Annotated in this window: 49 protein-coding genes (1 of these 49 only partly in view); 35 read left to right on the top strand and 14 right to left on the bottom strand. The window is 60.4% G+C overall.

The features are described 5' to 3' along the window. On the top strand, window positions 1-477 hold the 3' portion of the coding sequence (gene yfcF, locus A7D21_RS08125; RefSeq protein ID WP_053256413.1) for a glutathione transferase. It extends 156 nt beyond the left edge of the window; the window shows 477 of its 633 coding nt (coding positions 157-633); its start codon lies beyond the left edge, outside the window; its stop codon occupies window positions 475-477. On the opposite strand, the gene A7D21_RS08130 is transcribed toward yfcF, so the two are convergent. Next, window positions 452-727: a hypothetical protein gene (locus A7D21_RS08130; protein WP_053256412.1), complete on the bottom strand. Its 276-nt coding sequence runs from the start codon at window positions 725-727 to the stop codon at window positions 452-454. The two genes, yfcF and A7D21_RS08130, sit on opposite strands and share 26 nt — an antisense overlap. Before the next feature lie 143 nt (window positions 728-870). On the opposite strand from A7D21_RS08130, the gene A7D21_RS08135 reads away from it, so the two are divergent. Next, complete coding sequence (locus A7D21_RS08135; RefSeq protein WP_069551429.1) at window positions 871-1,515, top strand: ATPase; 645 nt, start codon at window positions 871-873, stop codon at window positions 1,513-1,515. A 45-nt stretch (window positions 1,516-1,560) separates the two neighbouring features. Beyond that, window positions 1,561-1,902, top strand: coding sequence for a hypothetical protein (locus A7D21_RS08140; RefSeq protein ID WP_053256410.1), 342 nt, complete (start codon window positions 1,561-1,563; stop codon window positions 1,900-1,902). Window positions 1,903-1,968: 66 nt separating this feature from the next. Here A7D21_RS08140 and A7D21_RS08145 read toward each other — a convergent pair whose 3' ends face one another. Continuing rightward, window positions 1,969-2,715 (bottom strand): creatininase family protein, encoded by a 747-nt coding sequence (locus A7D21_RS08145; protein WP_053256409.1) that lies wholly within the window; start codon window positions 2,713-2,715, stop codon window positions 1,969-1,971. Between the two features lie 30 nt (window positions 2,716-2,745). Continuing rightward, the gene (locus A7D21_RS08150) at window positions 2,746-3,459 is read right to left on the bottom strand and encodes a murein L,D-transpeptidase catalytic domain family protein (RefSeq protein WP_069551430.1); all 714 of its coding nucleotides are present in this window, start codon (window positions 3,457-3,459) and stop codon (window positions 2,746-2,748) included. A gap of 39 nt (window positions 3,460-3,498) precedes the next feature. On the opposite strand from A7D21_RS08150, the gene A7D21_RS08155 reads away from it, so the two are divergent. Next, the gene (locus A7D21_RS08155; protein WP_053256407.1) at window positions 3,499-5,085 is read left to right on the top strand and encodes a murein L,D-transpeptidase; all 1,587 of its coding nucleotides are present in this window, start codon (window positions 3,499-3,501) and stop codon (window positions 5,083-5,085) included. On the opposite strand, the gene A7D21_RS08160 is transcribed toward A7D21_RS08155, so the two are convergent. Together A7D21_RS08160 and A7D21_RS08165 are read right to left on the bottom strand one after the other, a co-directional pair. Continuing rightward, a complete protein-coding gene (locus A7D21_RS08160) occupies window positions 5,082-5,579 on the bottom strand; it encodes an AAA family ATPase (RefSeq protein ID WP_069551431.1) in 498 nt (165 codons plus the stop codon). The two genes, A7D21_RS08155 and A7D21_RS08160, sit on opposite strands and share 4 nt — an antisense overlap. Window positions 5,580-5,621: 42 nt before the next feature. Continuing rightward, window positions 5,622-6,662: an alginate lyase family protein gene (locus A7D21_RS08165; RefSeq protein ID WP_069551432.1), complete on the bottom strand. Its 1,041-nt coding sequence runs from the start codon at window positions 6,660-6,662 to the stop codon at window positions 5,622-5,624. Between the two features lie 108 nt (window positions 6,663-6,770). On the opposite strand from A7D21_RS08165, the gene dapF reads away from it, so the two are divergent. Further along, a complete protein-coding gene (gene dapF, locus A7D21_RS08170; protein WP_069551433.1) occupies window positions 6,771-7,574 on the top strand; it encodes a diaminopimelate epimerase in 804 nt (267 codons plus the stop codon). On the opposite strand, the gene A7D21_RS08175 is transcribed toward dapF, so the two are convergent. Both A7D21_RS08175 and A7D21_RS08180 read right to left on the bottom strand, forming a co-directional pair. Continuing rightward, a complete protein-coding gene (locus A7D21_RS08175) occupies window positions 7,571-8,704 on the bottom strand; it encodes a PAS domain-containing sensor histidine kinase (protein WP_069551434.1) in 1,134 nt (377 codons plus the stop codon). The genes dapF and A7D21_RS08175 overlap by 4 nt on opposite strands. Continuing rightward, window positions 8,694-9,509, bottom strand: a complete 816-nt coding sequence (locus tag A7D21_RS08180; protein ID WP_069551435.1) for an alpha/beta fold hydrolase — start codon at window positions 9,507-9,509, stop codon at window positions 8,694-8,696. The genes A7D21_RS08175 and A7D21_RS08180 overlap by 11 nt, the downstream gene beginning before the upstream one ends. A 133-nt stretch (window positions 9,510-9,642) precedes the next feature. On the opposite strand from A7D21_RS08180, the gene A7D21_RS08185 reads away from it, so the two are divergent. Further along, window positions 9,643-10,863, top strand: a complete 1,221-nt coding sequence (locus A7D21_RS08185; RefSeq protein ID WP_069551436.1) for a YgcG family protein — start codon at window positions 9,643-9,645, stop codon at window positions 10,861-10,863. Between the two features lie 5 nt (window positions 10,864-10,868). On the opposite strand, the gene A7D21_RS08190 is transcribed toward A7D21_RS08185, so the two are convergent. Continuing rightward, window positions 10,869-11,546 (bottom strand): class I SAM-dependent methyltransferase, encoded by a 678-nt coding sequence (locus A7D21_RS08190; RefSeq protein ID WP_078828116.1) that lies wholly within the window; start codon window positions 11,544-11,546, stop codon window positions 10,869-10,871. A gap of 122 nt (window positions 11,547-11,668) precedes the next feature. Between A7D21_RS08190 and A7D21_RS08195 the strand changes: the two genes are divergently transcribed. After that, window positions 11,669-12,214: a GNAT family N-acetyltransferase gene (locus tag A7D21_RS08195; RefSeq protein ID WP_069551437.1), complete on the top strand. Its 546-nt coding sequence runs from the start codon at window positions 11,669-11,671 to the stop codon at window positions 12,212-12,214. A 4-nt stretch (window positions 12,215-12,218) separates the two neighbouring features. On the opposite strand, the gene A7D21_RS08200 is transcribed toward A7D21_RS08195, so the two are convergent. Next, complete coding sequence (locus tag A7D21_RS08200; protein WP_053256398.1) at window positions 12,219-12,713, bottom strand: DUF1543 domain-containing protein; 495 nt, start codon at window positions 12,711-12,713, stop codon at window positions 12,219-12,221. A 106-nt stretch (window positions 12,714-12,819) separates the two neighbouring features. Here A7D21_RS08200 and A7D21_RS08205 point away from each other — a divergent pair, with 106 nt between their 5' ends. After that, window positions 12,820-13,641: an aldo/keto reductase gene (locus A7D21_RS08205; protein WP_069551438.1), complete on the top strand. Its 822-nt coding sequence runs from the start codon at window positions 12,820-12,822 to the stop codon at window positions 13,639-13,641. Between the two features lie 57 nt (window positions 13,642-13,698). On the opposite strand, the gene A7D21_RS08210 is transcribed toward A7D21_RS08205, so the two are convergent. Further along, window positions 13,699-14,214 carry an Hcp family type VI secretion system effector gene (locus A7D21_RS08210; protein ID WP_053256396.1) on the bottom strand — a complete coding sequence of 172 codons (516 nt, stop codon included), beginning with the start codon at window positions 14,212-14,214 and terminating at the stop codon, window positions 13,699-13,701. A gap of 477 nt (window positions 14,215-14,691) precedes the next feature. On the opposite strand from A7D21_RS08210, the gene tssA reads away from it, so the two are divergent. From tssA to A7D21_RS08290, 16 genes are read left to right on the top strand one after another with little or no spacing between them, the layout of a single operon-like run. Continuing rightward, on the top strand, window positions 14,692-16,245 hold the full coding sequence (tssA, locus tag A7D21_RS08215; RefSeq protein WP_083272170.1) for a type VI secretion system protein TssA: 1,554 nt from the start codon (window positions 14,692-14,694) through the stop codon (window positions 16,243-16,245). A gap of 32 nt (window positions 16,246-16,277) precedes the next feature. Next, the gene (gene tssB / locus A7D21_RS08220) at window positions 16,278-16,775 is read left to right on the top strand and encodes a type VI secretion system contractile sheath small subunit (RefSeq protein WP_069551440.1); all 498 of its coding nucleotides are present in this window, start codon (window positions 16,278-16,280) and stop codon (window positions 16,773-16,775) included. A gap of 27 nt (window positions 16,776-16,802) precedes the next feature. Further along, a complete protein-coding gene (gene tssC, locus A7D21_RS08225; RefSeq protein WP_053256393.1) occupies window positions 16,803-18,278 on the top strand; it encodes a type VI secretion system contractile sheath large subunit in 1,476 nt (491 codons plus the stop codon). Beyond that, window positions 18,275-18,694: a type VI secretion system baseplate subunit TssE gene (gene tssE / locus A7D21_RS08230; protein ID WP_078828118.1), complete on the top strand. Its 420-nt coding sequence runs from the start codon at window positions 18,275-18,277 to the stop codon at window positions 18,692-18,694. The genes tssC and tssE overlap by 4 nt, the downstream gene beginning before the upstream one ends. Beyond that, the gene (tssF, locus tag A7D21_RS08235; protein WP_069551441.1) at window positions 18,684-20,471 is read left to right on the top strand and encodes a type VI secretion system baseplate subunit TssF; all 1,788 of its coding nucleotides are present in this window, start codon (window positions 18,684-18,686) and stop codon (window positions 20,469-20,471) included. Before tssE ends, tssF begins: the two co-directional genes overlap by 11 nt. Next, window positions 20,435-21,427, top strand: coding sequence for a type VI secretion system baseplate subunit TssG (gene tssG / locus A7D21_RS08240; protein WP_053256391.1), 993 nt, complete (start codon window positions 20,435-20,437; stop codon window positions 21,425-21,427). Before tssF ends, tssG begins: the two co-directional genes overlap by 37 nt. 12 nt (window positions 21,428-21,439) lie before the next feature. After that, entirely contained in the window at window positions 21,440-23,995 is a 2,556-nt protein-coding gene (tssH, locus tag A7D21_RS08245; RefSeq protein WP_069551442.1) for a type VI secretion system ATPase TssH, read from the top strand. Then, on the top strand, window positions 23,992-25,521 hold the full coding sequence (locus A7D21_RS08250; protein WP_069551443.1) for a sigma-54-dependent Fis family transcriptional regulator: 1,530 nt from the start codon (window positions 23,992-23,994) through the stop codon (window positions 25,519-25,521). The genes tssH and A7D21_RS08250 overlap by 4 nt, the downstream gene beginning before the upstream one ends. Window positions 25,522-25,579: 58 nt before the next feature. Further along, window positions 25,580-25,711 carry a hypothetical protein gene (locus A7D21_RS08255; protein WP_053256388.1) on the top strand — a complete coding sequence of 44 codons (132 nt, stop codon included), beginning with the start codon at window positions 25,580-25,582 and terminating at the stop codon, window positions 25,709-25,711. Window positions 25,712-25,725: 14 nt separating this feature from the next. Then, window positions 25,726-26,901 (top strand): type VI secretion system-associated FHA domain protein TagH, encoded by a 1,176-nt coding sequence (gene tagH, locus A7D21_RS08260; RefSeq protein ID WP_069551444.1) that lies wholly within the window; start codon window positions 25,726-25,728, stop codon window positions 26,899-26,901. A gap of 5 nt (window positions 26,902-26,906) precedes the next feature. After that, window positions 26,907-27,389: a type VI secretion system lipoprotein TssJ gene (gene tssJ, locus A7D21_RS08265; protein WP_069551445.1), complete on the top strand. Its 483-nt coding sequence runs from the start codon at window positions 26,907-26,909 to the stop codon at window positions 27,387-27,389. Between the two features lies 1 nt (window position 27,390). Beyond that, window positions 27,391-28,719 carry a type VI secretion system baseplate subunit TssK gene (tssK, locus tag A7D21_RS08270; protein WP_053256385.1) on the top strand — a complete coding sequence of 443 codons (1,329 nt, stop codon included), beginning with the start codon at window positions 27,391-27,393 and terminating at the stop codon, window positions 28,717-28,719. 5 nt (window positions 28,720-28,724) lie between these two features. Beyond that, window positions 28,725-29,591: a type IVB secretion system protein IcmH/DotU gene (gene icmH, locus A7D21_RS08275; protein WP_256556034.1), complete on the top strand. Its 867-nt coding sequence runs from the start codon at window positions 28,725-28,727 to the stop codon at window positions 29,589-29,591. Window positions 29,592-29,606: 15 nt separating this feature from the next. After that, complete coding sequence (tssM, locus tag A7D21_RS08280) at window positions 29,607-32,984, top strand: type VI secretion system membrane subunit TssM (RefSeq protein ID WP_069551446.1); 3,378 nt, start codon at window positions 29,607-29,609, stop codon at window positions 32,982-32,984. Next, window positions 32,981-33,712 carry a PP2C family serine/threonine-protein phosphatase gene (locus A7D21_RS08285; protein ID WP_069551447.1) on the top strand — a complete coding sequence of 244 codons (732 nt, stop codon included), beginning with the start codon at window positions 32,981-32,983 and terminating at the stop codon, window positions 33,710-33,712. Before tssM ends, A7D21_RS08285 begins: the two co-directional genes overlap by 4 nt. Next, on the top strand, window positions 33,709-34,551 hold the full coding sequence (locus tag A7D21_RS08290; RefSeq protein WP_069551448.1) for a serine/threonine-protein kinase: 843 nt from the start codon (window positions 33,709-33,711) through the stop codon (window positions 34,549-34,551). The genes A7D21_RS08285 and A7D21_RS08290 overlap by 4 nt, the downstream gene beginning before the upstream one ends. 7 nt (window positions 34,552-34,558) lie before the next feature. Here the strand turns inward: A7D21_RS08290 and A7D21_RS08295 are convergent, their stop codons facing one another. Further along, window positions 34,559-34,888, bottom strand: a complete 330-nt coding sequence (locus A7D21_RS08295; RefSeq protein ID WP_069551449.1) for a DUF6388 family protein — start codon at window positions 34,886-34,888, stop codon at window positions 34,559-34,561. Window positions 34,889-35,375: 487 nt separating this feature from the next. Between A7D21_RS08295 and A7D21_RS08300 the strand changes: the two genes are divergently transcribed. After that, window positions 35,376-37,448 (top strand): EAL domain-containing protein, encoded by a 2,073-nt coding sequence (locus A7D21_RS08300; protein WP_053256380.1) that lies wholly within the window; start codon window positions 35,376-35,378, stop codon window positions 37,446-37,448. Here the strand turns inward: A7D21_RS08300 and A7D21_RS08305 are convergent. From A7D21_RS08305 to A7D21_RS08315, 3 genes are read right to left on the bottom strand one after another with little or no spacing between them, the layout of a single operon-like run. Continuing rightward, window positions 37,445-38,293 carry a metal-dependent hydrolase gene (locus A7D21_RS08305; RefSeq protein ID WP_053256379.1) on the bottom strand — a complete coding sequence of 283 codons (849 nt, stop codon included), beginning with the start codon at window positions 38,291-38,293 and terminating at the stop codon, window positions 37,445-37,447. The genes A7D21_RS08300 and A7D21_RS08305 overlap by 4 nt on opposite strands. Window positions 38,294-38,308: 15 nt before the next feature. Next, window positions 38,309-39,199 (bottom strand): SDR family oxidoreductase, encoded by an 891-nt coding sequence (locus A7D21_RS08310; RefSeq protein WP_069551450.1) that lies wholly within the window; start codon window positions 39,197-39,199, stop codon window positions 38,309-38,311. After that, on the bottom strand, window positions 39,196-40,734 hold the full coding sequence (locus tag A7D21_RS08315; RefSeq protein WP_069551451.1) for an NAD(P)/FAD-dependent oxidoreductase: 1,539 nt from the start codon (window positions 40,732-40,734) through the stop codon (window positions 39,196-39,198). Before A7D21_RS08315 ends, A7D21_RS08310 begins: the two co-directional genes overlap by 4 nt. Before the next feature lie 293 nt (window positions 40,735-41,027). Between A7D21_RS08315 and A7D21_RS08320 the strand changes: the two genes are divergently transcribed. The 10 genes from A7D21_RS08320 (at window position 41,028) to A7D21_RS08365 (ending at window position 54,641) form a co-directional block, all read left to right on the top strand. Then, a complete protein-coding gene (locus tag A7D21_RS08320) occupies window positions 41,028-42,026 on the top strand; it encodes an alpha/beta fold hydrolase (protein ID WP_053256536.1) in 999 nt (332 codons plus the stop codon). 318 nt (window positions 42,027-42,344) lie between these two features. Next, a complete protein-coding gene (locus tag A7D21_RS08325) occupies window positions 42,345-43,625 on the top strand; it encodes an alkane 1-monooxygenase (protein ID WP_069551452.1) in 1,281 nt (426 codons plus the stop codon). Window positions 43,626-43,759: 134 nt separating this feature from the next. Further along, the gene (praA, locus tag A7D21_RS08330) at window positions 43,760-44,254 is read left to right on the top strand and encodes an alkane oxidation protein activator PraA (protein WP_053256375.1); all 495 of its coding nucleotides are present in this window, start codon (window positions 43,760-43,762) and stop codon (window positions 44,252-44,254) included. Between the two features lie 134 nt (window positions 44,255-44,388). Further along, window positions 44,389-44,892, top strand: coding sequence for an alkane oxidation protein activator PraB (gene praB / locus A7D21_RS08335; RefSeq protein WP_069551453.1), 504 nt, complete (start codon window positions 44,389-44,391; stop codon window positions 44,890-44,892). Between the two features lie 120 nt (window positions 44,893-45,012). Beyond that, complete coding sequence (locus A7D21_RS08340; RefSeq protein WP_069551454.1) at window positions 45,013-46,464, top strand: outer membrane protein transport protein; 1,452 nt, start codon at window positions 45,013-45,015, stop codon at window positions 46,462-46,464. Window positions 46,465-46,699: 235 nt separating this feature from the next. Continuing rightward, window positions 46,700-49,228, top strand: coding sequence for an acyl-CoA dehydrogenase (locus tag A7D21_RS08345; protein ID WP_053256372.1), 2,529 nt, complete (start codon window positions 46,700-46,702; stop codon window positions 49,226-49,228). A gap of 133 nt (window positions 49,229-49,361) precedes the next feature. Continuing rightward, entirely contained in the window at window positions 49,362-50,705 is a 1,344-nt protein-coding gene (locus tag A7D21_RS08350; protein WP_069551455.1) for a 3-oxoacyl-ACP reductase, read from the top strand. Between the two features lie 3 nt (window positions 50,706-50,708). Then, a complete protein-coding gene (locus A7D21_RS08355) occupies window positions 50,709-51,611 on the top strand; it encodes a MaoC/PaaZ C-terminal domain-containing protein (protein ID WP_069551456.1) in 903 nt (300 codons plus the stop codon). Then, window positions 51,608-52,906: an acetyl-CoA C-acetyltransferase gene (locus A7D21_RS08360; RefSeq protein WP_069551457.1), complete on the top strand. Its 1,299-nt coding sequence runs from the start codon at window positions 51,608-51,610 to the stop codon at window positions 52,904-52,906. The genes A7D21_RS08355 and A7D21_RS08360 overlap by 4 nt, the downstream gene beginning before the upstream one ends. A 31-nt stretch (window positions 52,907-52,937) precedes the next feature. Next, a complete protein-coding gene (locus A7D21_RS08365; RefSeq protein ID WP_053256368.1) occupies window positions 52,938-54,641 on the top strand; it encodes an AMP-binding protein in 1,704 nt (567 codons plus the stop codon). Window positions 54,642-54,784: the final 143 nt, after the last annotated feature.

The raw sequence follows: 54,784 nt of genomic DNA on the forward strand, positions 1-54,784 counted from the left end.
CTGTCCATGACCCAGCGCGTGCCGACGTTAGTGGAGGGAGACTTTGCCCTGTCGGAGTCTTCGGCGATCTGTGAGTACCTGGATCAGGCCTACCCTGAAACTGCGGTGTACCCGGCGGACCCAAGGCAGCGGGCGAGGGCGCGACAGGTCCAGGCGTGGTTGCGCAGCGACCTGTTGCCGATTCGCCAGGAGCGCTCGACCCTGGTGGTGTTTTGCGGGCAAAAAGCCCCGCCGTTGTCGCCGGTGGCGCAAGTGGCGGCGCAAAAGTTGATCGAGGCGGCGCAGACGCTGTTGGCGGGCAACCCGGTGAACCTGTTCGGCGCATGGTCCATTGCTGACGTGGACTTGGCCGTGATGCTCAATCGCTTGATCCTCGGCGGTGACCGCGTGCCTGACGAGTTGGTCGCCTACGCCCGGCACCAGTGGCAGCGGCCCTCGGTACAGGCGTGGGTCAACCTGCAACGCCCGGCGCTTTAGCGGTTTCTTGCGATTCCTGGGCGACGCGCCGGTCCAGGTCTTCCCAATCCGCCATGCCCAGCACCCGCGTTGTGTTCAGGCCGCGCAGGTAACCGCGCAGCTGCTGGGCGCTGGCGTAACGCTTGTCGGCGCCCGCGGCTTCGTCCTGCAACACGTGTTCATAATCGACCAGGTAATCGGCGACCCGCTCGCGAAACTCCGGCAGTACGGCTTCGCGGATGCGGTCGAAGGTTTTCTGGTAGGGCTTCATAGCGTGGTCCTTATAGTTTTATGACGATCGGGGTAGGCGACACTATCGGTTCAAATGATAGTCACCATCAAGGATCGCAAGTTCTGTTTTTATGCGAAAAGCGGACAATCACGCCATCGAGACGCTGTTCAAGGAAATGCGCGATGAGGACGATGATCCAGTTGGGTTTAATCATGTTGATGCTCGGCACCACAATGCTGGCCAACCCGGCGATTGCCGATGATCTGCGTACGGGCCATTTGCTGCCACTCATCGGTAGCGTAGACTCCCTGCAGCACGCGCAGTCGGTGGGGGTGTTGTACAGCGAAAACACCCGCGACAACCTCAACTACCTTGAACGCTACCACGCCATGGCCATGAACGGCGCCAAGGATGCCCTCGACGGGCGCATCCGCGAGGCGTTCGTCAATAGCTCCGACCCGGAGTTGGCGATTGATTGGTTGATGAACTCGCTGCAGGGCACTTTTCGCAGCGTGACTGTCTATAGCAGCCTGGATGAGCTGGTGCAGGCTCACCCGGATGTGGTGGTGGTGCTCGATACCCATAACCAACTGCTGACCCAGCGCAACGACCGGGTTGAAGCGCGCTTTGTGGCGCGGTTCTACGATGCGAACCTGCAATACATCGCCAAGGCCGAAGGCTCGGTGCTCAAACAGGTGCCGTCGGTGTGGGTGCTGGACAAGGCGGCGCCCGAGATTGCTGCGCAGATTGAACAGCAGCGTGATGTACAGCTTGATGCCTTGAAGCAGTTTGATGTGTCGCTCAAGGCCCTGGTTCGCGCAGGTTGACGCGTGGATTGATGTGAACCCTATTGGTTATTTTCAGGAATGTTTATGCGCTCTTTTTTCGTCCCGGCCCTGGCTTTTGCTTCCGTGTTGCTGACCGGCTGTATTACCGCTCCCAACGCTCCGACGTTGACGTTGCAAACCGACAAGACCCCTGAAGGTTATCTGCAGTGCGTATTGCCCAAGCTTGAAAAGTCCGGCATCACATCGACCGTGACCCAGAATTCGCGCCACGCCAAAGTCGTGTTGACCAGCAAGATTGCCGCCGATGATGTGTTGGAAGCCTACAAGTCCCAAGAGGGCAGCAAGGTCTTCGTGTATGAGCGCAAGCCGCTGGCTTCGGCGCTCAAGCCGTCGCGCCTGGAGACGGCGGCGCAGGACTGCAAGTAACATCAGGCCTCACCGCTGCCAGTGTGGGCGCGGGTAAACCCGCTCCCACATTTTTTTGCTTACGGCTTAAGGTTTTGCTTCGCTGCTGAAGCTGTCGACAACGTTGACAAGCCCTTGAGCCGCCAGCGCGACCAACTCGCCGCCCTTTTCCACGGTCGCCAGGGCCGGGTCCGAGCCCATGCGTCCATCGGGGAAGCGTGCGCGGAAGTCCAGTGCCTCGCGAATCGGCCCTGTGTTGGCGATCTGCGGTGAATACTCGGCGGACTTGATCGATTCCGGGTAGGCCCACTGCGTCACCGCAATTTCCGACGGCGTGGCATGGCTGCCGTGGCCGACCGGGAATTGGCGGTGGGCCAGGTCGTTGACGCCTTCCAGATCCCACCAGTTCACCAGTTTCAGCGCGAACCCGGCCGGGCGGCGCGCATAGCTGGCCTCGGCGTACAGCTCGGAAAACGCAGCCTCGATGGTGGCGATATTGCCGCCGTGGCCATTCAAAAACAGGATCTTCTCGAAACCGTGCCCGGCCAACGAGCGCACCCAGTCGCCAATCGCGGCGATAAAGGTGGACGGGCGCAACGAAATGGTGCCGGGAAAGCCCAGGTGGTGCTGGGCCATGCCGATATTGAAGGTCGGGGCGATCAGGATGTCAGCGTGCTGCTGCGCCTCATGAGCGATGATCTCCGGGCACATCCAGTCGGTGCCCAGCAGGCCGGTAGGGCCATGTTGCTCGTTGGAGCCGATGGGGATCACCACCGTGCGGCTGCGCTCCAGAAACTGCCCGATCTCGATCCAGGTGGATTTATGTAGAAGCATGCGACGCTCTCTTTTATCGGTGAGGACAGGCTAACCACCACGGATTGTACGACTACTCGCCACTTGTTGGGGCTTGCAGTTGAGGTAGGTCGACGACTTCAGCCAGCGCTGGTCCGGGTACCAGGAAAACATGAACTGCCCATCCTTGAGTTTGTCTACCACTTGGCGCGCCACTTGCGGGCGCACGGCAGGGCAGCCCTGGCTGCGGCCGATTCGGCCTTCGCGCTTGCTCCACGCCGAGTTGACGTAGTCGGCGGCATGGATCACCAGGGCGCGGTCGCGGGCCTGGTCATTGAAGCCCGGCTCCAGGCCGTCCATGCGCAACGAGTAACCGTGAGCGCCGCGGTAACTTTCCTGGGTGCGAAACAAGCCCAGGCTGGATTGGTGGCTGCCTTCAAGGTTCGAGAACTGGGTGCCGAAGTTTTCCCCGGATTTGGCGCCGTGGGCCACCAGATCGCGGAGCACCAGGGTTTTTTTGCGTAAATCGAAGATCCACAGCCGACGAGCGGTAGAGGGCTGGGAGTAGTCAATAACGGCCAGGCGCTCCGAGCGCTCCTCGCCGTTATTGACCGCGCACTGCACGGCGCTCAAGGCGCTTTTCAGTACGGTGGGATTGAGTTCTGGAGCCGAGCGCGCCAGGCTGCTATACAAAGAAGGAGACGTGGCACTGGCCGCGAGCGCAACATTGCTCAGCGTAGCCAGGGTTACGGTGATCAAACCGAAGCGGCATATAAAAGTCAGCATCTACAGTACATCCCCGGCTGTGGATTGGAGTTAAGACAATTGTTCAAAAAACACGCATGTTACTTGAGCATTTGCCTGCTCGTTGCACCATTGGTCGCGACAGCCGATGAGCTGCCGGCAGACGCCGTGCCGCCTGTATCGATCAGCCCGATGCAACTGGCCCTCGCGCAGTTACCCAGCGTTTGCCCGGGCCTTGCCCCACAAATAGACGCAGCGGCCCAACTGCGCTTGCAAGCGTTTTACCAGCAGCAGGGCGACAGTCCGCTGTGGTCAGCCGCTGATCGCCGCCAGGCCTTGCAAGCCCAATTGCGGTTGCTGGCTGACGACGGCCTGGACCCCAGCCACTATAGCCTGCCCGCAACAGACGCCACGGCCAACGTGCTGTGCAGCGATATCGGCACCAGCCAGCAATACCTGCAAGCCCTGCAGGACTTGCACTACGGGCGTTTGCAGCAGTCGCGCTTCGAGCCGCTGTGGCATTCCCAGCCACCGCTGCAAGACCCCAACACCGCAGTGCTGGCCTTTGCCGCGACCGGCCTGCACGACCTGGCCCTGGCGTTTGACCAGGCGCGCCCCAGCGCCGACCTCTACCGCAGTTTGCGCAGTACTTATGCCACCGTGCGCCTGCAACCGTTGCCGCATTGGGACCCGGTCGCCTCCGGCCCGTTGCTGCGCCCCGGCATGGACGACCCGCGCGTACCCGAACTCGCGCGGCGTCTTTACAACGGCGGGTACCTGGCCAAGGTGCCGACCGGCAACGGCACGCAATACCGTGACGAACTGGTCAAGGCGGTCAAGGCCTTCCAGCTCAGCCACTCATTGCAGGCAGACGGTGTGATCGGTGCGGGCACCGTGGCCGAGCTCAACATCAGCCCGGCGATGCGCCGCGACCAGCTGCGCATCAACCTCGAACGTTTCCGTTGGCTGGCCCAGGACCTGGAGCCCGAAGGGGTGGTGGTCAACGTCGCGGCCGCACAACTGAGTGTTTATCAGAGCGGTATCCCGGTGTGGCAAACCCGCTTGCAAGTCGGGCGGGCGGAGCGGCAGACGCCGTTGCTCAAGTCACGGATTACGCGGTTGACGCTCAACCCCACCTGGACGATCCCGCCCACCATCATGCGTGAGGACAAGCTCCCCGCCATCCGGCTCAACCCCGAATACCTGCGCCAGCAAAACCTGCAAGTGCTCGATGCCCAAGGTCACCCACTCACGGCCGACCAGGTGGACTGGTCGCGCCCCGGGAATATTCTCCTGCGCCAGGAAGCCGGCCCGCGCAACCCGTTGGGCAAGATCGTGATGCGCTTTCCCAACCCGTATTCGGTCTACCTGCATGACACGCCGAGCCAGCCGTTGTTCACCAAAGGCCCGCGCGCGTTCAGTTCGGGGTGTGTGCGGGTTGAGCAGCCCATGTTGCTGCGTGACTTGCTGGTAACCCCGGCCGAACGCACGCGCACCGATGAGTTGCTGGCGACCGGCATGACCCATGAATTCCGGCTGGCCACGCCCGTGCCGGTGCTGTTGGGGTACTGGACCGTGGAGGTCGACCGCCAGGGCGGGCTGCTGTACGCGCCGGATATTTATGGGCGTGACCCGGTGTTGATGAAGGCGATGGGCGCCTTGCTCTAGGCGATATGCGCCAAGATCCTGGTGACAGCCTGATCCGCTGTCATCCGCGCGGTGTCGAGCGTCAACGGCTGTTCTTCCCAGGCCTCGTACTCATGCGCTGACACCGCTTGCCAAGTCGGGGGGAACAGCCCGGGAATATCCCCAGCGCGACTTTCCACTCGGCGTTGGTGTTCGTGTTGATCAGAACACACCACCTGGATGTTCACCCACTCAACATCGGCTGCCGCCGCCACGGCTTTCCACGCCTCCCGGCTTTCCTTGACCGGGTTCACGCAGTCCGCAATCACCGTCTGCCCCACGCGCAAATTGCTCAACGCCAGCGCATTTGCCACGCTGTAGCCGCTGGCGCCGACATCGCCGGCGAGTACCGCCGACGCCCGCAGCGCCTGCTCGATCACATCGATGCGCAGGTACACCGCGCGCGTGCGCCGTGCCAGCTCACGGGCAATCGTGGTTTTACCGGTGCCCGGCAGGCCGCTGAATACAATAAGCATGCTCAATCCTTTGATGAGAGTCGCCGGCCAGTCTAGCCGCGCTTACTTTAAATAGCAGGCGCTGATCCAGTCCGACGGGTGCGCAGCCAATTGCGTCGCCGTGGGCAGATAGCGCACGTCCAGTTGTGCGGCCAGCCAGAACAGCGTCGCGCTGCTGTTGGGCTGCCAGGTACCGCTGTAACCGGCTTCGCCTACGGCGGCGCGGTCTTTGTCGAACTGCACGTGGGTGTGCACGAACTCCTGATGGCTGCGTTGCCCCGTGGCGTAGGGCACCAGCCAGTCCAGGGCTGCGGCCAGCGAGGCACCCTTGGCCTTGAGGTTCAGCCAATCGCCGCCGTAGGGCTTGGCCGCCAGCGCGGCTTGCACCAGAGGCTCAAGGTCGTAGACCACGTAATGCAAGGCGTCACGGTCTTCAAAGTCGGTCACCGAACCGTCGGGCAGGATGTTATCGGCGACCTGCTGTTTGAATAATTGATGGGCGTGTTCGAGCATGGCCGGGTCGCCGAGGGCCGCGGCAGCCACACTGACCAGCTTGACGCGATGGCTCTGCCAATTATTGGTCTGGGTGCCTTTTTTCTGCCCGTGAAATTGCTGGATCTGCGCGATATAGCCGTTGCCCAGGGTGCTGATCAAACGGCGACTGGCCGCGCGGGTTTCCAGGCGCAAGTGATCGGCTGTCAACGCGTAAGCCGTGATCAGCATATCGAGGTTGGTTTCGTCGATGGGGTTGAAGTCCGGCTGGTACACGTCGGCCCATGCGGCGAGGTAGTCGTCGACTTGCTTGAGGTAACGCGGATCGCCGCTGATGCGCCAGGCCAGTGCCGCCTGGCGCATCAGCGGCCAGTCCTTCTCGGCGGCAATGCTTTGCGCGCGGATGCCCTGGTTTGGCAGCGTGCCTTCGGTGTGCAAATGCGGCAACGGCGCGGGCGAGTCGGCCAACTGCCGTTGGGCGGCGGCCAGCAGCGCTTTGGACGTCGGGTTCGAAGCGGCCGGCTGGCACAGGTTCGGTGTTTGCGCAGCCGCCATGGCCGCGTGGGAAAGCACGGCCAGCAGTGCGGTGATGGCGACGGTGGTGGTTTTCATGGTCGGCTCAGCAGGACTCGATCGTGCCCACGCTAGCATGCAGCCGAATCGGCGTTGATGAAACTCCCGTATGCTTGCCGCCAACCCCGTAGAAACCCAGGACAGCCCATGACCTTGCCCTTCGTGAAGATGCATGCCCATGGCGATGACTTCATCATCATCGACCGCCGCGGTCAGGATGACCCGATTACCGCGCAGATCGCCCGTCGGCTGGGTAACCGCCATACCGGCATCGGCTTCAACCAATTGGCCGTGGTACTCGACTGCACCGACGCCGCCGCGCGTATCAAGTTCTGGAACGCCGATGGCACGCCGTTGCAAACCTGCGGCAGCGCCACCCGCGGCGTGGCCGACCGCTTGATGCATGAAACCGGCAGCCAGTCGGTGGTATTGCGCACCGACCGGGGCTTGTTGACCTGCGTGCGGGCGGCGGCGCAGCAGGTCTCGGTGAACATGGGCGCCCCCTCACTGGACTGGGCGGCAGTGCCGCTGGCCGCGGCGATCGACACGCGCACCTTGCCCATCGACGGCGCGCCGGCGGCGTGCAGCATGGGCAACCCGCACTGCACGTATTTCGTCGATGACCTGGCCGCCCTCGATGTGGCAGCCGTGGGCCCGGCGCTGGAAACGCATCCATTGTTCCCGGCCAGGACCAATGTGCATTTTGTGCAGGTGGTGGACCGCCAGCATATCCGCCTGCGCATCTGGGAACGTGGTGGTGGCGTGCCGCTGGGCTCTGGTTCGTGCTGCTGCGGGGCGGTGGTCAATGGGATCCGGCGCGGTTTGCTCGATGCCACGGTTCAAGTGCAGTGCGACGGCGGGACGGTCACCGTGCAGTGGGACGGGCAGGGCGGCGTCGTCTTGACCGGCAGCGTGGAGCCGATTATGCAGGGCGCGGCCTACGTGCTTTAGAACGTCACGGTAAAGGTTGTACCGGTGTTCTCGCAGGAACTTACTGTCACATCGCCACCGTGCGCCTTGGCCAGTTCGCGCACGATATACAGGCCCAGGCCGACGCTGCGCACCTCGCTGCCCTGGTCGGTGCCACGGGTCATAGGCTCGAACAGCCCGGCCAGCAGGGTTTCAGGAATCACTGCGCCGTAGTTGTGCACCGCCACTTCGCAGCGAGTGTCGGCCAGGCGTGAGGTGATCGTGATCGGCATGAGTACGTCGCCATACGCCACGCTGTTGGCGACCAGGTTGCCGATGATCTGCTGCACACGGTCGGCATCCAGGCACGCAGCGCCCGTGCCTTCGGTGTGGTGCTTCAACGTGGCGGTGGGGAAGGCCACGCGCAGCTCATCGACGGCGTGTTGAATCACCCCGTGCAGGTCCACAGCGGTGGTCTTGACGCTGATGCCGTGGCCGACCCTGGCCTGGGTGAAGTCCAGCAAGTCGGCGATCATCCGCTGGGCGCGCTCGGACGACTGGGCGATATGGCCCAGCAACTGGCGTTCCTTGGGCGTGCGCTCGCTACGGCTGAGAAAGTCGGACGCCATACGGATGGCCGTGAGGGGGTTCTTCAAGTCGTGGCTGACAATCGCCATCATCTGCTCGGCAAATAAAGCGCGGCGCTGGGCGACAGCATAGGCTTCGCTCAGCTCGGCCTGGGCCTGATGCAGCGCGATTTCGGCAGTGCTTTTTTGCTGCAACAAGGCTTCGGCGAGCTTGCGCGCATTGAGCAGCTCGCGTTCGTACTTGTCGCGGTCGGTGGTGCCGAACAACGCCAGGTCATGCACCACGGCGTCAGCCTGTGCGCGCTTGCGGGCGTTGAGCAAGACGGTCACCTTGTGCCCATCGCGGTGCAGCATGTCGAGCTTTACCTCGCTGACACTGGCATGCATGCGCAACAGTGGTGCCAGGTGGGTCTGGTGGAAAATCCGCCCGCCGATGGTCAGCAGGTCCTGGAAGCGCCGCCCATGCAACTCGGCGTTGCGCAACCCCAGCCATTCCCCGAGTCGTGCGTTGGCATGCAGGATCGTGCCGTCCTCGGCGGTGACGGCCAGGGCACATGCGGCGCTGTCGAACAGCTCAGCCGACATGGGCCATGCCCCACGGCCCCAGGAAATTTTCCATCGCCGCTGCGCAGGCCTGCGGTGCGCTCATGTGCGGGCAATGGCCGACGTTGTCCACCAGGCAAAAGGTGCTGTTGGGGAGCACGCTGTGCAGGTACTCACCCACGACTACCGGCGCGATCAGATCGTCGCTCGATTGCAGGATCAATACGGGCGTGGTCAGGCCGATCACGTCCTGACGGTTATCCGACATAAAGGTCACCCGCGCGAATTGCTTGGCGATATCGGGTTCAGTGCGGCAGAAACTGTCGCTGAGTTCGGCGCTCAACCCTGGTTGCTCGGGGGCGCCCATGATCACCGGGGCCATGGCGCTGGACCAGCCGAGGTAGTTGCTGTCCAGGGTATCGAGCAGGTCGTCTATATCACTGCGCTTGAAACCGCCGACGTAATCAACGTCATCTATGTAGCGCGGCGAAGGGCCGATCATCACGTGGGCGGCGATACGGCCGGGGGCCAGGCGGTCGGCGAGCGTGCCAATCATCGCGCTGACTGAATGGCTGACCAAAATCACCGGGCCGCTGGCGAAGGCGTCGATAATTTCGTTCAAGTCGTGGGCGTAGCCATCCAGCGCGCTGTATTTGGCCTTGTCGAACGCACTGACATCCGACAACCCGGCGCCGACGAGGTCATAGAGCACCACGCGAAAGCGGTTGATGAATGGCGGCGCGAGGTAATTCCACATCGCCTGATTGCAGCCGAAACCATGCGAGAACACCAGGGTCGCCGACCCGCTGCCCATCACACTGACGTTATTGCGATGTTTCAGGTTCATGGCGTTCTCATGGATGGCATTTTGCTATTTTGCCGTAATGGGCAGTTTAAATAGTCACAGGCGCGGGGTCACGCGTTATAGCGCCGATAAGGTAAAGTCAGGCCCTTCAGGATGAAATTTCAGGTAACAATGTATGCGGCTGTGTTTGCGGCAATCGGTCTTGAGTGTATTGGCCTTAGTATTTTTCGCCCTGTTGAATACGGCCCTGGCCGATACCTCGCCAATCAAGGTGACCCTCGACCAACGGGTGATCGACCTCACCAATACGCTGGACACCGGCACTACCGATCGCCTGAAATCTCAGCTCGCGGCACTGGAGCAGCGCAAAGGCGCGCAAGTTGCCGTGCTGCTGGTGCCGACCACGGGCGGCGCGAGCATCGAAGACTTCGCCAACCCACTGTTCCGTGCTTGGAAACTGGGGCGCAAGGACGTCAATGACGGCATCCTGCTGGTGGTCGCCAAGAATGACCACAAGGTGCGTATCGAAGTGGGCTACGGCCTGGAAGGCACCGTCACCGACCTGCTGGCGCACCGCATCATTGAAGAACACCTTACTCCGGCGTTTCGCCAGGGCGACTACGCGGGCGGTATTCAACAGGCGGTCGACGATCTGACGCTGCTGGTGGACGGAGGCGACCTGCCCGACGTGGCACCGCCGGGGCTTAACCCTCAAGCGATCGCGGTGTTGCTGGCGTTCATCGTCGGCGCCGTCGGCGGTGTGCTGATCGCTGCGGGCAAGCTGCATTGGCGCCTGGCGTTGATTGCTACGCTGGTGGTGACGCTGCTGCTGACGATGTACGGTGGCGGCCGGGACTGGCCGGTCTACCTGTTGCTCTTGCCGCTGACCCTGTTGATTGGTGGTGCGACCTTCGGTGCGCTGTGGCTGGCGCGCCGAGTGTTTTACGGCGTGATTGGCTTGCTGGTGTACATCGGCGGAGTATTGATGGCGGATCGGTTGATGAACGTCAACTTGGTCCATTGGCTGCTATGGCCATTAGGCGGCGCATTGATTCTGGGCCTGTACGCAGGGCTGTTTTTGCTCATCAGGGCGTCGTGGAAGAACAGCCCGCGCTTCTTCCGCGTGCGTGCGCTGGTGGTCGTGGCGATTTATGTGTTGGCCGGTTGGCTGGTGGGGCGCGGCTACGAAGGCTGGATCGTCGCGATACCGGTGGCCTCGTTCGCCGCGTTTATTCTGTTTGTGCAGAGCGTTGCAGGTTCGGGCTCCGGTTCAAGGTCTGGCGGTGACAGTGGTTCGAGCGCCAGCAGCTCAAGTTCCAGTCGCTCAAGTTCCGATAGCAGCTCGTCCGGTGGCGGCGGTTCCAGTGGTGGCGGTGGGGCGTCAGGCAGTTGGTAAAGCGGCTAGCGTGGCTTGTAGCCCACCCATCCTTTGAAGCTGAAGCCTGCGTAGAACAACGCCACGTCTTCGAACCCGGCGTCCTGCATCAGGGCGGCATCCTGCTCGGGTGACAGCACTGGCAGTTGCGCACTGATCGCCGTAATCGCCCGTTCGGCATCTTCCGCCGGCACGCCCGAGTCCACTGCAAACGCTGCATAGCGCTTCAACCAGCGGGCTTTTTCCTGCGGTGTCTGCGGGAAACTATGGTGCGCCACAATCAGCGGTGCGCCGGGCAGTAACCGCTGCCACAGCGCCTTGAGTGTTTGCAGGCGTTCTGGCTTGGGGATGAAATGCAGGGTCAGCAGGCACGTTGCCCCATCAAACGGCCCCAACGGCGCGGTATCGATATAGCCTTCATGTAACTGCACGCGCGCATTGAAAGGGCCCAACGTCGCCTGCGCCAGCTTCAACATCTCAGCCGACGGGTCCACACCGACAAAACGCCAGTTCGGTTCTGCGTCGGCAAAACATTTCAACTCCAGGCCGCCCCCGGCGCCGAGCACCAGCACATTGCCCGCAGCGGGTACCGCTTCGCGCAGCAGCAGGGTGGTCATGCGCTGCAAGCCATCGAAGCCCGGCACCAGGCGCACGGGGCCCTCGGCGTAGCGGGCAACGGCATCGGGGTCGGAAAAAAAGCGCAGGGTGGGTTCCTGCGGATAGGGCGAGGGATCAACCCTACTGTGGCACATCGGCAGTGGCAATTGCTGTTACCGGCATTCGTGGTAAAACGTAGCTCTTTGGGACCCACGAATACGGAGGCTCAATGTCTGCTGCCAACCGCCCTGAAATCACTCTTCGTAATGCCATTGCCGAGGACGCCTTGTGCATTGGCGTGCTGGGTATGCAGGTGTTCCTTGATACCTACGCGACGCAGGGCATTCGCCGTTCGATTGCCAATGAAGCGTTGCAGGCCTTTGCGCCGCAGACCATCGCCGAACTGATGGCGCAGCCCGATATCTCGCTGGTGGTGGCTGAGTCGGATGGCCATCTCGTTGGTTTTGCCCAGGTCAAACTCACCGCCAGCCATTCGATGATCGAGGCGTCTGACGTTGCCGAACTGCAACGCCTGTATATACAGGAGCGATTTACCGGCCTGGGGATCGGCTATCAATTGCTGCAAGCGGCAGAGCAGCGCGCCAAGCTCGGCGGCGCCTCGTTATTGTGGGCGACCGTGTGGGTGGGCAATGCGCGCGCGCTGGGTTTTTACCCTCGGCGCGGTTATGCGCTGCTGGGTGCGCCGACGTATACCTTCCAGGGGGAAACCCATGGGAATCGTCTGTTTGGTAAAGCCCTGATGCCCGACGCGTGAGGGCTCACGGCAGGATGATGTAGTCGTTGTGCTGGATGATCGGCTGGTGCGGGCCTTGCACCAGGTGAACATAGCGACCGTCCACCAGATCAATCGGCAAGCAGTCGTCGATATCCATTACGCCATCGGTGTGGGCCTGGGACCAGTGTTGCAACATTTGCCGCTGCCCCTTGCGCTTGGCTTCCTGTTTGTCCCGGGCGACCACCAGCAGGTAATGATGGGCCTCGCCAAAAGCGTTGGCCTCGTAGCCGCCGAGGTTGATGAAGTACAGGTGATGCGCGTCGGCAGGCGGCGCCATCTGGCTGAGTTCGACTTTCCAGCCGTCGACGCCATCGACGGCCATCCACGCATCGATATGCACACCCTTAGGGCTGCCGAACCAGCCGTCGCGCAATTGGGTGTAGGTGTGTTGCAGCGTATCCGCGACTGCGAATACCACATCGTGAACTTCGATTTTAGCCCGTGGGTGCTTGCCCCCGAGCATGACGACAAACAGCATTGCAGGTCCGTCCTGGCGACTTGGAAAAGGCTAACCATACTTCGATTGAACCCTTTTGTCCGGTCAGTGCCACACTGTTAATCCGCGAACTCATCAGGAGGTTGTTATGCGTACCATTGATCTGGCCGGTGTTCCCGTTCCTGTCATCGGCCAGGGAACCTGGCGAATGGGCGAAAACCCAGACCAGCGCAGAGCCGAAGTCGCCGCGTTGCAACTGGGTATCGACGAGGGCATGACCTTGATCGACACCGCCGAAATGTACGGTGAAGGCGGCGCCGAGGAAGTGGTCGGCGAGGCCATTCGCGGCAAGCGCGATCAGGTATTCCTGGTCAGTAAAGTCTACCCTCACAATGCCAGCCACAAGGGCGTTCCCCGTGCCTGCGATGCCAGCCTTCAGCGCCTGGGTACCGACTACATTGACCTGTACCTGTTGCATTGGCGCGGTCAGTACCCGCTTGAAGAAACCGTCGAAGCCTTTGAGCGTCTGCGCGAGGCGGGCAAGATCGGCCGTTGGGGTGTTTCCAACTTTGACGTCGCCGACCTGCAGGAACTTGCCTCCCCAGTCTGTGCCACCAACCAGGTGCTCTACAACATCGAAGAGCGTGGTATCGAGTTCGACCTCCTGCCATGGTGGCAACAGCACCATTTGCCGTTGATGGCGTACTGCCCAATCGCCCAGGGCGGTGAGCTGCTGTCCAGCCCGACGCTCAAGCAGATCGCCCACCGACACGAGGCCACACCCGCACAAATCGCCCTGGCCTGGGTACTGCGCCAGGAGGGCGTGATTGCGATCCCCAAAGCGGTGAGTCCCGAGCATGTGCGGCTCAACGCCAGCGCCGCGAAACTGGTGCTGGACGAGCACGATCTGGATGCCATCGACCGTGTGTTTGGCGCCCCCAAGCGCAAGCACCCGCTGGCGATGGTGTAACAACCCGCCTGGCAGAACCGGCGCCCTCCATGGCGCCGGTTCCTGCATCCTCCAGGGTTAGCCGGCGACCGGGCTACGCCAGTCATCAGAGCCGGAAGTACCCGCCACCTCGTGAGTCCAGATGATCTTGCGATAGGTGAAGTGCACGTCTTCCAGATGCGTGAAGTGCGCGTTTTCAGGTGCCTGACAGTTGGGCATGCGCGACTGGATGTCCACGATGGTCGCCCCTTCGAGTTCGATGGTGAAGTAGTGCTCCTGGGTTCCAGCCGAGGAGGTGCGGAACCACTCCAACCGGCATTTGACTTCTTCGCCGCTGGTTAGCGCACTGAACAGCAGGGGCGATGATTTATCGAAGACCTTGCTGATCATCAACGGTTTATGAACCCGCTGGCCTGTTGGCTGACCCGATTGCGGATCACGGGGAATAATCACCTGATGAGCAAATGCCTGGACCAGTATCTGGTCTTCATGGCCTTCCTGATAAATGTTGCCTACCGAGTCCTGAGTAAAAGTGCCTGCCGTAATCAGACCTTGTTTGACACCGGTGATTGAAAGATACGCGGGTGTTGGCATGACGGGTTTCCTTGCCGGGTAGTTGAGGTAATTCCCTGCGGCGATTGTGCCGGGTGGGCAACCTCCTATAACAAAAAGCGTGCCTGAAAATAATAAGCGCAACAAAAACAATAAGGTGGCGTGATGAGGGCGGAGTTTTAACTAAGTCGTCGGGTGGTTTATTGGGTTTTAAGTGAAATAGGCTGCGCAGAAGTGCGCACTAAGTTGCTCATCGTGTTGTTGTGGGCGGTTATTGGTTGCGTGAATTAATTAAGGGTTTTGGCAAATTTGATCTGCGCAAAATGATGCGCAGCCCAGTCGTTACGCAGGGTGTAGGAAATTCCTTAAGTGCGGATTCGATGCTTGCTGAATATTTTATGCATGGCTAAGGTTTGCGAATCTCGTGAAAGGCTTAGTGGGATTCGGAGCGCGGCTAGTTGTGTGGGTAAGTGTGCTTGTTTCGGCGGATGTTATTTTTTATAGGGTGCATGGCTCAAAATGGTTTATTCAGGCGCTTTGTGTGCTTATTACCTTGAACTTGCTTTATTGCCTTGCTCGCACATTAATTTTGCGGGCAGCGATATGCGTTTTTCGAGTGAATATGAAGCCCTTGAATCCGAGCTTGGCAAGCTGCAATCGATTCATGTCACCGCTCAGCCGGACTGGCTCAAAGTGACGCAAATCAGTGAATGTCTGCTGCGCCAGCACACCAAGGATTTACGTGTGGCCGCCTGGTTGACCTGGGCCTTATATCAGCGTGAATCTTTCCCTGGTCTGTTGGCGGGGCTGGGGGTGTTGCGTCATCTCTGTGAGCATCATTGGGCGGTTGCCTACCCGGAAAAGCTGCGTACCCGTGGTGCAGCCTTTGGCTGGTTGGTGCTGCGTCTTGAACCGTTGTTTACGCAAAGCTTGCCGCTCAACGATCAGCAGCCATTGTTCCGACGCATGCTTGAGCATCTGACACACCTTGATGACCTCTGGTCTGCGCACATGAGTGATGAGGCTCCACTGCTGTTGCCCGTGCGCCGGCAATTGGCGCAGCGGTTGGCGCATGCAGAGCAAGGGGAAGCCCATGCTGTGGCTGCAACCGGCGTGATGGCTCAGGTCAAGCAGGCCGCGACCCGGTTACTGAATTCCGAGCCTTCGGTAGAAAACGAAAAAGAGGCACATAAGTTACTGCGCACACTGCAGGAACAAGCCCGGCCCTTGTGTCACTGGTGGCTGCGCCAGAACGCCACCGACCTGCGCGCCATGCGCCTTAACCGGACACTGACCTGGCTGGCACTCAACGGCTACCCGGACGCTGACAGCGAGCGCCTCACGGTGCTGCGCGGCCCGGCGTCCGACAAGCTCAAGCGCTATCGGGAGCGTTTTGCCCAGGGGCAGTACGGCGAACTGTTGTTGGAACTTGAGACCAGTCTGGCAGGCGCATTGTTCTGGTTTGACGGCCTGCGCATGGTCTGGGAGTGCCTTGAGGCTTTGCAGGCCAACCTGGCAATGACCGAACTGGAAGTGAGCTTTGCGCTGTTACTGCAGCGTCTGCCACATCTGCCTGAGTTCAGGTTTCACGACGGCGTGCCGTTTGCTGATAGCGCCACCCGCGACTGGATCACTTTGCAGGTCGCTCGCCACTTGCAGCCACCTGCGCCGCCCGGCGAGGTCGTTGATGCCAATACCGAACCCTGGGAGGCAGCCTTGCAGGACGTCATGCCGACGTTACGCAAAGACGGTCTCAAGGCGGCGGTGCGCGAACTCAAGCAGGGCATGCACGCCGCTCGCAGCGAGCGTGCTCGTTTTCACTGGCGGCTGGCCCTGGCTCGGTTGTGTGTATTGGCAGGCAAGCAAGCGTTGGCGAAGGTGCAACTCGAAGGCCTGGATCACGAACTGCAACGTGCGGGGCTGGATCGTTGGGAGCCAGATCTGGCCCTCCACGTAGCCCAGCTTTTGTACCGCTGTTGCGAGCTTTTGCCGCAAAGCAAAACCGTACGTGAGCGTAAGGAAGACACCCACCGAAGGCTGTGCCACTTCGATGTTGAAGCGGTACTTGAATAGGCCTTCGATCCACTCGGAAAAGGAGATTTACCGTGGCCAAAGACGGTTCGGTAGCACCCAAGGAACGCATCAATATCACCTTCAAGCCAGCCGTTGGCGGTGCCCAGGAAGAAGTCGAACTGCCGCTGAAATTGCTGGTGTTGGGCGATTTCACCCAGCGCGAGGATCAACGCAAGCTCGAAGACCGCAAGCCCATCGGCATCGACAAGAACACCTTTGACGACGTATTGGCCAAGCAGGCGTTGGAGCTGACGCTGAGTGTGCCCAACCGGCTCCAGGAGTCTGCGGATGTGGACGCATTGGCTATCCAGGTTCGGGTTAATTCGATGAAAGACTTCAGCCCGGCGAATTTGGTCGAGCAGATTCCGGAGCTGCAAAAACTGATGGCACTGCGTGAAGCGCTTATGGCGCTCAAAGGGCCCTTGGGCAACACGCCGAGTTTTCGCAAGGCCATAGAGCGGGCTTTGGCGGATGACGGGTCCCGAGCCCGGGTATTGACTGAATTGGGATTGAGCGATCCCACCGCCTGACATTTTCAGTAAAAGGACACTGACGCCATGACGATCCAACAGCATCCGCTATCCACACAAGTCACCGAAGAACACAGCATCCTAGACACCATCATTGCCCAGACACTACTGAGTGCGGATGACGAGGCTTATGGCATTGCCAAGCGCGGTGTCTCGGCGTTTATCGAAGAGCTGGTCAAGCCGCACAACAGCGGCGAGCCGGTCAAGAAACGCCTGGTTGATCGAATGATTGCAGAGATTGACGTGAAGCTCAGCCAGCAAATGGACGAGATTCTTCACCATCCGGATTTTCAGGCGCTGGAGGCCTCCTGGAGAGGTTTGCAATTGCTCGTCGACCGGACCAATTTTCGCGAGAACATCAAGATCGAACTACTGAATGTCTCACGGCAGGACCTGCTGGATGACTTCGAAGATTCGCCGGAAATCACTCAGTCCGGGCTCTACAAACATATCTACAGTGCCGAGTATGGTCAGTTTGGCGGGCAGCCGGTGGGCGCCATTATCGCCAACTATTCGCTTTCGCCAAGCGCACCGGACGTGAAGCTGATGCAGTACGCCGCCAGCGTTGCCTGCATGGCCCATGCGCCATTTATCGCTGCCGCAGGCGCGAACTTTTTCGGACTCGAAAGCTTTACCGGTCTGCCTGACATGAAGGACCTCAAGGATCATTTCGAAGGGCCTCAATTCGCCAAGTGGCAAAGCTTTCGTCAGAGCGAGGATGCGCGTTATATCGGACTGACTGTGCCGCGGTTCCTGTTGCGAACCCCATACGATCCCCTTGAATGCCCGGTCAAGACATTTGCCTACCAGGAAAACGTGGTCAACAGTCATGAGCACTATTTGTGGGGCAATACTGCCTTTGCGTTTGCCACTCGACTGACTGACAGCTTCGCCCGGTTTCGCTGGTGCCCGAACATCATCGGTCCGCAAAGCGGTGGCGCGGTGGAAGATCTGCCCCTGCATCACTTCCAGAGCATGGGGGAAATCGAAACCAAGATCCCGACCGAAGTACTGGTCTCTGACCGTCGTGAGTACGAGCTTTCGCAAGAGGGCTTCATTGCACTGACCATGCGCAAGGGCAGTGATAACGCGGCATTCTTTTCGGCCAGTTCGGTACAGAAGCCCAAAACGTTCGGGGGCAGTACCGAAGGTAAGGACGCTGAGTTGAACTACCGCCTGGGTACCCAGTTGCCTTACATGATGGTGGTTAATCGCCTGGCCCATTACCTCAAGGTATTGCAGCGTGAGCAACTGGGGTCTTGGAAGGAGCGGACCGACCTCGAACTGGAGCTCAACAAATGGATCCGCCAATACGTCGCAGATCAAGAGAACCCCAGCGCCGAGGTTCGCGGGCGGCGTCCATTGCGGGCTGCCCGTATCGTGGTCAGTGATGTCGAGGGTGAACCCGGCTGGTACCGCGTCAACCTCAGTGTGCGACCGCACTTCAAGTACATGGGGGCGGACTTTACGCTGTCCCTCGTTGGCAAACTCGACAAAGAATGAGGAAGGGTCAGGGGATACCCGATTATCGCAGCCTTTTTGAGCGTCTCGACGGTCTGGTGCCTGCCAGGACCGACAGCGTGGCGTGTATTGCCGCGCATCTGGAGAGAATGCTCAGTACGCGTGCCGGCAGTGTCCAGGCGCTACCAGATTATGGGCTGCCCGACCTCAATGACATGCGCTTGAGCCTGCATGAATCACTCAGCCAATCGCGCTTGGCGATTGAACGCTTTATCCAGGCGTACGAGCCTCGGTTGGGGAATGTACGTGTCAGGAGGAGGGAGGGTGCCTACAACCCTTTGGTACTGGCGTTTGTGATTGAGGCAACCGTCGTCATCGATGGTGTCATCCAACCTGTGGTGTTTAACGCACACCTGGTGGGTGGTGGACGGGTCGAGGTGTTACCTGATGTCCTTTGAGCTCTTTTACCAGAGTGAACTCAGTGCATTGCGCACGCTTGGGCGGCGTTTTTCTGAACGCAATCCCGCCCTGGCACCCTTTCTTGCCGATTCAGGCCAGGACCCGGACGTCGAGCGTCTATTGGAAGGCTTTGCCTTTCTCACCGGGCGCCTGCGCCAGAAGCTTGCTGACGAGCTTCCTGAGTTGACCCATTCATTGATGCACTTGCTGTGGCCCAATTACATGCGGCCATTGCCGGCCTTCAGCATTTTGCAGTTTGACCCATTGAAGCACGCGTGCACCACGCTGAGTGTTGATCGGGATACACCGGTCGAAAGCGTGTTGGTCAACGGTGAGCGCTGCCGCTTCCGAACGTGCTACGCCACTCAAGTCATGCCGTTGCAACTGAGTGGCCTGGAATACCTGTCACAGGGAACACGGGCGTCGCTCAACCTGCGCCTGGAGATGTGCGTCGAGGGCAATTTCAGTGAGTGGGCATTCACTCAATTGCGCTTGCACCTGGCGGGTGATCGACAAGTGAGTCAAGGGTTGTACCTGAGCCTGTTACGTCATCTTGAAAGCATCGAGGTGGTGCTCTTTGACCATGATGGGCTTGCGATCAATGGTCGCGACGGGCAGGTTTTATCGCTGCGACTTTCCGCCAGCCAAGTAAAACCTGTGGGGTTTGACGAAGATCAGGCGCTGATTCCCTATCCGGCGAACACCTTCAGCGGCTACCGCCACCTGCAAGAGTATTTTGCATTTGCGGACAAGTATCTGTTTGTCGATGTACTGGGTTTGGATGCACTGCAGAGGTTACCAAACGAACTCCTCAAGCAGGCCAGGTGCGTAGAGCTGCGCTTCAAATTGCACACTCAGGAACATGAGCCACATCGCCCCACGCTGGATAACGTAAAGCTGTATTGCACGCCGATTACCAACCTGTTCAAGCAGGATGCGGTGCCGATTCGCCTGGATGGCAAGCAGGATGATTACCTGCTGCTCCCGGGTGGCATTGCACGGGGCAACGCTGCGGTATTTTCCGTTGACCATGTTACCGGATGGCGTCCCGGTGGGCTGGGCTACCAGACGTACGTGCCATTCGAATCCTTCGAACATGACAGCGACAGTGGCGTTTCGATGCAAGCCCCTAGCTACAGCATTCGTCAACGTTCCTCGGTGCAGGGCGCCGAGCTTGATACCTGGTTGAGTCTCGGTATTGGCCCCATAGATCAACAGGAGACACTCTCAGTTGAGTTGACGTGCACCAACCATGGCTTACCGCGGCTGTTGCAGGTTGGTGAGATCAACCAACCGTGTGAACAAACGCCGGAATTTCTTACGTTTCGCAATATCTGCGCGCCGACGGCGAGCTTCCCTCCGCCGCTGGACCAGGACTTCCTTTGGAAGCTGATCAGCAACATGTCGCTCAATTACCTGTCATTGACCGATACACGGGCCTTGAAGGTCATTCTCCAAACCTACGACTTGCCGCGCTATCACGATCGACAGGCGCACAACATCAGTCAACGAAGGCTGGATGCACTGAGATCTGTCAGCCACGAGGCCGTCGACCGAATGCATCGTGGGTTGCCAATACGTGGCCTGCGAGTCGACCTGAACATTGACCCCAGTGGGTTTGTCAGCCGGGGCGACATGTTTGTCTTCGCCTCGGCACTCAATGAGTTTTTTGCTCTTTACGCCAGCCTTAATTCGTACCACGAACTGCGGGTTACCAGCACACAAGGAGACGTGTATCTATGGCCACCCCGGATGGGTCAGCAGGCCCTGCTATGACTGCACTATCGCAATCGATTCGTGAGTATTCGCTCTTCCAGGCGGTGCTGCAGGTGATCGAGCGTCTACGCGACGCTTATCCATTGCTGGAGGATGACGAGCTCTATGAGAAGGTCGAGTTCCAGGCCAACTCCAGCTTGGGGTTCCCCGGGCACGATATTGATCGGGTGGAGTTTTTTGTCGAACGCGACCAGTTACGGGCACGTCTTCGCCTGAATGTGCTCGGACTTTTTGGTGCCGGCTCGCCATTGCCTGCGTTTTATCAAGAGCAGGCGAGTGGGAATGTCAGCCGTGACTTTCTTGATGTATTTCACCACCGCCTGCACAGGCTGATGCTGCCGATTTGGCGCAAATATCGCTACCGGGCGTGTTTTCGCACCGGGGCCAGCGACGCGTTTTCCGAGCAGATGTTCGCACTGGTCGGGTTGGGCAGCCGCCAGATTCGCGACGCTGCGCAGTTGGACTGCAAGCGGCTGTTGCCCTGTCTGGGATTGTTGAGCCTGCGGGCACATTCGGCGGCCCTGATTGAGGCGGTATTGCGTCACTACTTCAAACACCGCGGTGTGTTCATCGAACAATGGGTCGCTCGCACCGTGACCATTGCCCAACAGCAACGCAACCGGCTTGGCGCAGCGAACAACCTGCTCGGCGAGGACCTGATGCTCGGGCTTCAGGTCGCAGACCGCAGTGGCAAGTTCAGAGTGCATATCAAGGGCTTGAGCTGGCAGCGCTTTCACGAGTTCCTGCCCGCTGGCGACGACTACAGGCCGTTGTGTTCACTGGTTCGGTTGATGGTGCGAACCCCCTTGGACTATGACCTGCGCCTGGTGTTGGCCGACGGCGAAGTGAGGCCATTGCATATCGGGGAACGCAACGTCTGTCGTCTCGGTTGGACCAGTTGGCTGGGGTACGAGCGTGCTGACGGCGTGGTCACCCTGGCCAGCAACTCTCATTAGGGACTGATGATTATGATGAATGTAGACCTGCAACAATTGATCCGCACATTGACGGCGGCGACTCGCCTCGACCTGGAGCGTTCAGCCGAGCGATGTGTGGCGCGCGGCGGCAAGGAGGTGCTGGTCGAGGACCTTCTGCAGACGCTGCTGCAGCACCCCAATGGTCCTTTGGTGAGGGCGCTGGCGGACGCGGAGATTGCCCCCGCCGAGCTGCAGGCCCTGTTGCTGCTCAACGGGGAGCAAGGCGCATCGCGCAGTCCGGTGTTTGCCGCGACACTCGTGCAGTGGTTACAACAGGCGTTAATGGTTGCCCACCTTGAATTGGGGCAAGTCGAGGTTGACCAGGGGGCATTATTGCTGGCGCTCCTGCTCCATCCGTTGCAGCACGCGGGCAGTGCTTATCAGCAATTATTGAGTCGCTTGGACACGCAACGTGTGCGCGACTGTGTGTTGAACCAGCGATTGGAAGCCGTTCCTTCGCCACAGGGTGAGTCGCTGTTGGAGCGCTTTACCCACGATTTGACGCGTCAGGCTCGCGAAGGACGCATCGACCCGGTTCTGTGTCGAGACGCGGAAATCCGCCAGTTGATCGACATCCTCGTGCGTCGGCGCAAGAACAACCCCATTCTTGTCGGAGACGCCGGAGTGGGTAAAACAGCCACCGTCGAAGGGCTGGCTCTGCAGGTGGTTGCCTCACAGGTGCCGGAGCCACTCAAGGGCGTACGAATACTGACGTTGGACATGGGCTTGCTGCAAGCCGGCGCGAGCATCAAGGGTGAGTTCGAACGGCGGCTAAAAGGCGTTATCGACGAGGTCAACGCCTCATCGCAGGCCGTTATCCTGTTTATCGACGAGGCACATACCTTGGTGGGCGCTGGCGCTCAGGTGGGCGGAGGCGACGCTGCCAATTTGCTCAAGCCAGCCCTGGCGCGCGGACAGTTGCGCACGATCGCGGCCACGACCTGGTCCGAATACAAACAATACATTGAAAAGGACCCCGCATTGGCGCGGCGTTTCCAGCCGGTACGGGTGGCCGAGCCGAGCGTGGCGGCGGCGATCTCCATTTTACGTGGGCTTGTCCCAGTGTATGAAGCCAGCCATGGCGTTTACGTACGTGACGATGCAGTCGTGGCGGCAGCGCAGATGAGCGCTCGATACCTGGCAGGACGCCAGTTGCCGGACAAGGCCGTGGACGTATTGGACACGGCCTGCGCTCAGGTGCGTATAAGCCTGACAGCGCCGCCGGAACCGTTGCAGCGTTTGTGTGCCGAGTTGGCAGAGGGCATGCGGCAACGCGTGGCGCTCGAGCGGGATAGCGACGCAGGTTTGCCTGTTGACGAGCAGGCCTTGCAGGCGCTGATCCAACGTCTGGAAGCCATTGAGCTTGAACGGGAGCGAGCCGAACACCGCTGGACTCAACAACGAGCCCTGGCCGAGCGGACACTCTCTTCGCGTCAGCCAAAGGTTGATGCGTGCAGTGCAGGGGAGGGGCTTGCGCACGTTGAGTTGCCAACGGCCGAACGACGCCAGGCGCTGAGTGAGCGGCGGCGGCTGAACCATGAGGTATGCCCACGGGTGGTGGCGCAGGTGATCAGTGGCTGGACCGGTATTCCCGTTGAACAGCTGGCCCTTGAGCACAGTGAAAGGGTCCTGGGTTTCGCCGATGCCTTGGGCAGGCGAATTCTGGGGCAAGCACCTGCAGTGCAGGCTCTTGACCGCAATCTGCGTGCTGTGGCTGCGGGCCTCAACGTCCCCGGGGCACCCGTGGGCGTGTTTTTGCTGGTCGGTCCAAGTGGTGTCGGAAAAACCGAAACGGCCCTGGCACTCGCGGAGTTGCTGTATGGCGGCGAGCAATTCATCACCACACTCAATATGTCGGAATACCAGGAGAAACACGCCTTGTCCCGCTTGATCGGAGCGCCGCCCGGTTACATCGGTTACGGCGAGGGCGGGGTGCTGACTGAGGCGGTGCGCCAACGCCCTTATTCAGTGGTGCTGCTCGACGAAATCGAGAAGGCGGATCCGGAAGTGCTGAACCTGTTTTACCAGGTCTTTGACAAGGGCTTGGCCAATGACGGTGAAGGCCGTGAAATCGACTTCCGTAATACGCTGATCCTGATGACGTCCAACTTGGGAAGCGATTGCATCACGGCTCTGTGCCCCGATGGCTTTCGTCCTGATTCAGCGGTCCTGGAAGAAGCGATTCGCCCAGTGTTGCGCGCCCACTTCAAGCCAGCCTTGCTCGCCCGTATATGCGTTGTGCCGTATTACCCCCTTGCGGGCGAACGGCTACGCGACGTGGTAAGCCTCAAGCTGGAGCGTTTCGCTCAACGGCTGCACCGGCGCAAGCTGGTGTTCAGCCATACCCCCGAGCTGGTTACACACATGGTCGAGCGCTGCCTTCACCATGACAGTGGTGCGCGGTACATCGACCACTGGATCGAGTCCCATCTGCTACCGCCCATTGTGGATCGTCTACTCAGTGCGATGGCCATTGGCGAGTGTGTGTCAATGACCCATGTAGCGCTGGATGGCAACGGCGTACCGGTCTGTGAGTTCAGCCAATGATGGAGAGTCTGTTTAACCAGTTGCCTGATCCTCTGGTCTACGCCGACCGCTTGCTGAGCTGGTTCACCCGTCTGGGGACCGAGAGTGATGACTCGACGCTGGCAGACCTTTGTGTCACGGCGGTTGCGCAACTGAGCCAGTGCGAACTTTGCCAACTGTACTGGCAAGATGAAACGACCGGCCAGCTTGGGTTGATAGCTCAGCATTTTGCCGGGGCGTCATCACTGGATTCCCTGGCAGCAAGCGTGGACTTTCAGAATGAACAGCTCTTGCATTATGTCCTGAACCAGCATCGTTCCCTGACCATTGATGAACTGCGCAACAGCGCCTATGACCGCTGTTTCCTGCCTGAGGCGGCCCTGCCTTGGCACTCGCTGTCATGCGTGCCCCTGTTCAATCGGCGCAAGGCAGTGTGTGGTGTGCTGCTGTATGCCAGCCAGTATCCGGCGCAATTGCAGGGCTACGCCGCATCGTTGGGCCAACTGGGTAGCTTTACCTTCAGCCAGTTAGCCCTGTGGCGGCATAAACAATCAGGGCAAGTCACTGCTGCTCTCCAGCGCAGCACACCTGCTACCGACGCCTACGGCTTGATCGGCAACTGCACGGCGATGGATGAGACTTGCCGCTTGATCGACAAGGTCTTGCATACACCGTTTACCGTTCTGTTGAGTGGTGAAACGGGGACCGGCAAGGAGGTTGTAGCGCGCGCCATTCACGCAGCAGGCCCGCGCAGTGCGCGGGCGTTTGTGGTGCAAAACTGCGCGGCGTTTCCCGAGGGCTTGCTGGAGAGTGAACTGTTCGGCTACCGCAAAGGCGCGTTTACCGGTGCGGAGCGTAACTATGCGGGGCTGTTTGACGCGGCCCACGGCGGCACACTGCTACTGGATGAAATTGGCGATATGCCACTGTCCTTGCAGGCCAAGCTACTGAGGGTTTTGCAGGAGGGCGAGGTGCGCCCGCTGGGTGCCAATACCGCCCACAAAGTCGATGTCCGAATCATCGCCGCGACGCACCGCGACCTGAAGGCAATGGTCAGCCAGGGCACTTTTCGCGAAGACCTGTATTACCGGTTGGCGCAGTTCCCAATCCCGTTGCCGGCCTTGCGGGAGCGGGACGGGGATGTGCTGCTGCTCGCACGCTACTTCGCTGAAAGTGTGTGTGCAGCGCTCGCAAAGCCGCTGGTCAGTTGGTCCAGCGCTGCGCTTGATCAGCTCTCCAGTCATGCGTTCCCGGGCAATGTCCGTGAACTCAAATGCCTGGTGGAACGCGCAGTGTTGCTCTGCGATGACGGTGTGATTTTGCCTGCCCATCTGTTGCTGCCGTCGGCGCCTGCTCACGCAGTCGTCGAAGCAACGCTGCGCCAGCGCCTGGAGCGGGTAGAGCGAGTATTTCTGATCGATTGCCTGCACAAGAACCGTGGTAATCGAACGCGGACCGCACGTGAACTTGGGGTCGCACGTCGCACGCTGCTCTACCGGCTTGCGAGTTTGAACATCCCTGTCAGCGCGTCCCGTGGGGAATGCTGAATGGCGTACCTGTGGCCGCTGCGATTCGCCGCCGGCCTTATCTTCTGGGGGAAATTTGATGCCTGACCGTCCATGGCAAGTCGTGGTGCTTGTGCTGTGTTTGTTGACCGGCTGTAACGCCAACTACGTGTTTGATGATGCTGACTATCGTCCTTTGGGTGACCCCCAAGCGACCCGTCGCGGCCAATGAAAAGGGAGCGTGCCATGCAATTAGTGCTTGAAGTGTGTGACGCCGGGAGTGTTGAGCCGCCAACACGCAAGGTGTTTGACGGTATTGGCGGCGTCGTCGGCCGTGGGGCAGGCTGCGACTGGATTATCCCAGATCCGAGCCGATTGCTTTCCAGCCACCACGGCCTGGTTGGTTATCGTGACGGTCGGTATTTCCTGACGGATATCAGCAGCAACGGTATCTGCCAGTTGAGCAGCGGCGAGGCCCTGCAAAAGGGCCAGGCGCGATTGATCGTTGATGGGGATGTCTTCCAATTGGGGCCATTCGCTGTCAGGGCGCGACTGAATGAGCGAACGGCATCGTATCGTCAAGGGCTGTTCGCCGAGAGCAGGGTGATACCCGACGATGCCTATCTGGGCTTGGACCCTGTTCACGAGCTGGACCGCGAGCAGATGCATGCAGTGTGTTCGAGTGAACTGGATGCATTGAAAGACACCGCAGGCGCTCCCGAGGCAGGCATGTATCGCGGTTCAGTGGAACAGGATCATCTGGTTATACCGACACCGGCGGACACTTTCGACGACGTGATAGCGCCCATCCTGCCTGCCGTGCGTTCGGCCCCGGTCGATGAAGCGTTCTGGACGCAGTTTGCCGAAGCGTTGGGTGTCACGTTGGATGTCTCTGGTCGTGAGGCGTTGGCGATCAAGGTGGCGAGTTTGCTGAGGCACGCTATCAGTGGGCTGCAACAGAACCTGCACACTCACGATGAGCTGAGCAATGAGTGGAACCTGGGTATTGGCGCTTCAATCAAGATCCCGAACGGTTTTAAACACAGTGCGGGCATCAGCGCAGCCTTGGCATCGTTGCTGGAGATGAACGAGCCGGAGCAATGCAGCGCCGAGGCGGTCATTGCTCAGCTCCATCGGCAATTGCAAGTGCATCAGGTTGCTTTGCTGGTTGCGTGTCGCACGGCGATGCGTACTCAACAGGCGGCGTTTGCGCCTGGCGACCTGCTGCTCAGTTTTGAGCGCCATGACAAAGCGCCGAGGTTCTTCAGCGACAGGGCGCGTTGGCGGGCCTACCAGCGTCATTACCAACGGCTGATCGACGAAGAAACGCTGAGCGCACGGCCTTTGCACGGCGACTTTGCCAAGGCGTATGAGGAGCAGGTACGCCTGGCCTCGGCGTTATTCGCCGGATACCCAGGATGATAGTCATGCCCCGTGTCGCCTTACCCCTGTTGATTGTATCGAGCCTGCTGGTTGGTTGTAGCAGCGTGTCACCCTTTTCCACGTTAACCAAGCTGGACCTGACGTTGACAGCCACCGAACAGGTTAACCCTGACCTGCATGGGCGTCCTTCGCCAGTGGTGGTGCACCTGCTGGAGCTGAAGCATCCGGTCGCATTCGAACACGCAGATTTTTTTAGTCTTTATGGGCGTGCCGAGCAGGCGCTGCCCAAAGACTGGGTGAACAGCGAGGAACTGGAGTTGCGTCCCGGCGAGCAGGTGGATCTCAAGCTCAGGAGCGAACCACAAAGTCGTTACGTGGGGGTGGTGGCGGCTTACCGTGACTTGCCCCACGTGCAATGGCGATGGGTGGTGCCGCTGGCCCCGCAGCACGTTACGCGAGCCCATCTGGTGCTCGACCAGTCGGGTGTTCGCGTTGCCGAACCGATCGTTGGCGTGGTGGAGAATTGACATGCCGGTTCATAAAGTCATCTGGCAGGAAGGCATGTTGCTGCGCCCCCAGCACCTGCAGCACAACGACCGTTACTACAACCAGCAGCTCAACCGAACCCGCTTGCTTGGCAGTGACGCCTGGGGTTTCCTGGCACTGGACGTCGACTTGCAGTACCTCAACCTGGGCAAGCTGGTCGTCAACCAGGCCAGCGGCGTTTTACCGGATGGCAGTCTTTTCGAACTGACTGCCGCCATGGCGCCGTTGGTGCTGGAAGTCCCGGCCAACTCGGGAAAGCAATCGGTTTACCTCGCATTGCCGATGGCGACCAACAACCAGGTTGAAACCCGAACGCAGGGTGAACCCGATGTGTTGGCACGCTACATTGCCTGCGAGATCGATGTCGGTGACTCGAATGCCGGGCTGGACGCTCTTTGCCGGATCAGTTGTGCACGTCCTGATTTACGATTGTTGCTGGGTGACAACCCTGGTGATGAAGCCTACGTGAAGCTGAAGATTGCCCAGGTATTGGACGCCTCTTGCGAAGAGGGGGTCAGAATGGATACGGATTTTGTGCCGACGTTCATTTATGTACAGGGCTCTTGCTTTGTGTCGTCGTGCCTCAAGGAAGTGATCAGCCTGTTGGCCAGCCGTGGCGATGCCATTGCCGAGCGTATTTGCGGTAACAGCGTGACCGCAGGTGCGCAGGTCGCAGATTTTCTGATGCTGCAACTGATCAACCGGACCGAGCCGGTGTTGCGTCACTACCTGACCCAAGCGCAAGTGCCGACACAAATGCTGTATCGCGAGATGGTGTCGATATTGGGCGAGCTATCGACTTTCGCCAGTGACAGCAAGCGCGCCAATCTTGACGTGCGTTACCTGCATGGCGACCAAGGCGCAAGCTTTCGAGGGCTGATGGCGGGGCTGCGCACCGTGCTGTCGATGGTATTTGAGCAGCATGCTGTGGAATTGGTGCTGCAACAACGCCAGTACGGGGTGATGGTCTGCCCGGTGGCGGATCTCAAGCTGCTGGGCACCGCGACATTCATCCTGGCGGTCGCTGCTCAGTGCGATTCTGAAGAGCTTCGCCACCGGTTGCCGGCCCATCTCAAGATTGGGCCTGTGGAGCGCATTCGCGAACTGGTCAATCTGCACCTTGCCGGTATCAAGGTAAAGCCGATGCCGGTGGCGCCACGCCAAATTCCGTTTCACGCCGGTAAAACCTATTTCATGCTTGAACTCAGTGCCCGTGATGTTGTGCAGCTGGAGCAATCGGGTGGTTTTGCGTTCCATGTCGGCGGCGAATTTACCGAGCTGGAGCTGACCTTCTGGGCAATCAGGAATTGAACATCATGAATATGGAAAGTGAATACCCGCAGGATGAAAAAACCGTCTTGCTTGATCGTGACGGCCACGGTCCTGCTCAGGGGCCGATAACCGACTTCCTCTCACCCCCGCGTTTTGAGCAACTGGAGGACCGAATGATCTATGCCGCCGCTGTACAAGGCGCGCAACCTTTCAATGTGGGCCTTAACCCTCTGGTAGCCGCTGCCTGGGATGCGCTGTCTGAGCTGCTCCAAATGAAGCGCAGCGCTGGTCGGGAAAACCTGCAGACACTCAATGATCGCCTGTCCGCAGGCATCACCCGCTTCGAAGCCCGCGCCCTGCACGAGGGCATGGAGAGCGGTCAGGTGGTGTCCGCACGCTATGTCCTGTGCAGCGTCATTGATGAAGCGGTAGTCACTACGGCATGGGGAAGTCGCAGCGACTGGTCGAAGATAAGTTTGTTGAGCCGCTTTCATAACGAAACCTTTGGCGGCGAAAAGGTTTTCCAACTGCTGGAGCGCCTCTCCCGTGATCCGGTCAAGCACCTGGCGATGTTGGAGCTCATGTATCTGTGCCTGTCGATGGGTTTCGAAGGCAAATACAGAGTTATGGCGCGGGGAGAGGTCCAGCTTGAAGAGGTACGAGATGCCTTGTATCGACAGATAAGGCATGTCCGGGGCGACTCTCCCTCTCTGTCGATGTTCGCCCCCCGGTCGGTGCAGGCACGGCGTAAGCGTCCGCGCATGATCCCCGCCCGCTGGTTTGTGGCTTTCGGTGTGGTCGCTTTGCTGGCGATGTATTCGGGCGCTGCCTGGGTGCTCGGGCAAGAGCGAGCAAGTGTGTTGCAACTTTTTAAATCTTCGGCGCCGGAACTGACTCTGACGCCCTTGTAACGCTGGGAATATTGAATGAACGCATTCTTCAAGGGCGCGGGCGCCGTGCTGCGCAGAGTTTGGGTATGGAGTTTGTTGCTGGTGCTGTCCGGCGCAACCGTGGTGTGGTTTTTTGGGCCGCTGCTGGCCGTGGATGACCACCGGTTCTGGCAAAGCTCTACCGCCCGACTTTTGAGTATCAGTGGGTTGTTTTTGCTGTGGGGCCTGGCGATGGTCATCGCGGGTGCTCGTCAGGCTGCCCGGGCCGGAACACTCGACAACCAGACACGCACGCAACATCTGGGGCTGATAGAGAATGAACGGAAACACGTGCGCGGCCGATTCAAGGAAACGCTGCAAACCTTGAAAACCTCTCAGCGTTACCTTGGGCGTAGCGCACGCTCGCGTAACGAGCTGCCTTGGTACTTGCTGATCGGGCAGCAGGGCAGTGGCAAGACCTGCTTGTTGGCCGCGAACGGAGTGCAGCTACCGCCGGATCAATCCGGGTCGAGGTCGCTAGGCAGGGCTGCTTACTGTGACGGGTACCTGGCTGATCAAGGCGTACTGATCGAGTGCGCCGGGCGTTATCTGGACCAACCCGACAGCTCTGTCGACGCCGCAGGTTGGACGACATTGCTGAACCTGCTCAAGTCCAGGCGCCGAGTGCGGCCACTTAATGGCGTGGTGGTGGCGTTATCGGTGGACACCTTGCTGGGCAGCAATGAGCATGATCTGGAACGCCACGCACGGCATGTACATAGCCGCTTACAAGATATTCAGCAGACGCTGCATGTCGATATCCCGATCTATTTGGTGCTGACCCACGCTGACCGAATACCGGGGTTTAGCGAGTTTTTTGATACGCCGCACGGCAGTGTTGCGGACGGCGTGCTGGGTGAGCTCGTCGCCGTCAGCGGCACCGGTGTCCAAATGGCGCAGGTGCGTCAGGCATTCGAGGCGTTGCTGCAGCGGCTGAGTGGTGAGCTTATTGTGCGCTTGCACCAGGAGCGCAATGTCGAACGCCGTGGCCGAATGCTTGATTTTCCGCAGCAGGTTTCGCGCATTGGCGAACGGTTATGCCTGTTTGTCGAGGTGGCATTTTCCGCCCATCGCAATCAGCGGATCAACGGTTTGCGGGGGTTCTATCTGACCAGTGCGGGTGAGCGGCGCGAACGCTTTGTAAAAGGCCTGTTCAACCAGGTGATTTTCGCCGAAGCCGAACTCGCGGGGCTCGATACCCAGGAATATCGCCGAATTCGTTGGCGGCAGGCGGGGTTGGCGATCGCAACATCACTGGTCATCGGCGTAGCGGGCGCGCTCTGGATGCACAGCTATTCGCTCAACCATCAACGTTTGGAAGAGTTGGCGCAGCTCGCTAAGACCGATACGCCGGTCGAGGCAGGTGTGGACCAGACCCTGGTCTTATTGCCTGTTTTGGATAAGCGCCTGGCGGCGACTCGGGTTTTTCCGCCTGTGGCAGAAGCGCGCGTGTTGGCGCGAGCCGGGTTATTCCAGGGCGAAGTGACTCGCCCACTGTTGGTCAGTGCTTATAACGACGCTCTGCAGCAGTTAATGGCCCAAACCGTGTCTGTGCTCGAAGAGCAAGTGCGGTCCAGCCTTGGGGATCGCGAGCGGTTGCTGGACAACTTGCGCGCGTACCTGATGCTTAACCTGCGCGAGCGCCGTGATACGCGTTGGCTGGCGGAGCGTGTAGCGAGCCTGTGGTCCGAGCGCTTTGCCGGTGAGGCCTCGGTGCAGGTCCGCTTGGATGAACACTTCGGCCGGCTGCTTGAGCAACCGTTTGTAGCGACACTCAATGATGAATTGGTGGCCCAGGCTCGCCAGGCGCTGCGTGGCGAGTCGCTGGCAGACGTGGTGTATCGCGTGTTACGCGAGCAAGCGCTGAATCTGGAGCCCTACCGTCTAACGGGCGGTACGGTTTTTACTGCGCCTGACCAACCTATTCCCGGATTCTACAGCAAGCGTTATGTGCAGTATTTCGACAAGCAGGGGCCTCGACTGATCAATGCGATTGTCCAGGATAACTGGGTGCTGGGGCAGGCCACCGACCTCAGCGTGATGGATTTGCGTCGGTTAATGATCGAACTGGAACAGCGCTATTTCAGTGAGTATGCCGACGTCTGGAGCAATGCCTTGGGGCGCATCAGGTTGCTTGATACCGAGAGTCTTAGGCAAAACACCGACCAGTTGGCGAGCCTGACATCGGCGCAGTCGCCGTTGGTGTTGCTGTTACAGCAGGTGCGTGAAAATACCCGCTTGCTGGACGTCGGCGCCCCTTTGGCAGCCGTGGCCCGCGAGGCGGTTGATGCGGCGGTAATCGCTCGGTCGGCTGTTGGTCATGTATTGGCCGGTCAACTGCCGAACCTTGCCGGTGATGACGGCGCGAGACGCGCGTTGCAGCGTCGCTTCGAGCCCCTGCATCAGTTGCTTGATGAACAGCAAAACCCGGGGGCGGAGTTGACCCTGGCATTGCGTCAGCTTGACGCGATACACCTGCAACTGGCGGCGCTGAACCGTGAGGGCTCACCGGAGCGGGCAGCTTTTCAGATGGTGAAGCAACGCATGGAAGGGCAACAGCCTGGGTTGGGACAATTGCGTGATATCGCTGCGCGCTTGCCGCTGCCACTCAAAGGCTGGATCGAAGGCCTTGCCGATGACAGTTGGCGACACTTGTTTGATGATGCTTATCGGCATGTGAACCAACATTATCAGAGTGAAGTGTACGGTCTGTATGCCAAGGCGATTCGCCAGCGTTACCCGTTCAATGCTCACGCGGGCAGTGACGTTGCCCTGAGCGATTTTCAGGCCTTTTTCAACCCACAAGGTGTGCTGGCAAAGTTCCAGGAAAGTTACCTGCGGCCGTTTGTCAGCGTTGAGGGGGGACGCTACCGGTTGCGTGGCCTGGATGGCCGAAGCCTGCCGATGTCACGATCGTTACTGGAGCAACTGTCCAAAGCGCAGATCATCCGCCGGGGCTTTTTCGCTGAAGACCAAGGCGAGATGGCGGTTCGGTTTACGCTGGCACCCTACAGCCTGGACCAGGCGGTCAGTCGGTCGGTCCTGAGTTTTGGCGGGCAGCAGCTGGAATACCGGCATGGGCCGATCGTGCCCGTGGCGTTCCACTGGCCGAGCGAGGTGGACAATGGTCGAAGCAGCCTGGTTTTGGAGCGAGGAGCGGAGCGGCCGTTGGGCATCGAGAAGAACAGCGGGGCCTGGTCGTTGTTCCGGTTCTTTGATTTGATGCAACGCGAGCCTGCCAGTGGGCGGGATGCGCAGATACTCAAGTCGGATCTCGGCGGTTTGCGTGCCAACTATGTCTTGGTCAGCCAGCGTGTACCCAGCGCATTTCAGTTGGACACGTGGCGTACGTTCCGATTGCCGGAGCAGTTATGACTCCACCGACATCGCCTGCAAGCAGTGCCGCGCGCTCCGAACGAGGCAAGGCCAGGCAGCGCAATGAGGATGCGTTCCTGGATTGCCCGCAGCAAGGTTGCTGGGTGGTGGCAGACGGTATGGGCGGGCATCGGGCCGGGCACATGGCCAGCCAATCGGTGGTCGACAGTCTTGCCGCGTTGCCGGCCCAAGACACGTTTGACCAGCGTATCGAAGCGGTTCGGCGATGCCTGCAAAGGCTCAGCCGGCGTTTGGGCGGTGAAGACCGACCGACTGCCAAGGGCAGCGACGACACCATGGGCAGTACCGTGGTGGTATTGCTGCTGGATGGGCGTCGAGCCGCGTGCATTTGGGCGGGGGACAGCCGTTGTTACCTGTGGCGAAGCCAACGGCTGTATCAGCTGTCGCGAGATCATTCCTTGCTGCGCCAATTGATGGATGAACAGCGGTTGAGCCTGGCGCAGGCCCAGGCTCATCCTGACTCTAGAGCACTGACACGCGCAGTCGGGGCCCGGCATCCGCTCAAACTTGAGGTGCTGGAGCTGAGCACACACCCCGGCGACGTCTTTCTGTTGTGCAGCGATGGCGTGTACCAGGGATTGACGCATGTCGAGCTTGGCAGCGCTCTGGATAAAGGCACGCCGCAACAGGTCGTGGACCGGTTGTTCACGGCGGTGTTGCAAGGGCCCGCGCGGGATGACCTGACGGCTGTGGTGGTGCGCTCATGAACACCGGGACGGGCACGCCCACCTTGCTGGCTGGGCGTTATCACCTTGAGCGAGAGTTGGGCGCGGGAGGCATGGGCGTGGTCTACCGTGCGCGCGACCTGTTGCACGAACAATTTGGCGAGCCCTGCGCCCATCTGGCAATCAAAGTGCTTGGCGAGCGTCTCACGCTGGCCCCCGATGCTCATGTGCTGCTTTACAGCGAGTTTGCCCTGACCCGCAGCCTGCGACATGAGCATGTCGTGCGGGTGTTTGCGTTCGAGGTGGATATCAGCAGCCAGATCGCTTTTTTCACCATGGAGTTGATGCAAGGTATGACCCTGGACCGGCTGCTGCTGGAGTGTCCGGGCGGCTTACCCTGGCGAGAGCTGCAGCCCTTGGCTGTGCAGTTGCTGAGTGCCCTGGCTTACGTCCATCGACAGGGCGTGCTGCATGGCGATGTGAAGCCGGTCAATATCATGGTGGGTGAGGAGGGCGTACGTTTGTTCGATTTCGGCCTCGGGCATGCGCCGATACCCGTTGCGGCAGGACTGCCGAGTTTGAGTCGGGGCAGGTTCAACGCGTGGACCCCTGCTTATGCCGCCCCGGAGTTGTTGGCGGGCGGTGCGCTTACCACGAGCACTGACCTGTATGGGGTGGCGAGCGTGCTGTATGAACTGGCCCATGGGAAACGTCTCGGTGAGCGTCGAGACGCCGAACGACCGTGCTGCCCTCGGCAACTGCCGACACAGTGCTGGTCGGCGTTACGCGCGGCGTTGGCAGTGGACCCTGAGCGCCGAACGATCAGCGTCGAGGAGTTGGGCGAAGTCATGGCGCGTGCTCGCCGACGCTGGTTTAGCTAGCCTGGACTCAACCGGGTAAATCATGCAGCCGACAATACTCATCCCAACTCAACCCCGCCATCTGCGCGACCTCCTTGTGCACTTCGAGGCGCTGGGCTTCGAAGGCCTCGTTCGATTCGGCGGTCAGTTTTAGGGTCAGTTCCCAGGCAAACAGGTTCTGACGTTCCGCCTCGGCTTCGAACGCTTCATGCAGGCGTTCGGCACGGTATTGCGCCAGGGTTTCGCCTTTGGCTTGCGCCGCCAAAGGGTTGAGGGTGTCCAGTTCCGCGCAGACCTGCGGGTGTTCGTTCAAGAAACGGTCCAGGGCGCGCTGGTGATTATCACCGGGTTCTGACAAGGGCTTACTCCTGATGAGGTGAGATCACTAGATGGGGTCATGCCGCTGGTTTTGCAATCAGGTCGCGGGCCATCGCCTCAACACGCAGGGTTCGGTCCGGCGGCGGCGGGGCGCCGTCCCTCCATGGGATACGGGCCGGATCGCTGGCGTGGGCGTCGGGAAAACTCGTTTCGTTTGCGTTGATGGCGGCGCAGAAAACCCCAGCAGCGCACCAGTCATAAGGGGCAGTATGCGGCGCATGGGCAGGCACCTGGATGTCGGGTAAGACACACGGAGCAAGGCCTGGGCTCGAGTCCGTTCGAGAGTAACCACCCAAAGCATGGGCTCACTCACCGTAGGCGACAAGCATCAAGGGCCGACATTAATTCTGAATAATTGCGGGTGGCGCGGCAAAAACCTTTCGCTCTCGGTAGCTGGCCGTGTAGCGTTACACGAGGTTTTCGGGGCTGCCACCAGGGGCAGAGCGCGATGTGCGGAGGGGCGGGGCATGGTGCAAACGCTGTTCAAACTTTTCCTGACTCAGCGCCTGGCGGCCCTGGCCAGTACCGAATCATTGCGCGCCATACGTGAGGGGCTCCTGTGGATTCTGCCGTGCCTGCTGGTGTCGGCCGGTTTCCTGATCCTGTCCGAATGCGCCAGGGTGCTGGGGTTCGATCCGCAGGTGGTGGGCTTTCTGTCGGGGTTGCACAACCAGATCAGTTCGGTCATTCCGCTGCTGGTGGCGGCCTCCATTGGTTACATGCTGGCGATCCAGCACCGCCTGCCACAATTACCGGTCGCTTTTTTGTGCCTGGCTCATGTGGTGGTCGCCACGTTTGTCTTGCGCGAATACCCGCGTGCTTCGGCGACCTTCGTATTGTTCATTGCCATCGCCTCGCCGCTGCTCAATGTACCGGCGATTGCCTGGCTGCACCGTTTTCGTTGGACCCGCCTGGTCAATGGGGACCTGGTCGGCCATAACCTGCGCGGGGCCATCAATATGGTGGTGCCGGGCGCGATTACCGCGCTGGTATTGGTGGTGGTGTTGTCGTTGTTGTTACTGATCCCGTATGTGGCGCAACTCCAGGGGCCGCAGGTGCTCGATGCACTGCAATCGCCTTATGGCAGCGGGTTGTTTGTAACCCTGATGAATTCGTTGCTGTGGTTTTTCGGCATTCACGGTGTGTATGCCATGCAGCCATTGTTCGATGTGTTGGACCAGGCGGTGGTGCTCAATGGCGCCGCACTCGCGGCGGGTGAGCCGATCAAGTACCTGCTCAACAATGGCCTGCTGGGTTGTTTCGCGTTTATCGGCGGGTCTGGCGGGGCGTTGTGCCTGTTGCTGGCGATTCTGCTGTTCTCCAAAAGCAAGTCCATGCGTTTGCTGGCAATGGCCAGTTTGCCGCTGTCGTTATTCAACGTCAGCGAGGTGTTGTTGTTCGGCTTGCCGATCATCCTGAACCCGCGTTTGTTTATCCCGTTTCTGCTGGTGCCGGCGCTCAACGCCGTGGTGGCATTGACGGTGGTCAACCTGGGCTGGGTGTCACCGGCGGTGGCCAGCGTGCCGCTGACTTCGCCGGTGTTGCTCAATGCCTACCTCAGCACCCACGGTGACGCGGCGGCCGTGGTGTTGCAGGTGCTGCTGCTGGGTGTGGGCACCCTGGTGTATGCGCCGTATGTACGCGCGATTCATCGCCAGGCCAGCGAAGGCGGTACGGTGTACCTCAAGTCGCTGGACATGACCTTTCGCGGCCTCGAAGAGAAGGGCCGCCTGCTGGAGTTGGACCCTGTGCTGGCGTCCCACAAGACCCTGGCCCGTCAGGCCGTCGAACTGAGCCGCATCGAGCAGATCAGCGACTATGAGTTCTATCTCGAATTCCAGCCCCAGGTCTCCACTCGCACCGGCCTGTGCACCGGTTGTGAGGCGCTGATGCGCGCGCGTGACAACCAGGGCACGGTGCACTCACCCTGGGAGTTCCTGCAATGGCTCGCCCAGGCGCGGTTGATGCCGGATGTGGATGTGTGGGTGGCCTCCCAGGCGGTGCGCCAGTACCAGAAGTGGCAGAAAAACGGGTTTACCTTGCCGATGACCATCAACATTTCCAGCGCCACCCTGACCGATGCCGCCTACGGCGAGCGCTTGGTGGAAATCCTTGCGCAGGCCCATGGTCAGGTGTCGGTGGAAATCACCGAAGACGCGTTGGTCGGTGATACCCAGGTGACCCGCCAAACCATCCAGAAACTGCAAGCGATCGGCGCCAAGGTGTATATCGATGACTTCGGTACCGGGTTTTCGGCGTTGAGTTACCTGCACCAGTTTCCGGTGGACTTCATCAAGATCGACCGCAGTTTTGTGGTCGCCCAGCGCGACCCCAAGGGCGCGCAGGTGCTGACCGGCATGCTGCGTTTCTGTGAGGCGCTGAAGCTGGGCGTGGTAGTGGAAGGGGTGGAGACCGCCGAGCAGTTGGCGTTCTTGAGTACCGGCCCCGAACTGTTCATCCAGGGCTGGTATTTCAGCAAGGCACTGCCCGGCGATCAGCTGCAACGCTTTGTCCGCGAGCGCGCGTCAACTCAGGTTTAAACCGAAGCTGACGCGTATTCGCGTTGGGTCTGCTCGATCTCTTCGATCAACCCATCAATGCTCGCCAGGCGCTTGCGGTTGTCGTGGTCCCAGGGGTGAAAGCCCGGTTTGAAGTAATGCAGCCACGGCCGCAGCATGCGTGGGAAAACGCCCTTGGGCCCGTACAGAAACTTGAGCATGCGCCAGAAGCCCTTCAGGTGCCCACCGGCCTTGCGGTCGGCAACCAGCAGGCGCAGGTGGAAATCAAACACCACCAGCCAGAACAGCGCGGTGGTGGTCAGCATGGTGCCGGTGCGCAGCAGGTAGCGCGCGGGCCCGGGTTTGATCACGGTGTTCCACACATCGAACGCCACGGCTTTGTGTTCCGTTTCTTCCAGGGCGTGCCAGTACCACATTTGTTGGTAGCCCTTGAGTGAGTCGCCAAAGCGCGTTGGGTCGCTGAGCAGGATTTCCGCGAGCATCGCGGTGTAATGTTCCAGGGCGATGGTCACCGCCAGATTGAAAGAGGCAGGCAGGTGTTTTTTTTGCAGGTCGAGGATGAATTTGAGCCGCCGGTCGAGGGTATGGGCCGGCAGACCTGCCGCTTGCAGCAGGTCGTTGTAGGCCACGTGTTCGCGGCTGTGCATGGCTTCCTGGCCGATAAAACCCTGGATCTGTTTTTTCAGTTGCGGGTCGTCGATGCGCTGGCGGTAATGGCGCACGCTGTCCATGAAAAACAGCTCGCCCTGGGGAAACAGCAGCGACAACGCATTGAAGAAGTGCGTGATGAATGGGCCCTGTTCATGCCAGTCCTTGATGCGCCCGGCAGGCAAGGCAAAACGGATATCGCGACGGATGGGTAGCATGGTGCGTGCTCCTGTTCAGAGACGGGGTTCGTCGTTGGGTTCAAACACCGGCGTGCGTGGTTTGGGCGCCATGCGCTTGCTGGCGAACACCACCAGGGCTTGATAAGCCGCAGGCAGGCAGCGGGCGAGCAGGTCGAGGCAGTACGCGTCGCGGCCGATCAGTACGCGGCGTTTGTTCTTGCGCACACCTTGCAGAATGACCCTGGCGGCGTGGTCGGCATCGGTGATGAACAGCTTTTCAAAGTCGGCGCGGGCCTGTTGCTCGCTGTGGATCAGAAAGCCGGTCATGTTCGCGTCGATGCGGCTGCTGCGGCAGATATCGGTGCGAATACCGCCGGGGTGCACGCAGGTGGCGGACACGCCGCAGCGTTGCAGGTCGAGTTCCTGGCGCAGGGATTCGGTAAAGCCGCGCACGGCAAACTTGGTCGCGTTGTAGCCGCTCATGCCCGGTTGGGCAAACAGGCCGAATACGCTGGAGGTGTTGACCACATGCCCGTCGCCGCTGGCTTTCAGGTACGGCAAAAACGCCTTGGTGCCGTGCACCACGCCCCAGAAGTTGATACCGACGATCCATTCCAGGTCGGCGTAGTCCACACCTTCGACGGTGCTCGACAGCGCCACGCCGGCATTGTTGAAGATCAGGTTGACCTGGCCGTGGTCGCTCACGCAGCGCGCGGCCCAGGCTTCGATGGCCTGGCGGTCAGCCACATCCACGACCTGGGTGGTGACCTTCACCGGCGACAGTGTCGAGGTCTTGATCAGCGCCAAGGTTTGCTCCAGCCCTTGGCTGTTTTTGTCCGCCAGGGCCAGGTGGCAACCTTCCCGTGCCAGCGCCAGGGCCAACGCGCGGCCCATGCCGGAAGCCGCGCCGGTGATAGCCGCCACGCGGCCGTTGAATGACTTCATGACAGGCTTCCTTCGGCAGTGGCGTTTGGCGCTGTCATCACGTGGGGGATGGCGTGCGGCGGTGCCAAGGCAACCACATAGTCCTTGAGCGCGAAATGCCGGGTGACTTGCTTGAAACGCCAGGTCGAGCCGGGCCACAACGTGGTGTTCTTGCCGGTGCGTGGGTCGAGGTACCAGCTCTGGCAACCGCCGGTATTCCAGATGGTGCGTTTGAGTTTGTCCTGCAGTTGCAGGTTGTAGGCGCGCTCCACCTCGGGTTTGACGTCGACCGTGGCGATACGCTGGCGCTGCATGTGCTGGAGCGCATCGAGGATGTAGGTGACCTGGGCCTCGATCATCAGAATCATCGAGTTGTGCCCAAGGCCGGTGTTGGGGCCGACGATCAGAAACAGGTTCGGATAACCCGGCACCGTGGTGCCTTTGTACGCATGGGCGCCATCGCGCCACGCGTCCATCAGGTCTATGCCGTCGCGGCCGATGATGCAATCGCGGGGCAGGGGGTCGCTGGCCTGGAAACCGGTGCCGAAAATCAGGCAGTCGGCCGGGTGCTTGATGCCGTCGGCCGTGATAACCCCGTCGGCTTCGATACGCACCACAGGGTCGGTCACCACCGCGACATTGCTGCGCGACAGCGCCGGGTAATAGTCATTGGAGATCAGCACACGCTTGCAGCCGATGGTGTAGTCCGGCGTCAGCGTTTTGCGCAGGGACGGGCGGGCCACTTGTTTATGCAGGTGGCGCACAGCGATTTTCTGCACCATCTTCATCAGTTTTGGGTGCAAGGCAAAGCCTACGACGCGGCCTTCGAGTGCCCAGTAAAACGCGCCGCGTACCAGGCGCTGCGTGAACGGCAAGTGCTTGAAGGCCCAGCGCTCGATGCGCGAAATGTCGCGGTCGGGCTTGGGCATAATCCACGGCGGCGTGCGCTGGAACAGGTCGAGGTGCGCCACCTGCGGCGCGATCTGCGGCACGAACTGGATGGCACTTGCGCCGGTGCCGATCACGGCGACGCGTTTGCCCTTTAATGAATAGTCGTGGTCCCATTGCTGGGAGTGGAAGCGCTTGCCCTTGAAGCTGTCCAGCCCCGGAATATCCGGCAGGGCCGGGCGCGACAAGCCGCCCATGCCCGACACCAGCACCCGCGCGCTGACCTGTCGGCCATTGTTGAAGCTCAGTTGCCAGCGTTGCTGCTGATCATCAAACACCGCGCGTTGCAGGCCCATGCCGAAGCGCAGGTAGGGCGCCAGCGCGAAACGCCGCGCGCACTGCTCAAGGTACGCACGGATCTCCGCCTGCGGGGCGAATTGCCGCGTCCAGTCCGGGTTCGGCGCAAACGAAAACGAATACACATGGGACTGCACGTCGCAGGCGCAACCTGGGTAATGGTTGTCGCGCCATGTGCCACCGAGGGTTTCGGCCTGCTCGGCGATGAAGAAGTCGCTGAGCCCGGCTTCCTTGAGTTTGATCGCCATGCACAGGCCGGCGAAACCTGAACCGATGATGGCGATGTCGATTGAATCACTGTGGGCATTCATAGGCAGGCCTCATAGAGGGAGCGCTGGGAGGGCATCGTGTGTGCTCCTGTGTTTTTGTTTTGTCTTTTAGATAGAACACCATTGCAAAGGAAAAATGAATTATTTATTTTAAAAAAGATTTTAAATAATCTACCTGAAAATATCGCCTACGCTAGGACCTTGTTCCGCATGTGCGACTTATCCGACGGACGAGCGCGGCATGCATGAAGTTTAGGTCCAGGGTGTGGACGATGGCTGAGGCCTTGATCAATAACGGTCAGGTCGCCAGCGGCAGGGAAGCAGAGGACCGAGCTATGGCTGTCGAATGGGTTGTCGCTGCGGGTGTGCTTGTGGCCGCAAGCGTTGTGTTATGGGGGTTCAGTGCCTGGATGACGCAGCGCATTGAAGCGGCCGTTCCGATCAACGGGCGCTTCGTGGAGGTCGATGGCGAGCGCTTTCATTACGTAGAGGAAGGTCAGGGCCCACCGTTGGTGATGATTCACGGGCTGATGGGCAGCAGTCGCAACTTGACCTATGCCTTGTCCAGCCAGCTGCGTGACCGCTTTCGCGTGATCACGATTGATCGTCCGGGGTCGGGCTATTCCAGCCGCCATGCAGGTACGGCGGCGGATCTGCCGGCCCAGGCTCGGCAAATCGCGGCCTTTATCAAGACGCTCGACCTGGATAAACCGCTGGTGTTGGGGCACTCCCTCGGCGGGGCGATAGCCCTGGCGCTGGCGCTTGATCACCCTCAGGCGGTGTCTGGGTTGATCCTGGTGGCGCCGCTGACCCACCCGCAGCGCATGCTGCCGCTGGTGTTTGTGTCGCTGGCGGTGCGCCCGGCGTGGTTGCGGCGCTGGCTCTCGCACACGCTGACGGTGCCTGTCGGCCTGCTCACCCGAGGTTCGGTGGTGAAGGGCGTGTTCGCCCCCGATGCCGCGCCGCCCGACTTTGCCACACGCGGCGGTGGCTTGCTCGGTATGCGTCCTGACAACTTCTACGCCGCTTCCAGTGAGATCAACCTCGTCAATGATGACCTGCCCGACATGGTCAGGCGCTACCCGCAATTGACCCTGCCGATCGGGTTGATGTACGGCGCGCGCGACAACGTGCTGGACTTCCAAAAGCATGGCCAGGGCCTGGCAAGCAAGGTGCCGGGCCTGAAATTGCAGGTGCTGGAGGGCCGTGGCCATATGCTGCCGATCACCGCCACAGAGCGCGTGGCAGCGCTGGTGGATCAGGTCGCCAAGCGGGTCACGCCGGCCGCGAGTGCGACGGTGCTGCGTCCGGCCTTTGCCTTGGCGAGCAAATAAATGTGCAACCCGACTCGCGGTTCGATGGCGTCGAAGCTTGCCCTAGACACCTGGCCAAACGGCTGAAAAAGAGACTGCCCGGTCACGTGAGAATGGTTCCAAGAAACTAGTTGACGACCTAACGATTCCGCGCTATTTATTTAAAAAAATTATTTCAATGTCTAATTTGAAACAGTTTTTGAAATGCCTAAGAGCGAATAAAATAATGAAAAAAACGCCTTTTATCGCATCGCTGAATTCTCGCCGCCATCAGTGCTGCGTGCCCCTGTTGAATGCCGCGAATCTTTGCCTGCCGCGCCGCTGCGTGCGGAGGCTGCCATGAATCAGACCCTCGCAACCGCGCACGTCTGGACCGACGCCAAACGCCACTTGTGGTGGCTGGGCATCCTGCCCCTGGCAACCACGTTGCTGTCCGGCGCCCTGGCAATCACCACCGGCGTGCAGCAACTGTGGTGGGTCGGCGTACTGGTGATCTTCGGCTTGATCCCGTTGATCGACGGCCTGCTGGGTGAAGACGTCAGCAACCCGCCCGAGTCCGCGGTCAGCAACCTCGAATCCCAACGCTACTACCGCTGGATCGTCTACACCGGCGTGCTGTTTGTTATCGCTTCGGTGGTGATCACCGGCTGGTTGGCCGCCGGTGGTATCGAATGGATCATCAACGGCGGCTTGCTGCATGCCACCGCGACCCTTGACCCTGCAGGCGGCTTGGCAAGAACCGCAGCATTCATTACCGCGCGCACTGAGCTGCACGGTGAGGTCAGCGCGTTGACTTATTTGGGCATGGCAATGTCCACGGGGGCCGCCACTGGCATCGCGATCAACACGGCGCATGAGCTGGGGCACAAACCCAAACCGCTGGAAGTGTTCCTGGCCAAGGTCACCCTCGCGCCGACGTTCTACGGGCACTTCTACACTGAGCATAACCGTGGTCATCACGTACGCGTTGCCACACCGGAAGACCCGGCCAGCTCACGCCTGGGTGAAAGTTTCTGGGCGTTCCTGCCGCGTTCGGTGTGGTTCAGCGCCGTGTCGGCGTGGAACCTGGAGCGCGAGCGGCTGCGCAAACTCGGCCTGCCGGCCTGGCACTGGAAGAACGCCGTGCTCAGTGCCTGGATGTACAGCGTGGTGTTGTGGGGGGTGATGATTGTCTGGTTGGGCGCGGCGGTGATTCCGTTCCTGATCATTCAGGGTGTCTACGGGTTCTCGTTGCTGGAAGTGGTCAACTACGTCGAGCACTACGGGCTTAAACGCCAGAAGTTGCCCAACGGTCGTTATGAACGGTGTTCGCCTCGGCACTCGTGGAACAGCAACCGGATTGTCACCAATATCTTTCTGTTCCAACTTCAGCGGCATTCCGACCACCATGCCAACCCCACGCGTAGTTACCAGTCGTTGCGCCACTTTGATGAATCACCGCAATTGCCTTATGGGTACGCGAGCATGATTGTCTGGGCCTACTTGCCGTACTTGTGGCGGCGGCGCATGGACCATCGAGTACTCAATCATTATGCCGGGGATATTACCCTGACCAATCTTCAACCTTCGCAACGGTTGAAGTACCTGGAGAAGTACAGTAACAGTGCCACGCCATTCTAAGCTGACGTAATACAGGCTTTGTGTAACTCGCGATCTGTGTATCGCGCGGGTTTTCATCGCCCAGGTTTTACCGATTGAGTGGTCAGTAAGTTGTTTGCCCCGACAACAATAATTTCAAGGGAAGGACGTACATTATGCAAAGCCCTGCCACGTTCACCGCGCATGTCGTATTGGCCGCCCTGGGCCTGATTGTTTACCAGCAGGCCCAGGCGGCGCGGATCGAGCCCGCCGGCAGCGCCTTTACGGCGCAAGGCCCGATCAGCTTTTCCAAAGGCGCGCTGATCAGTGCCGACTGCACCATCAAGGTCGCCGGCAAAGTTGCCGCCGATGGCGCATCGGTGAATGTCGATAAAGTTGAATTCGAGGGCGGCCTCAAGTGCAGCCGTGTCGAGGCAATCAACTTGCCGTGGGTATTAGTTGCCAAAGATACCAAGCGCGGTTCCATGTCGAAGATCAGTGTGGATGTGCACGCGTTTGGCCTGGGTGGCAAGTGTGGTCCGTCCACGGCCGACGGGACGTGGGATAACGCCACTGGCAAGTTGGAAGCCGCCAATGTACCGATTGGCGAAGACTGCACGATCAAAACGGTGTCGATCAAGATGCCGCCGACTTTCAAAGTCGTCGAATAAACCCATCCGAAGGGTGCAGCGGTAATTGAATTGAAATTTGGCTGGAAAGGGACGTTCTGCAGTTTCACCGTGACTTCTCGTTCATGGCCATTACCCCTGGCGAAATGACTCGCCATAACATGTGAGGAAAAACAATGAAAAGCTTGAAAACTCTCGTGTCGTTGACTGCTCTGGCTGTTTGCATGGGCGCTGCTTCGATGGCCACTGCGGCTTCGATCAGCCCGGAAGGTCCTTTCACCACCACCGCAGGCTCCATCGTCGTGCAGTCACCGTCTTCATTCGGGGGCTCTGTGACATGCGGCATTACCTTCAGCGGTAATGTCAGTGGCGGTGTGGCCACCATCAACAATGCGGCCCTGACCGGTGGCGGCCTGTGCGCGTTGCCAACCCTCAAAAGCATCCCGTCGCCAGGCTGGAAGCTGACCGCATTGTCGGGCGCAGTAGGCCAAGTGGAGAACGTGGGTTACACCATCAGAAAAACCATCGTACTTCCTGGCACCGACTGCGGCGCGTCCACCATCAGCGTGGCCTGGAACCCTGCGACTCACACGTTGACCGCGGCTAACCAGGCGCTGAGCGGCGGCTGCAACATTGTCTCGCTGACCACCACTGCCGCCGGCCTGACCGTTAACCCATAACGGGCGCGCAGTGCAGAACGAAGGGTTGATCACCCGTTGAAAAACCGGTGCCTCGCAAGAGGTGCCGGCTGACGTGGTAAGCCGGCAATGCCGGGAGCGCATAATAATAAGGAGTGCCGCATGATCACTAAGAAACAACAGGCTCACACACTGCTGGGGCTGGCATTACTGGGGGGGCTGATGACGACAGCGCCCGTGCAGGCGGGTGGTTTCTCCACGCCGACGTACGGTGCCCCTGGATGGGGTCGGGCGTTCGGCGGCGGTTCTCTGTTCAAGAACGACCCTAGCTCTGCTTACAACAACCCGGCGGCCATGGCATTTGTCGACCAGGCCGTGGTTCAACAGACCGTCGACTATGCGCGTGTGAAGATTAAATACAGCGGCCAGGCTTACGATTACGCCGGTAACCCAGCATCCAATACCGCCGTGATGCCCGATGGCAGCTTTGACCCGAGTACGGCAGTCGTCAACAACAATGACGGTGGCCAGGGCGGCTTCACTGCCTGGTTGCCGACCGGTTTTCTGGTTATCCCGATGGGTGACCGTTTTGCATTCGGCCTCAGTCAGGTTGTGCCACAAGGGATGCGTACCACCTGGAATGAAAACTCCAAGTTTCGCGACTTCGCCGTGGACACCAAAATCGAAACCGTCGGCCTGACGGGTTCCTTATCGTTCAAGGTGCGTGACGACTTCTCCATCGGTGGTGGCATGATCGTCCAGCGTAGCCAAGGCTTTGTCAGCCAGAACATCGATCTGTTCTCGGCGGCGTCGGTCTCTCCCGGGTTGGGCAATGGGGCGTTTCCGTCGGGCGTCGGCAGCGCACTGATGCGCGTCAAGGTCGATAACGTTTCCGTTGGCTGGTTTACCGGCGTTGTCTGGAAGCCGACTGAGCAGGACTCGTTGGGCCTTAACTACCACGCCAAAATCAAAAACAAGATGACCGGTAAATACAACATCCGGGCGGATGTGTTGAACAACGGCTTGATGACCGACGACACCGTCTTCGGTACCGGCAAGACGCTGGTCGAAACGGCGTACCCTGGCCTGAAGTTGTACCCCAACGGCGCCAATGCCAGCACGCAGCTGGATATTCCGGCGACTGCCGCAATCGACTGGGTGCACCAGTTCAACGACCGTTGGACCTTGGGTGTCAGCGCGATGTGGACGCAATGGTCATCCTTCAAGGACCTGACACTCAAGTCCGAAGGCTCGACGATCGTTGCCATTCCCTACAACTATCGGGATGCCTGGATGTACTCCGTGGGGGGAGATTTCAGAGCTACGGACGAGCTGACCCTGCGCGCCGGTGTGGCGTATGACCAAACCCCGACGCGCAACTCGACCCGCGATCCGCGTATCCCTGACGGCGACCGTTACTTTGCATCGCTGGGTGCCGGTTACGATATCAAGGCCATTCCAGGCTTGTCGCTGGACGCCGCGTATTCGCACCAGTTTGTTCAGAAGGTCAACATCAGAACCCAGAACGTTGATCGTCTTGGCGGCGGTCGTCTCGACGGTACGGCTGAGTCTTCAGGCGACATTGTCAGCCTGTCAGCCACCTACAAGTTCTAAACCCACCACGGCTCGAGCACCCGGCGCATCCTGGTGCTCGCAGCTGAAACTGTCCGGATTGCTGCTCCAGCCGGCTGACGCGTTCAGCCCTTTGTTGTTGCGCAAACGCATTAAATAAAAATTTCAAAACAAAATTTGAATTTGTCTTTTCAAGTTTGTAGTGTGGCCTTACGCCGCAGTTCATTTTGAGCTGCCTGCGCATTGCCCGTGCCCTGAATCAAGTAGAGGTATCCCCATGATTATCTGGTTATTGGTGGGTCTCGCCGCAGCGATTGCCCTGGCGTATCGACAGGCCGCCGCAGCCCTTTGGTTGGGCGCTGGCCTGATCTGGCTGGCGGTTGGTTACCTGTGCAATGCGGTGGCGGGGTTGGGTCTCAGCGTCGCGGCGGTGTTGGTGGTCTTGCCGGCCTTGCTGCTGACGCTCAAACCACTGCGTCGCGCGCTGTTGACCAGCAAGGCCCTGGGCCTGTTTCGTACGATCATGCCGGCGATGTCCGACACCGAGCGCGCCGCCATCGAATCCGGCACCGTGTGGTGGGACGCAGAGCTGTTCAGCGGCAAGCCCAACTGGGATCGCCTGCTCAACGCGGCTCCGGCAAGCCTCAGCGCCGAAGAGCAGGCCTTCCTCGACAATGAAGTCGAGACGCTGTGCGACATGTCCAACGACTGGGAGACCACCCAGGTCTGGCAAGACATGTCTCCCGAAGGTTGGCAGTACACCAAGGACGCCGGGTTCCTCGGCATGATCATTCCCAAGCAGTACGGCGGCAAAGGTTTCTCCCACTATGCGCATTCGCAAGTGGTGATGAAGTTGTCGACCCGCTGCTCGGCGGCGGCGATTTCGGTGATGGTGCCCAACTCCTTGGGCCCGGCAGAATTGCTCCTGCATTACGGCACCGATGCCCAGCGTAATTACTACTTGCCGCGCTTGGCGCGGGGTGAAGACATCCCGTGCTTTGCGCTGACCAGCCCCTATGCAGGCTCCGACGCCGGTGCGATTCCGGACCTGGGCATCGTCTGCAAAGGTATGCACGAGGGTGAGGAAGTGCTCGGCTTCAAGGTGACCTGGGACAAGCGCTACATCACCCTGGGCCCGATCGCCACGGTGCTGGGCCTGGCGTTCCGTGCCGAAGACCCGCAGGGTTTACTCGGCAAGGCGGGGTCGCTGGGCATTACCTGTGCGCTGATCCCGACGTCTCATCCGGGGGTGAACAGTGGCCGCCGTCACTGGCCGCTGAATGCGGTATTCCAGAACGGCCCGACCACCGGCAAGGATGTGTTCATTCCCCTGGAGTGGGTGATCGGCGGCCGCGAGCAAGTCGGTAACGGCTGGCGCATGCTGATGGAATGCCTGGCCGCCGGGCGGGCGATTTCCTTGCCTTCGGCCAACGTCGGCCTGGGCAAAGTGGCGGTTCGCGGCACCACCGCGTATGCCGCGATGCGCAAACAGTTCGGCCTGCCCATCGGCAAGTTCGAAGGCGTGCAGGCGCCATTGGCGCGCATGGCCGGGCATTTGTATGCCTGCGATGCGGTGCGCAAGGTGTCGGTGGCTTCCCTGGATGCCGGCGAAAAGCCCTCGGTGATTTCCGCCATTGCCAAATACCACGTCACTGAGCGTGCGCGAATCATCGTCAACGACGGCATGGACATCGTGGCGGGCAAAGGCATCTGCATGGGGCCCAATAACTTTCTGGCCCGCGCCTACCAGCAAAGCCCGATTGCCATCACGGTAGAAGGCGCGAACATCATGACCCGCTGCCTGATTATCTTTGGCCAGGGGCTGATTCGCTGCCATCCCTATGTGTTCCGCGAGATGGAAGCGGCGCGCAACCCGGATCGGCGCAAGGCGCTGGAAGCCTTCGACAGCGCGATGTTCGGCCATTTGAGTTTTGTGCTGGCCAATACCGTCCGTGCGGCGGTGCATGCGCTGACGGGCGGACGCCTGATGTCCGCACCGGCCAAGACCGATCCGGCGTTGGCATCCTACTACCGCCAGGCCAATCGGCTCTCGGTGGTGCTGGCGTTGATCTCGGATATTTCCATGGGCGTACTGGGCGGAGCCCTCAAGCGCAAGGAAAGCATCACCGGGCGCCTGGGGGATATTCTGTCCCAGCTCTACATTCTTTCCTGCGTGCTTAAGCGGTTTGAAGATGACGGCCGGCCCCAGGCGGACCTGCCGCTGGTGCACTGGTCGGCCCAGGATGCGTTATTGCGCGCCCATGAAGCCCTGGCCGAAGTGCTCGATAACTACCCGTCGAAAGCCGCTGCGCGAATCGTGCGTGGCTTGAGTTTCCCGTTCGGGATTCCCCTGCGTAAACCGGCGGACCGCCTGTTGGCCCAAGTGGCTGAGGTGGTGCAAACCCCCGGCGAAACCCGCGACCGCTTACTGGCCAATTCCTACATTCCGCGTCCGGAGATCGACAAGCTGGCTTATGGCGAATTGGGCTTCCGGCTGTTGCCGCAGGTGGAACTGATCGACGCTCGGCTCAAGCCCGCAATCAAGCAAGGCGTGATCGAAGCCATGCCGATTTCCGCCACGGCCTTTACCGGTTGGCGCGTCAAGGCGCGGGCGCTGGACCTGATCAGCGACGACGAAGACAGCCTGCTGGGGCGCTATGTGGACTATGCCGACCACGGGATTCAGGTCGACGACTTCCCGCAGGATTTCGGTTTGCTGGAAGCCTTGCAGCAGCGTCAGCAGGCGTTGGCCAAACCGACGGCGAAGCGCCGCAGCAGCCAAAGCGAAAACGCCTCGGTCAACTAGGGAAAACGCGGTCAGTGTGGGAGCGGGCTTGCCCGCGATAGCGGTCTGCCTGACACACCGCCATCGCAGGCAAGCCAGCTCCCACATTTGATCGGGTTTAGACGGCAACGCAGCGTTGTAAGTGGATCTATCTATGAGTGACAGCTACCTATCCTTCGTCAATTCCGCCTGGGGCCGCCGCCTGGCTCAGGCCATCGGCCTGCCGCAACCCTTGCCGTTGCAACGTCACCGCAGTGGCCAGCACGGCCTGGTCAACCCGGTGATTGTCGCCGGGGCAGGGCGGCTTTGCGCACGGGTGCAAGCGATTTTCGCCGCCACCGACACGGTCGCCGCCACGCCGGCGACGCCCAAGGCGCCGTCCACCGTCAAGGTCCAGGGCGCGGTGTTCGACGCCACTGGCGTGCTCGATTTGCAGCAGCTCGACGCGCTCTACGTGTTTTTCCATGCCAATGCCAAACGCCTTGGTCACCACGGTCGCGTGGTGGTGCTTGGCACTGCGCCGGAACATTGCCAGGACTTGCCCCAGGCCGTCGCCCAACGTGCCCTTGAAGGCCTGGTGCGTTCGTTGGCCAAGGAACTGCGCCGGGCAATCACCGTGCAATTGATCTATGTGGCGCCGGGTGCCGAAGAGGCCCTGGACAGCAGCCTACGGTTCTTCCTGTCACGCCGTTCGGCGTATGTGTCGGGGCAGGTGGTACGCCTGGAAACCCCGGTGGACGGTAACGTTGCCGTCAACTGGGACAAACCCTTCGCGGGTCGGCGAGCCCTGGTCACCGGCGCTTCGCGTGGCATTGGCTTGGCGATCGCCCAGGTGCTGGCCCGCGACGGCGCCCATGTGGTCTGTGTGGACGTGCCCCAGGCTCAGGACGCGCTGCAGCAAGCCGCCAGCAGTGTGCACGGCTCCGCCTTGCCGCTGGACATCACCGCAGCGGATACGGCCGCGCTGTTGCAGGCGCATGTCAACCAATACGGTGCCTTTGACGTGGTGGTGCATAACGCTGGCATCACCCGCGACAAGACCATCGCCAAGATGACCGAAGCTGCCTGGCGCAGTGTGCTGGCGGTCAACCTCGAAGCACCGTTGCAATTGAGTACGGCATTGCTCAGTGGCCAGGGGCTGAACCGCGGTGGGCGGATTGTGTGTGTCTCGTCGATTTCCGGCATCGCCGGCAACTTGGGGCAAAGCAACTACGCCACCTCCAAGGCCGGCGTGATTGGCCTGGTGCAGCGCCTCGCACCGTTGGCGGCGGCGCAGCAGGTCACGGTGAACGCGGTCGCGCCCGGGTTTATCGAAACTCAGATGACCGCAAACATCCCGCTGATGATTCGCGAGGCGGGGCGGCGCATGAACTCGCTGTCCCAGGGCGGACAGCCGATCGACGTGGCCGAGACCATCGCCTGGTTGGCGCACCCTGGATCCGGCGGGGTTAACGGCCAAGTCGTACGCGTGTGCGGCCAAAGCCTGCTGGGAGCCTGAGCCATGGACTACGTGACGCAGATTATCGACCCGCCGCCGTCGCGCACTCAGTTGTTGCTGGACGGCGTGCGCGCGCTGCGCAAACCCAAGCTCGACGGTGCGCCCGCGTTGCCCACGGCGCTTCTGGTGCGCTCGGCGGCGCAGCTGTCGCCCAGCGGCATTGCCGCGTATGGCCGCGCGTGTGGTTTCCGGCGCGAGCAGGGCGTGCCGCTGTCCTATCCCCACGTGCTGGCGTTCCCGTTGCACCTGATGCTGCTGACTCGGCCCAGCTTCCCGTACCCGGCCAGCGGCATGGTGCATCTGGCCAATCGCATTCGTCAGCACCAGCGCTTGCAGGAGGGCCAGGCCCTGCGCCTTGAGGTGTTTTGCGAGCGCTGGGTGGCGCATCCCAAGGGCCAGGCGCTGAGCATTGCCACCCGCGCCTATGGCGCGGGCACGCTGGTGTGGGAGAGCGACAGCCTGTACTTGCGCCGCGACGTGAAAAACCCGGTGGGCGAGCCGTGGGACGACGTGCTGGCATTGCAGGAAGAGGGCCTGTTACGCACCCAGCGCTGGGTGTTGCCCGCCGACCTGGGCCGGCGATTTGCCAACGTCTCGGGCGACTTCAACCCGATTCATACCTCGCTGATCGGCGCAAAGGTCTTTGGCTTTCGCCGCGCCATTGCCCACGGCATGTGGACCCTCGGCCGCGCGTTGGCCGCGCAGCAACCGCCGGGCGGCCTGGATCAGGCCCACGCCCATTGCGACTTCAAGCTGCCAATCTTCCTGCCCGGCCAGGTCGCCCTGTGGAACCGGCCTGTCACCGGCCCACGGCGTGAGTTCGAAGTGCGCAATGTCGCGGGCGATAAACCCCATATGCGTGGGCTTTTTATTTGGCAGCCCACTTGTGAAGAGCGCTCCCAATGAATGACTACAGCTTTAACCCGGCCCCGACCCGCCGCGTGGCGATCATCGGCGGCAACCGTATTCCCTTTGCCCGCTCCAACACCGTGTATGCCCACGACAGCAATCAGGATTTACTGGTCGCCGCCTTGCAAGGCCTGGTGGACCGCTACAACCTGCACGGCCAGCGTCTGGGTGAGTTTGCTGCGGGCGCGGTGATCAAGCATTCGCGGGATTTCAACCTGGCGCGTGAATCGTTGCTCTCCACCACGCTGTCACCCGCAACACCTGCCTACGACGTGCAGCAAGCCTGCGGCACCGGCCTGGAAGCCGCCTTGCTGGTGGCGAATAAAATCGCCCTGGGCCAGATCGAAGTGGGCATTGCCGGTGGCTCCGACACCACGTCCGATGCGCCCATCGGCCTTAACGAAGCGCTGCGTCATAGCGTGCTCGCGGCCAACCGGGCCAAGGGCATGGGCGCCAAGGTTAAGGCATTATTGAAGGTGCGTCCGTCGATGTTTTTCAAGCCGTTGCTGCCGCGCAATGGCGAGCCGCGCACTGGCCTGTCCATGGGCGAACACTGTGAAGAAATGGCCAAGCGCTGGCAGATCAAACGGCTGGCCCAGGATGAGTTGACCCTGACCAGTCACCAGCGCCTGGCGGCAGCCTACCAACGCGGTTTTTTCGACGACCTGATCAGCCCTCATCGCGGCCTGGCCCGTGACAACAACCTGCGCGCCGATACCAGCCTGGAAAAACTCGCGGGCCTGGCGCCTGCCTACGACCGCCAGAATGGCACCCTCACGGCGGGCAACTCCACGCCGTTGACCGATGGCGCGTCAGTGGTGCTGTTGGCCAGTGAAGCCTGGGCGGCAGAACGGGGCTTACCGGTGTTGGCCTACTTGCGCACCGGCGAGACGGCAGCGGTGAACTTTGTCGACGGCACCGAAGGCCTGTTGATGGCGCCGGCCTATGCGGTGCCACGTATGCTCAAGCGCGAAGGCCTGAGCGTTGCCGACATTGATTTTTTCGAGATTCACGAAGCCTTTGCCGCCCAGGTATTGTGCACCCTCAAGGCCTGGGAGGACGCCGATTATTGCCGCGAGCGGCTCGGCCTGGATGCACCGCTGGGCAGCATTGAGCGCAGCAAGATGAACGTTAACGGCGGCTCCCTCGGCTGTGGTCACCCGTTTGCCGCAACCGGTGGCCGACAACTGGCGGCACTGGCCAAGACCATTCACGAAAACGGCGGCGGACGCGGCTTGATTTCGATCTGCGCGGCGGGTGGGCTGGGCATCACCGCCATCGTCGAAAAGTAGCGCTATCAATAACAACAACAAGGAGACTGCCATGAACGCTGTAAGCCTGGAACGCACTGAACGGATCTGGTTGAACGCTTACCTGCCCGGCGTCCCGGCGGACATTGAGGCCGGTATCGACGCCTACCCGTCGTTGCGCGAAGTGTTCCTGGAACACCTGGAGAAATTTCGCGAGCGGGTTGCCTACGTCAGCATCGGCACCGAAATGACCTATGCCGACTGGCAAGTGCAAGGCTTCGCGTTTGCCGCGTGGCTGCAGGGCCAGGGTGTCAAAAAGGGCGACCGTGTGGCGCTGATGATGCCCAACTGCTTGCAGTACCCGATTTGCCTGCTGGGCACGATCCTGGCCGGTGCGGTGGTGGTGAACGTTAACCCGCTGTACACCGCCCATGAACTCAAGCATCTGCTCAAGGACAGCGGCGCTGAAACCGTGGTGATCTTCGAAAACTTCGCGCGTACCCTGGAAAAAGTCGTGGCGGGCAGCAACGTCAAGCGCGTGGTGGTGGCGGCCATCGGCGATTTGCTGGGCACCTTCAAGGGCGCGGCGATGAACTTCATCCTGCGCCATGTGCAAAAGCAGGTGCCGGCGTTTAATTTGCCCGGCGCGGTACGCTTCAACCAGGTGCTGAAACAGGGGCGGGCGCAGCATCACTTGCCGGTCGCCATGGGCCTCGATGAGCTGGCCTTTTTGCAATACACCGGCGGCACCACGGGCGACGCCAAGGGCGTGATGCTCAGCCACCGCAACATCATCGCCAACCTGCTGCAAGCCAAGGCGTGGGTCGGTGATCAGCTGGATCAGCACACACAGGAAACCAACGTCACCTTGCTGCCGCTGTACCACATCTTTTCGCTCACGGTGAACTGCCTGATGTTCATGTGCCTGGGGGGGCGTAACATCTTGATCGCCAACCCTCGGGACGTGAAGCGGGTGCAGATGATTCTGCGCAAGGAGCGCTTCAATGGGATTGCCGGGGTCAACACGCTGTTTAACGGCTTGCTGGAGAACGAGGCATTCTGCGCGCGGGACTTCTCGGATTTGCGCATGGTGATTGCGGGCGGCATGGCCACGCACACGGCGGTGGCCAAGCGTTGGAAGGAAGTCACCGGGGTGCCGATTGTCGAGGGTTACGGGCTGACCGAATGCTCGCCAGTGGTGAGCATCAGCCCCATCGACATTTCACGCATGCGCGAGATGGAATTTACCGGCAGCATCGGCGTGCCGTTGCCGTCGACCTGGGTGCGCTTTATTCGTGAGGATGGCGAGCTGGCCGACATCGGTGAGCAAGGCGAACTGCAAGTGCGCGGCCCGCAGGTGATGCAGGGCTACTGGAAACGCCCGAAGGAAACCGCCGAGGTGCTGGATGCCGAGGGGTGGTTGGCGACCGGTGATATCGGCGTGATGGACGAGCGCGGCTATATCCGTCTGGTTGACCGCAAAAAAGACCTGATCCTGGTCTCGGGTTTCAACGTGTACCCCAATGAAATCGAAGACGTGGTGGCGTTGCACCCAGGTGTCGGCGAGGTGGCGGCAGTCGGTGTCGAAGACGCTGTGACCGGGGAGAAGGTCAAGATCATTGTGGTGCGCAAAGACCCGAACCTGACTCAGGAACAGCTTCTCGCCCATTGCCGGGAATACCTGACAGGGTACAAGGTGCCGCGGTATGTGGAGTTTCGCAGCAACGAGTTGCCCAAGACGACGGTTGGCAAAGTACTGCGCCGGGCGTTGCGCTGATTTTAAAGCGTTGATGATCTCAATGTGGGAGCGGGCTTGCCTGCGATGACCATAGGTATCTACGCAACTCTTTGTGTTGCTTTAAGCCTGTGAGGGGTTAGGGAGATTGAGTACATATCCGTTGCTGCGGTAACGGCTGCTTA

Source organism: Pseudomonas sp. AP19 (genome assembly GCF_001728855.1).
Taxonomy (GTDB): domain Bacteria; phylum Pseudomonadota; class Gammaproteobacteria; order Pseudomonadales; family Pseudomonadaceae; genus Aquipseudomonas; species Aquipseudomonas fluorescens.

Bases quoted from the DNA above. Each gene is read 5' to 3' on its own strand.
- A7D21_RS08195 (WP_069551437.1), top strand. From the start codon at position 11,669: ATGTCTGCTGCCAACCGCCCTGAAATCACTCTTCGTAATGCCATTGCC.
- A7D21_RS08320 (WP_053256536.1), top strand. From the start codon at position 41,028: ATGGCTGTCGAATGGGTTGTCGCTGCGGGTGTGCTTGTGGCCGCAAGC.
- A7D21_RS08255 (WP_053256388.1), top strand. From the start codon at position 25,580: ATGCCTGACCGTCCATGGCAAGTCGTGGTGCTTGTGCTGTGTTTGTTG.
- A7D21_RS08325 (WP_069551452.1), top strand. From the start codon at position 42,345: ATGAATCAGACCCTCGCAACCGCGCACGTCTGGACCGACGCCAAACGC.
- praA (WP_053256375.1), top strand. From the start codon at position 43,760: ATGCAAAGCCCTGCCACGTTCACCGCGCATGTCGTATTGGCCGCCCTG.
- A7D21_RS08130 (WP_053256412.1), bottom strand. From the start codon at position 727: ATGAAGCCCTACCAGAAAACCTTCGACCGCATCCGCGAAGCCGTACTG.
- tssC (WP_053256393.1), top strand. From the start codon at position 16,803: ATGACGATCCAACAGCATCCGCTATCCACACAAGTCACCGAAGAACAC.
- tssF (WP_069551441.1), top strand. From the start codon at position 18,684: ATGTCCTTTGAGCTCTTTTACCAGAGTGAACTCAGTGCATTGCGCACG.
- tssJ (WP_069551445.1), top strand. From the start codon at position 26,907: ATGCCCCGTGTCGCCTTACCCCTGTTGATTGTATCGAGCCTGCTGGTT.
- A7D21_RS08160 (WP_069551431.1), bottom strand. From the start codon at position 5,579: ATGCTTATTGTATTCAGCGGCCTGCCGGGCACCGGTAAAACCACGATT.
- tssK (WP_053256385.1), top strand. From the start codon at position 27,391: ATGCCGGTTCATAAAGTCATCTGGCAGGAAGGCATGTTGCTGCGCCCC.
- A7D21_RS08340 (WP_069551454.1), top strand. From the start codon at position 45,013: ATGATCACTAAGAAACAACAGGCTCACACACTGCTGGGGCTGGCATTA.
- A7D21_RS08365 (WP_053256368.1), top strand. From the start codon at position 52,938: ATGAACGCTGTAAGCCTGGAACGCACTGAACGGATCTGGTTGAACGCT.
- tssG (WP_053256391.1), top strand. From the start codon at position 20,435: ATGGCCACCCCGGATGGGTCAGCAGGCCCTGCTATGACTGCACTATCG.
- A7D21_RS08175 (WP_069551434.1), bottom strand. From the start codon at position 8,704: ATGTCGGCTGAGCTGTTCGACAGCGCCGCATGTGCCCTGGCCGTCACC.
- A7D21_RS08290 (WP_069551448.1), top strand. From the start codon at position 33,709: ATGAACACCGGGACGGGCACGCCCACCTTGCTGGCTGGGCGTTATCAC.
- A7D21_RS08350 (WP_069551455.1), top strand. From the start codon at position 49,362: ATGAGTGACAGCTACCTATCCTTCGTCAATTCCGCCTGGGGCCGCCGC.
- A7D21_RS08145 (WP_053256409.1), bottom strand. From the start codon at position 2,715: ATGCTTCTACATAAATCCACCTGGATCGAGATCGGGCAGTTTCTGGAG.
- A7D21_RS08345 (WP_053256372.1), top strand. From the start codon at position 46,700: ATGATTATCTGGTTATTGGTGGGTCTCGCCGCAGCGATTGCCCTGGCG.
- dapF (WP_069551433.1), top strand. From the start codon at position 6,771: ATGACCTTGCCCTTCGTGAAGATGCATGCCCATGGCGATGACTTCATC.
- A7D21_RS08250 (WP_069551443.1), top strand. From the start codon at position 23,992: ATGATGGAGAGTCTGTTTAACCAGTTGCCTGATCCTCTGGTCTACGCC.
- A7D21_RS08185 (WP_069551436.1), top strand. From the start codon at position 9,643: ATGCGGCTGTGTTTGCGGCAATCGGTCTTGAGTGTATTGGCCTTAGTA.
- A7D21_RS08205 (WP_069551438.1), top strand. From the start codon at position 12,820: ATGCGTACCATTGATCTGGCCGGTGTTCCCGTTCCTGTCATCGGCCAG.
- A7D21_RS08200 (WP_053256398.1), bottom strand. From the start codon at position 12,713: ATGCTGTTTGTCGTCATGCTCGGGGGCAAGCACCCACGGGCTAAAATC.
- A7D21_RS08315 (WP_069551451.1), bottom strand. From the start codon at position 40,734: ATGAATGCCCACAGTGATTCAATCGACATCGCCATCATCGGTTCAGGT.
- A7D21_RS08135 (WP_069551429.1), top strand. From the start codon at position 871: ATGAGGACGATGATCCAGTTGGGTTTAATCATGTTGATGCTCGGCACC.
- praB (WP_069551453.1), top strand. From the start codon at position 44,389: ATGAAAAGCTTGAAAACTCTCGTGTCGTTGACTGCTCTGGCTGTTTGC.
- A7D21_RS08360 (WP_069551457.1), top strand. From the start codon at position 51,608: ATGAATGACTACAGCTTTAACCCGGCCCCGACCCGCCGCGTGGCGATC.
- A7D21_RS08305 (WP_053256379.1), bottom strand. From the start codon at position 38,293: ATGCTACCCATCCGTCGCGATATCCGTTTTGCCTTGCCTGCCGGGCGC.
- A7D21_RS08355 (WP_069551456.1), top strand. From the start codon at position 50,709: ATGGACTACGTGACGCAGATTATCGACCCGCCGCCGTCGCGCACTCAG.
- tssM (WP_069551446.1), top strand. From the start codon at position 29,607: ATGAACGCATTCTTCAAGGGCGCGGGCGCCGTGCTGCGCAGAGTTTGG.
- icmH (WP_256556034.1), top strand. From the start codon at position 28,725: ATGAATATGGAAAGTGAATACCCGCAGGATGAAAAAACCGTCTTGCTT.
- tagH (WP_069551444.1), top strand. From the start codon at position 25,726: ATGCAATTAGTGCTTGAAGTGTGTGACGCCGGGAGTGTTGAGCCGCCA.
- A7D21_RS08210 (WP_053256396.1), bottom strand. From the start codon at position 14,214: ATGCCAACACCCGCGTATCTTTCAATCACCGGTGTCAAACAAGGTCTG.
- tssA (WP_083272170.1), top strand. From the start codon at position 14,692: ATGGTTTATTCAGGCGCTTTGTGTGCTTATTACCTTGAACTTGCTTTA.
- A7D21_RS08150 (WP_069551430.1), bottom strand. From the start codon at position 3,459: ATGCTGACTTTTATATGCCGCTTCGGTTTGATCACCGTAACCCTGGCT.
- A7D21_RS08310 (WP_069551450.1), bottom strand. From the start codon at position 39,199: ATGAAGTCATTCAACGGCCGCGTGGCGGCTATCACCGGCGCGGCTTCC.
- A7D21_RS08140 (WP_053256410.1), top strand. From the start codon at position 1,561: ATGCGCTCTTTTTTCGTCCCGGCCCTGGCTTTTGCTTCCGTGTTGCTG.
- A7D21_RS08180 (WP_069551435.1), bottom strand. From the start codon at position 9,509: ATGAACCTGAAACATCGCAATAACGTCAGTGTGATGGGCAGCGGGTCG.
- A7D21_RS08165 (WP_069551432.1), bottom strand. From the start codon at position 6,662: ATGAAAACCACCACCGTCGCCATCACCGCACTGCTGGCCGTGCTTTCC.
- A7D21_RS08300 (WP_053256380.1), top strand. From the start codon at position 35,376: ATGGTGCAAACGCTGTTCAAACTTTTCCTGACTCAGCGCCTGGCGGCC.
- tssE (WP_078828118.1), top strand. From the start codon at position 18,275: ATGAGGAAGGGTCAGGGGATACCCGATTATCGCAGCCTTTTTGAGCGT.
- A7D21_RS08285 (WP_069551447.1), top strand. From the start codon at position 32,981: ATGACTCCACCGACATCGCCTGCAAGCAGTGCCGCGCGCTCCGAACGA.
- tssH (WP_069551442.1), top strand. From the start codon at position 21,440: ATGATGAATGTAGACCTGCAACAATTGATCCGCACATTGACGGCGGCG.